The 57,671-nt window shown below is 67.8% G+C and carries 48 protein-coding genes, 1 tRNA gene and 5 pseudogenes (1 of these 54 running past the window's edge); 27 read left to right on the top strand and 27 right to left on the bottom strand.

The window, feature by feature from the left end:
* The 9 genes from AB0M67_RS39245 to AB0M67_RS39205 form a co-directional block, all read left to right on the top strand.
* On the top strand, nt 1–201 hold the end of the coding sequence (locus AB0M67_RS39245; RefSeq protein ID WP_365752719.1) for a hypothetical protein. Its footprint begins 972 nt before the window's first position; the window shows 201 of its 1,173 coding nt (coding positions 973–1,173); its start codon lies beyond the left edge, outside the window; the stop codon is at nt 199–201.
* Entirely contained in the window at nt 198–3,491 is a 3,294-nt protein-coding gene (locus AB0M67_RS39240) for a hypothetical protein (RefSeq protein WP_365752717.1), read from the top strand. The genes AB0M67_RS39245 and AB0M67_RS39240 overlap by 4 nt, the downstream gene beginning before the upstream one ends.
* Entirely contained in the window at nt 3,491–6,262 is a 2,772-nt protein-coding gene (locus AB0M67_RS39235; protein WP_365752715.1) for an RNaseH domain-containing protein, read from the top strand. The genes AB0M67_RS39240 and AB0M67_RS39235 overlap by 1 nt, the downstream gene beginning before the upstream one ends.
* A 127-nt stretch (nt 6,263–6,389) precedes the next feature.
* A complete protein-coding gene (locus AB0M67_RS39230) occupies nt 6,390–7,058 on the top strand; it encodes a hypothetical protein (RefSeq protein ID WP_365752714.1) in 669 nt (222 codons plus the stop codon).
* A complete protein-coding gene (locus AB0M67_RS39225; protein WP_365752712.1) occupies nt 7,055–9,064 on the top strand; it encodes a hypothetical protein in 2,010 nt (669 codons plus the stop codon). The genes AB0M67_RS39230 and AB0M67_RS39225 overlap by 4 nt, the downstream gene beginning before the upstream one ends.
* A gap of 118 nt (nt 9,065–9,182) precedes the next feature.
* A complete protein-coding gene (locus AB0M67_RS39220) occupies nt 9,183–11,108 on the top strand; it encodes a hypothetical protein (protein ID WP_365752711.1) in 1,926 nt (641 codons plus the stop codon).
* A 345-nt stretch (nt 11,109–11,453) separates the two neighbouring features.
* Nucleotides 11,454–11,969, top strand: coding sequence for a hypothetical protein (locus AB0M67_RS39215; RefSeq protein WP_365752710.1), 516 nt, complete (start codon nt 11,454–11,456; stop codon nt 11,967–11,969).
* A 201-nt stretch (nt 11,970–12,170) separates the two neighbouring features.
* Entirely contained in the window at nt 12,171–12,563 is a 393-nt protein-coding gene (locus AB0M67_RS39210; RefSeq protein ID WP_365752708.1) for a hypothetical protein, read from the top strand.
* Between the two features lie 127 nt (nt 12,564–12,690).
* On the top strand, nt 12,691–12,876 hold the full coding sequence (locus AB0M67_RS39205) for a hypothetical protein (protein ID WP_147286008.1): 186 nt from the start codon (nt 12,691–12,693) through the stop codon (nt 12,874–12,876).
* A 199-nt stretch (nt 12,877–13,075) separates the two neighbouring features.
* Here the strand turns inward: AB0M67_RS39205 and AB0M67_RS39200 are convergent, their stop codons facing one another.
* Nucleotides 13,076–16,693, bottom strand: a complete 3,618-nt coding sequence (locus AB0M67_RS39200) for a Helicase associated domain protein (protein ID WP_365752706.1) — start codon at nt 16,691–16,693, stop codon at nt 13,076–13,078.
* A 243-nt stretch (nt 16,694–16,936) separates the two neighbouring features.
* On the opposite strand from AB0M67_RS39200, the gene AB0M67_RS39195 reads away from it, so the two are divergent.
* The 5 genes from AB0M67_RS39195 (at nt 16,937) to AB0M67_RS39175 (ending at nt 22,273) form a co-directional block, all read left to right on the top strand.
* The gene (locus AB0M67_RS39195) at nt 16,937–17,920 is read left to right on the top strand and encodes a hypothetical protein (protein ID WP_365752705.1); all 984 of its coding nucleotides are present in this window, start codon (nt 16,937–16,939) and stop codon (nt 17,918–17,920) included.
* Between the two features lie 191 nt (nt 17,921–18,111).
* Nucleotides 18,112–18,840 carry a TnsA-like heteromeric transposase endonuclease subunit gene (locus AB0M67_RS39190; protein ID WP_365752703.1) on the top strand — a complete coding sequence of 243 codons (729 nt, stop codon included), beginning with the start codon at nt 18,112–18,114 and terminating at the stop codon, nt 18,838–18,840.
* A complete protein-coding gene (locus AB0M67_RS39185; protein WP_365752702.1) occupies nt 18,837–19,883 on the top strand; it encodes a hypothetical protein in 1,047 nt (348 codons plus the stop codon). Before AB0M67_RS39190 ends, AB0M67_RS39185 begins: the two co-directional genes overlap by 4 nt.
* A 42-nt stretch (nt 19,884–19,925) precedes the next feature.
* Entirely contained in the window at nt 19,926–21,146 is a 1,221-nt protein-coding gene (locus tag AB0M67_RS39180; RefSeq protein WP_365752701.1) for a hypothetical protein, read from the top strand.
* A gap of 131 nt (nt 21,147–21,277) precedes the next feature.
* A complete protein-coding gene (locus tag AB0M67_RS39175) occupies nt 21,278–22,273 on the top strand; it encodes a hypothetical protein (protein WP_365752699.1) in 996 nt (331 codons plus the stop codon).
* 160 nt (nt 22,274–22,433) lie between these two features.
* On the opposite strand, the gene AB0M67_RS39170 is transcribed toward AB0M67_RS39175, so the two are convergent.
* The 4 genes from AB0M67_RS39170 to AB0M67_RS39155 all read right to left on the bottom strand — a co-directional run bounded on the left by AB0M67_RS39170 (nt 22,434) and on the right by AB0M67_RS39155 (nt 25,005).
* A tRNA-Met gene (locus AB0M67_RS39170) sits at nt 22,434–22,507 on the bottom strand.
* Nucleotides 22,508–22,565: 58 nt separating this feature from the next.
* Nucleotides 22,566–23,138, bottom strand: a complete 573-nt coding sequence (locus AB0M67_RS39165) for a transcriptional regulator (RefSeq protein ID WP_365752698.1) — start codon at nt 23,136–23,138, stop codon at nt 22,566–22,568.
* A complete protein-coding gene (locus tag AB0M67_RS39160) occupies nt 23,139–24,659 on the bottom strand; it encodes a helix-turn-helix transcriptional regulator (protein WP_365752697.1) in 1,521 nt (506 codons plus the stop codon). It abuts the gene before it with no gap.
* A 13-nt stretch (nt 24,660–24,672) separates the two neighbouring features.
* On the bottom strand, nt 24,673–25,005 hold the full coding sequence (locus AB0M67_RS39155) for a hypothetical protein (protein ID WP_365752695.1): 333 nt from the start codon (nt 25,003–25,005) through the stop codon (nt 24,673–24,675).
* 149 nt (nt 25,006–25,154) lie between these two features.
* Here AB0M67_RS39155 and AB0M67_RS39150 point away from each other — a divergent pair, with 149 nt between their 5' ends.
* Complete coding sequence (locus AB0M67_RS39150) at nt 25,155–25,358, top strand: hypothetical protein (RefSeq protein ID WP_365752694.1); 204 nt, start codon at nt 25,155–25,157, stop codon at nt 25,356–25,358.
* 754 nt (nt 25,359–26,112) lie between these two features.
* Here AB0M67_RS39150 and pepN read toward each other — a convergent pair.
* Entirely contained in the window at nt 26,113–28,545 is a 2,433-nt protein-coding gene (pepN, locus tag AB0M67_RS39145) for an aminopeptidase N (RefSeq protein WP_365752692.1), read from the bottom strand.
* Between the two features lie 252 nt (nt 28,546–28,797).
* Here pepN and AB0M67_RS39140 point away from each other — a divergent pair, with 252 nt between their 5' ends.
* Nucleotides 28,798–29,862 (top strand): GNAT family N-acetyltransferase, encoded by a 1,065-nt coding sequence (locus AB0M67_RS39140; RefSeq protein WP_365752691.1) that lies wholly within the window; start codon nt 28,798–28,800, stop codon nt 29,860–29,862.
* A gap of 218 nt (nt 29,863–30,080) precedes the next feature.
* Here AB0M67_RS39140 and AB0M67_RS39135 read toward each other — a convergent pair whose 3' ends face one another.
* From AB0M67_RS39135 to AB0M67_RS39110, 6 genes are all read right to left on the bottom strand, one after another.
* Nucleotides 30,081–30,572 (bottom strand): hypothetical protein, encoded by a 492-nt coding sequence (locus tag AB0M67_RS39135; RefSeq protein WP_365752689.1) that lies wholly within the window; start codon nt 30,570–30,572, stop codon nt 30,081–30,083.
* Nucleotides 30,573–30,590: 18 nt separating this feature from the next.
* Entirely contained in the window at nt 30,591–30,809 is a 219-nt protein-coding gene (locus tag AB0M67_RS39130; protein ID WP_365752688.1) for a hypothetical protein, read from the bottom strand.
* A gap of 85 nt (nt 30,810–30,894) precedes the next feature.
* Nucleotides 30,895–31,101, bottom strand: coding sequence for a hypothetical protein (locus AB0M67_RS39125; protein WP_365752687.1), 207 nt, complete (start codon nt 31,099–31,101; stop codon nt 30,895–30,897).
* A 593-nt stretch (nt 31,102–31,694) separates the two neighbouring features.
* Nucleotides 31,695–32,438 (bottom strand): TIGR02391 family protein, encoded by a 744-nt coding sequence (locus AB0M67_RS39120; RefSeq protein WP_365752686.1) that lies wholly within the window; start codon nt 32,436–32,438, stop codon nt 31,695–31,697.
* Between the two features lie 43 nt (nt 32,439–32,481).
* Nucleotides 32,482–32,607, bottom strand: a complete 126-nt coding sequence (locus AB0M67_RS39115; protein ID WP_365752684.1) for a hypothetical protein — start codon at nt 32,605–32,607, stop codon at nt 32,482–32,484.
* Nucleotides 32,608–32,733: 126 nt separating this feature from the next.
* The gene (locus tag AB0M67_RS39110; protein WP_365752682.1) at nt 32,734–33,138 is read right to left on the bottom strand and encodes a hypothetical protein; all 405 of its coding nucleotides are present in this window, start codon (nt 33,136–33,138) and stop codon (nt 32,734–32,736) included.
* Between the two features lie 365 nt (nt 33,139–33,503).
* Between AB0M67_RS39110 and AB0M67_RS39105 the strand changes: the two genes are divergently transcribed.
* Both AB0M67_RS39105 and AB0M67_RS39100 read left to right on the top strand, forming a co-directional pair.
* Nucleotides 33,504–34,271, top strand: coding sequence for a transposase (locus tag AB0M67_RS39105; RefSeq protein WP_365752680.1), 768 nt, complete (start codon nt 33,504–33,506; stop codon nt 34,269–34,271).
* Nucleotides 34,272–34,376: 105 nt separating this feature from the next.
* Nucleotides 34,377–35,120: a hypothetical protein gene (locus tag AB0M67_RS39100; protein WP_365752678.1), complete on the top strand. Its 744-nt coding sequence runs from the start codon at nt 34,377–34,379 to the stop codon at nt 35,118–35,120.
* 981 nt (nt 35,121–36,101) lie between these two features.
* Here the strand turns inward: AB0M67_RS39100 and istB are convergent.
* Complete coding sequence (istB, locus tag AB0M67_RS39095) at nt 36,102–36,890, bottom strand: IS21-like element helper ATPase IstB (protein ID WP_365752724.1); 789 nt, start codon at nt 36,888–36,890, stop codon at nt 36,102–36,104.
* A pseudogene (gene istA, locus AB0M67_RS39090) lies at nt 36,866–38,520 on the bottom strand (IS21 family transposase). Before istA (AB0M67_RS39090) ends, istB begins: the two are co-directional and overlap by 25 nt.
* 960 nt (nt 38,521–39,480) lie before the next feature.
* Between istA (AB0M67_RS39090) and AB0M67_RS39085 the strand changes: the two are divergent.
* Nucleotides 39,481–39,933, top strand: a complete 453-nt coding sequence (locus AB0M67_RS39085; RefSeq protein WP_365752677.1) for a lamin tail domain-containing protein — start codon at nt 39,481–39,483, stop codon at nt 39,931–39,933.
* A 295-nt stretch (nt 39,934–40,228) separates the two neighbouring features.
* Here AB0M67_RS39085 and AB0M67_RS39080 read toward each other — a convergent pair whose 3' ends face one another.
* From AB0M67_RS39080 to AB0M67_RS39050, 7 genes and pseudogenes are all read right to left on the bottom strand, one after another.
* Nucleotides 40,229–40,552, bottom strand: coding sequence for a hypothetical protein (locus AB0M67_RS39080; protein WP_365752676.1), 324 nt, complete (start codon nt 40,550–40,552; stop codon nt 40,229–40,231).
* Between the two features lie 612 nt (nt 40,553–41,164).
* A pseudogene (locus AB0M67_RS39075) lies at nt 41,165–41,374 on the bottom strand (IS5/IS1182 family transposase); the annotation flags it as partial.
* 195 nt (nt 41,375–41,569) lie between these two features.
* Nucleotides 41,570–41,764: pseudogene (locus AB0M67_RS39070) on the bottom strand (hypothetical protein); the annotation flags it as partial.
* A gap of 130 nt (nt 41,765–41,894) precedes the next feature.
* Nucleotides 41,895–42,491: a hypothetical protein gene (locus AB0M67_RS39065; protein WP_365752675.1), complete on the bottom strand. Its 597-nt coding sequence runs from the start codon at nt 42,489–42,491 to the stop codon at nt 41,895–41,897.
* Entirely contained in the window at nt 42,488–43,036 is a 549-nt protein-coding gene (locus AB0M67_RS39060; RefSeq protein ID WP_365752674.1) for a hypothetical protein, read from the bottom strand. Before AB0M67_RS39060 ends, AB0M67_RS39065 begins: the two co-directional genes overlap by 4 nt.
* A gap of 3 nt (nt 43,037–43,039) precedes the next feature.
* Nucleotides 43,040–43,228 carry a hypothetical protein gene (locus AB0M67_RS39055; protein WP_365752673.1) on the bottom strand — a complete coding sequence of 63 codons (189 nt, stop codon included), beginning with the start codon at nt 43,226–43,228 and terminating at the stop codon, nt 43,040–43,042.
* A gap of 153 nt (nt 43,229–43,381) precedes the next feature.
* A pseudogene (locus AB0M67_RS39050) lies at nt 43,382–44,322 on the bottom strand (XdhC/CoxI family protein); the annotation flags it as partial.
* A gap of 17 nt (nt 44,323–44,339) precedes the next feature.
* On the opposite strand from AB0M67_RS39050, the gene AB0M67_RS39045 reads away from it, so the two are divergent.
* The 6 genes from AB0M67_RS39045 (at nt 44,340) to AB0M67_RS39020 (ending at nt 50,533) form a co-directional block, all read left to right on the top strand.
* Nucleotides 44,340–44,540: a hypothetical protein gene (locus tag AB0M67_RS39045; protein WP_365752671.1), complete on the top strand. Its 201-nt coding sequence runs from the start codon at nt 44,340–44,342 to the stop codon at nt 44,538–44,540.
* Nucleotides 44,537–44,683 (top strand): hypothetical protein, encoded by a 147-nt coding sequence (locus AB0M67_RS39040; protein WP_365752670.1) that lies wholly within the window; start codon nt 44,537–44,539, stop codon nt 44,681–44,683. Before AB0M67_RS39045 ends, AB0M67_RS39040 begins: the two co-directional genes overlap by 4 nt.
* A 1,288-nt stretch (nt 44,684–45,971) precedes the next feature.
* A complete protein-coding gene (locus AB0M67_RS39035) occupies nt 45,972–47,714 on the top strand; it encodes a hypothetical protein (protein WP_365752669.1) in 1,743 nt (580 codons plus the stop codon).
* A gap of 262 nt (nt 47,715–47,976) precedes the next feature.
* Nucleotides 47,977–48,318: a hypothetical protein gene (locus AB0M67_RS39030; RefSeq protein ID WP_365752667.1), complete on the top strand. Its 342-nt coding sequence runs from the start codon at nt 47,977–47,979 to the stop codon at nt 48,316–48,318.
* A 146-nt stretch (nt 48,319–48,464) separates the two neighbouring features.
* A complete protein-coding gene (locus AB0M67_RS39025) occupies nt 48,465–49,844 on the top strand; it encodes a hypothetical protein (protein ID WP_365752665.1) in 1,380 nt (459 codons plus the stop codon).
* Nucleotides 49,841–50,533, top strand: a complete 693-nt coding sequence (locus AB0M67_RS39020; RefSeq protein WP_365752663.1) for a tyrosine-type recombinase/integrase — start codon at nt 49,841–49,843, stop codon at nt 50,531–50,533. Before AB0M67_RS39025 ends, AB0M67_RS39020 begins: the two co-directional genes overlap by 4 nt.
* A 285-nt stretch (nt 50,534–50,818) precedes the next feature.
* On the opposite strand, the gene AB0M67_RS39015 is transcribed toward AB0M67_RS39020, so the two are convergent.
* From AB0M67_RS39015 to istA (AB0M67_RS38990), 6 genes are all read right to left on the bottom strand, one after another.
* Entirely contained in the window at nt 50,819–51,490 is a 672-nt protein-coding gene (locus AB0M67_RS39015; protein ID WP_365752661.1) for a hypothetical protein, read from the bottom strand.
* Nucleotides 51,491–51,768: 278 nt separating this feature from the next.
* Nucleotides 51,769–52,599 (bottom strand): S1 RNA-binding domain-containing protein, encoded by an 831-nt coding sequence (locus AB0M67_RS39010; RefSeq protein ID WP_365752659.1) that lies wholly within the window; start codon nt 52,597–52,599, stop codon nt 51,769–51,771.
* A gap of 35 nt (nt 52,600–52,634) precedes the next feature.
* Nucleotides 52,635–53,801 (bottom strand): hypothetical protein, encoded by a 1,167-nt coding sequence (locus AB0M67_RS39005; RefSeq protein ID WP_365752658.1) that lies wholly within the window; start codon nt 53,799–53,801, stop codon nt 52,635–52,637.
* Between the two features lie 374 nt (nt 53,802–54,175).
* Complete coding sequence (locus tag AB0M67_RS39000; protein ID WP_365752656.1) at nt 54,176–54,496, bottom strand: helix-turn-helix transcriptional regulator; 321 nt, start codon at nt 54,494–54,496, stop codon at nt 54,176–54,178.
* Nucleotides 54,493–55,566: a tyrosine-type recombinase/integrase gene (locus AB0M67_RS38995; RefSeq protein WP_365752654.1), complete on the bottom strand. Its 1,074-nt coding sequence runs from the start codon at nt 55,564–55,566 to the stop codon at nt 54,493–54,495. The genes AB0M67_RS39000 and AB0M67_RS38995 overlap by 4 nt, the downstream gene beginning before the upstream one ends.
* Nucleotides 55,567–55,683: 117 nt before the next feature.
* On the bottom strand, nt 55,684–56,445 hold the full coding sequence (gene istA / locus AB0M67_RS38990; RefSeq protein ID WP_365752653.1) for an IS21 family transposase: 762 nt from the start codon (nt 56,443–56,445) through the stop codon (nt 55,684–55,686).
* Between the two features lie 189 nt (nt 56,446–56,634).
* On the opposite strand from istA (AB0M67_RS38990), the gene AB0M67_RS38985 reads away from it, so the two are divergent.
* Nucleotides 56,635–57,237 carry a transposase family protein gene (locus AB0M67_RS38985; protein WP_365752651.1) on the top strand — a complete coding sequence of 201 codons (603 nt, stop codon included), beginning with the start codon at nt 56,635–56,637 and terminating at the stop codon, nt 57,235–57,237.
* An 18-nt stretch (nt 57,238–57,255) separates the two neighbouring features.
* Nucleotides 57,256–57,432, top strand: a pseudogene (locus tag AB0M67_RS38980) (ISL3 family transposase); the annotation flags it as partial.
* Nucleotides 57,433–57,671: the final 239 nt, after the last annotated feature.

Genomic DNA, 57,671 nt, shown 5'->3' with positions numbered 1-57,671 from the left:
TCCTTCGGCGCCCTGGCCGATGCGTTGCTCGAGCGTCCCGCGATGGGTGGAGCGGTACCGCTGACCATCGTGGTCCCCCACCGGCAGCGGTCCGACCTTCCGCTGCTGCGGGCGCGTCTTGCCGGACGGCCGGACTTTGAGGTGATGACCGACAAGGCCCTCGTCGCTGAGGTTCTTCGCTGGTGCCGGGGTGAGTCGTGAAGACCGGTGAGGTCCGTGAGGCATTGCAGCGCTGTGCCATCGCGGCGTATCTCGCCCTGTCCCAGCAGTACTTCGCCTTCGAGACCGTCGATGGCCGACGCGGTGTGCCGCTGGACTTCGCGGCGATGTTCGCCGCCCGGCGCACCGATCTGTGGGGCGCGTGGTTGTCACTGCCGCGCGCCGAATACGAGCTGGTGGGGCGGTTGTGGCGGGCGGTCAGGCAGGAGGGGGACCTGGCGCAGCCGGAAACGTTCCGTGAGGCGGTGCTGGAGTACGCGGTGGCGTCCACGGCGCTGTTCCGGATTCCGGAGGAGTCGAACGCGGATGAGACCCACTGGCTGGTGGCCTGCCATGCTCAAGAGCCTCTCGTCCTGGCCGAGAATCTGGTTCAGGAGGCCGAGGACTACCGGGGCATGCTGGAGATGGCGCTGCCGACGGCCGGCGAGGGGCTGTGGGCGTTTGGTCACGACGGGCTGTACACGGCAGAGATTCCTGCCAGCGAGAAGAATGCCTTCGTGGCGCCGGTCCGGCTGCGCACCGAGCCGTTCCTTGACGAGGTGAGACTGCCGCGCGAAGCCGTGATGGACCGCGTGCTGGGCCAGGCGAGAACCCAGCCGGAGAAGTTCGGGTGGAAGCCCGGCCTGCTGCAGGGGTTCTTCGACCGGCTCACCGACGCTTACGGCCGTACGGCGGCGGAGCTGCGGCTGCCTGCCGGGGCGATGACGCTGCTGAATGCGCCCACGGGGGTAGGCAAGAGCGTGTTGATGCGTGATGCGGCGCACCTTCTTGCGGCGAGCGGCCAGGGTCCGGTCCTCATTGTGGTGGGCCGCATCCGTGAAGGGCTGGGAACCGCCGAGCAGTTGGGTTCGGACAACGCACTGGTCGAGGAGACAGTCGCCGCTGTACAGGACTCGGCGGAGCGGGCCGGAAGGCCCCTGCGGGTGGTGGCGTGGGTGGCGTCTTCGCGCTACGACGACCAGGCGGAGCTTGCGTTCTCCCAGGGACGCGAGGACCGGTTCGAGCAGTTCGCCGGCGGCTGCGAGATGACCGGCTGGCAGGTGGACGGCCCGCGGCTGGACCGCACCAGGCTCCCCTGCGCCCAGTTGGAGTGGGTCGACGGGCCCGCCGAGCCGGAGTCTGGCGGCAGGCATCTGTGCCCGCGCATGGGGATCTGCCGACGCTTTGAGCATATTCGGCGGGCCGCCGAGGCCGACATCATCGTGACCAACCACCACAACCTGATCCGGGGGCGCTGCAAGGTGCCCGTGGAGGTGGACGGCGAGCGGGTCGTCAGCGACATGAGTGTGCTGGAGTTCGTGCTGCGCCGCTGCCGCGTCGTGATCATCGACGAGGTTGATGCCTTCCAGTCCACCTGGTGCACGCAGGGCGCGCAGGAGTTCACCCTCATCAGCCGTGGCCGCGGCAGCGGAGGGCGGCTGGAAGAGGTCGACCGGCACCGCAACGGCCTGACTGCGCTGAAGAACCTGCTGGTGACCAGCCCGCTAATGGAGGCGCGCCGGCTCAGCGAGACCTTCCTGGACAACGTGTTGACCGGACATCTGTATCTGGAGTCCGAGCAGGAGCGCCAGAACCGTCCCGGCTCCGGCTGGTACATGGTGGGCAAGAAGGACGCCGAGTTGTGTCGCATCCTGACGGGCGCCTCACCGGATGCCGAGGTCAGTGAAGGAGTCCACCAGGCCTATCTGGGGCTCTTCCCGGGTGAGCAGACGAACGCCGAGGTGCCGGAGGGCTGGCAGCCGCTTGCCGAGCAGATCCGCCAGGCTCTGGTCGGCAAGGTCCAGGGCACTCGCCGCAGCAGAAAGCTCGCGGTCTTCAAGGATTCCATCTCTCGCATCCTGGCTGGTGCGCCCTTCCATGTGCCCGCCTCCCGGCGCGCCGCGCTGGTCAATGATCTGCTGGTGCGGGCCTGGCTCGGTGCGCTCCACAACGAGCTGCATACCTTGAAGTGGTCGCTCCTGCCGCTGCTGGGGGAGCTGAACGCGGCAACTGACCTGGTATCCACGATGGGGCTGATCCCCCGCGATGAGCCGATTCCCTATGGGCCGCTGGGGCAGAACCTGTACGGGTTCAAACTCGACAAGAACGCCGGCGGGACCGGCCGGCTGTCGCTGCAGTCTCTGGGCGGCGACCCGCACACCTCCACTGTCCGCCTCGGCGACACCGTCGCCCTGGCGACGGCCGGGGTGCGGCGCAGCGTCCTGGGCCTGTCCGCCACCGCGTTCTTCCCCAAGGCCGCCCTGCAGCACGTGCACACCCTGCCCGCCTACGTAATGACCGATGCTGCGGTCGGTGCGGTCACCGCCCACGCCGGGAGCGTGTCGGCCACCGATATCGGCTGGCAGCCGATCTCGATCGGCGGCGTGGAGGAGAGACGCAAGCCCTCCGAGCTGCGCAAGCTCGCCGAGCGGCTGTGGCATACCCAGTTGTCGACGCATTTGGAGAAGGTCGCCCGCAACGACCCGCTGCGGGAGCTGGCGCTGCTGGCCGGGAACTCCTACTTCCACGCGGAGGTGATGGCCGCCGGGATCGCGGCCGCGTGCGGCCGCCCGGAATGGGTCGCCGTCCTCGTCAGCAACAACTCGTCCTCCTCCAAAGCGGCCGTGGCACTGCCCGAGGGTGTGGTGCGGGTGACCATCGACGCGCTCGAAGACCTGCCCGCCACCCATCCGAGGGTGAAGGTGATCTGTGCACCGCTGTCGGTGGTTTCCCGCGGCCTGAACATCCTCATCCCGCACACAGACCGCTCGGCGCTCGCCTCGGTGTGGGTAGCGGTACGCCCCATCACGCACCTGCACGAACCGTCCGTGATGTACGCAAGCATCAACGCCTGCGGCGTCGCCGCCGGTACCGTCAGCGCCGACCCTGCGGGGATGCTCGCCTCCCAGCGCACTGCGGCCATCCGCCAGCGGGAGTTGCTGCTGCGCACCGACCCGCGGTTCTCCCGCATGCCGAAGTTCCTCAAGACCGAGGTGCTGGCGGGCATCCTCGTCGAGCTCATCCAGCTGGCCGGGCGCGCGCGGCGCGGCGGCACCCCTGTTGAGCTCTACCTGGTCGACCACGCCTTCTTCAACCAGCAGTTGGGCTGCGACTTCCCCCGCCTCCTGCGCTCCTACTACGACCAGCTCGACACCGACGAGCAGGACATCTTGTGCCGCGTTTACGGCTCCACCCTCACCGCCTGGCTAGACCTCGCCCACAGCGGGGACCTACTGCCCCATCTCGTCACGTTGATTCCCGCCCCGGACCTGCACGACGAAGGACTTGAGTAATGCCGTCGAATGACACCCGCATGTCCGTGCTGGCCGCACCGTTGACCAGCGACCTGATGGGCACCGTCTGGCTGTACCGCTTCCCAGACAAGATCGAGCACGAGTGGAAGAGGCTGCGTGCTACCTACTGCGGCAAGACCGGCTCGAAGGCCAACCTGCCCTATGCCGGGCTGCTGACAGTGCTGCGCGCCAGCGGTGCCACCAGTGCCACGCTGAATCCCACCAGCAAGAGCAAGCCGCCTCAGTTCCTCGCGCTGTCCAAGAAGTTGCCTGGCGCGCATCTACGGGCCGCGGTGGCCTTGTGGGAGCAGGCTCTGCTGCAGACGCCGGCGGAGGAGATTTCCCTGGCCTACAACAGCAACCTCGCTGACCTGTTCGCCTCGGTGGAGCCCGAACACGTGGCGGTATGGGACCACGTCCGCCACGGCCGCCGTGCTGTGGACGCGGACGGCTGGGTGTGGGACGCGGCCAGCTCGAACCTTGCCTCTCTGGTGGCCAAGACCGCTTTGCCGGTCGACGGCCGCACCATCGCGCTGCGCCCGGACACCGAGAACAACGTCATGGTCTGGGACACCGACCACCTGTGGTCGAACAACTGGCTCGATGCCCGCCCCGCCAAGGACAAGAAGAACGACAGCCCCAAGAGCGCTGCGGATGAGTCCCAGGCGCCGGAGGAGTGGAAGGTCAGGCGGCACTACGCCGCGCTGCGGGTGGAAGTAGCGATGAAGTCGCTGCACTCACTGCCCGTACCGCTGGTGGTCATGACGCCCCGCGTTTCCAGGCTGAGCAACCAGATCAACGGTGCCCGTACCGCTTGGTGGGCGCCGCGCTCCCCCAGCCGGCCGCTGCTCTGTCTGAACCTGGGTGGCAAGGGAAAGTACACCCACCTTGAGCACACCAGCCGCCTGGCTCTGGATGCGTGGGTGCGGCTGATGGACGAGCCCGTGTTCCCCCGCGACCCCGAGGACACCGAGTTCCTGCCCGTGAGCGCCATGGACCTGTCCGGCGAGCCCGGCGCCTTCCGTGCGCTGATCCCCTTCTCGAAGTCCTTCCCCCTGGGCAAGGGGGTTGGTCTGCACACCGTCGCCGCTCTGGCCGACCACCTGTCCGAGGTCACCGGGCAGGATCTCATCCGCGGTCGGCAGGTCGCAAAGGTCCTTTCGGTGGCCGCCCGCAAGACCGAGTACGGCCGTGATGCCACGTTGCTCGACGACGTCGACCTGAAGGACATCATGGCCGCCGCGGGCTGCTCCAAGCTTCGTATTTTGGCCCTGTACGAGCACCAGGAGATGCGTACCCGCATGCAGCGGCTGCTGGCCTACCACTTCAACCGGCCCGACCTGGCTTCCGGGATGCCCGACGACGAGATCGTCGAGCTCGGCTGTCACACCGAGGTATTGCTGCACCGGGCCCCTCAGCTGCTGTCCCACGGCAGCCACCATGACCAGCGTGGCGCGCTCACCGATGCCCTGCCTGGGCTTCAGGCGGAGGGCACCGGGGTACTGGCCCTGGTCGAGACCGAGTACGACGCCAAGGAGTGGGGCCGCCAGCGCCGCGCCGCCCGCCGCGGAGAGGACGGCGCCGTCGACCCGTACACGCTGGATGCCAAGCCGGAAGTCTCCCGGCATCTCGCGCGTCACGGCGTGCTCGCCCAGTTCCTCACCCCCACCACGAAGAAGCTGCGTTCGAAGAAGAAGGAACGGGAGGCTGAGTCCCCACTCGAGGCGCTCGGCATGGAACTTGCCGCGGACTTCCCCGGCCACATGGCCATCGGCGACATGCTGCGCGCCGCCGGACTGGTCCATCCGCGCCTGACCCGCGCAATCTCCACCGGCAAGGGACTCAAGGACCGGGTCGCCCACCTTGGCCTGCACATGCGCGCCCAGCTCGGCGAAAAGCACACCCACCGCACCGAGGAGCCCAAGCTCATGTGGGTCCTCACCGCGTTCGTCCCCGTAGGCGAGCACTGGGAGACCCTGGCATATCTGCCCGCCGACCGGGGCGGCCGTGGCGGCTGGTTCAACTACGCCCGCGCCCAGGGGCTGTCGCGCAGCCGACCCATTCCCGAGGGCAGCCGCGGTGACGACACCCTGCCCCGCCGTATCGACCACGCTCTGTTCGAGCTGGCCCGGCGCCTGGAGTGTGGCTATGTGCTCTACGTCTCCGGTGACTCCACCCGCCCCGTCTGGCCGCTGCTGTCGAACAAGAACGCCGACCTGCGTCCCAACGACGAAGGTCTGGCAGGCGGCAGGCCGGCGTTGCCCGGTGCCACGCTGGCGCCCGAGTACCGGCCGCGAGCCGTCATCCGCACCACCTCCAGCGCCGACCCGAGCATTCCTGTGCCCGCGCTCTTCCACGAGATCGACGAGGACGGCACCGAACACGACGGCGACAAGACCAGCAACGCGCTGTTCCAGCTCGACCACACCGACACGACGTTCCTCATGAGCCGGCGCCCCCACCAGATGGACGGCAAGACCCCCTCGGCCAAGTCCGGCCGCACACAAGGGCGCTGGGCGTGCGATGACAAGGAGCAGCAGGCCGAGACCTGGTACAACCTCACCGCTACCGAGATCGCCGTCATCCAGCGGCCCGACGGGGACGATGCACTCCCCTACGCCCTGACCACCGCGAGGCTATGCAACCACGCCCTCGCGTGGGAGCACCGCACTCGCCACCCGCTGCCCATCCACGCCGCCATCCAGATGGACAAAAACCACCCCGAGTACCGGCGCACCATCGACTACGAGGCTGACGACGCCACCGGATGACCCCCGACCGGCACATAGGTTGCTGCGCGTTGTGCAGAGATCTCCCCTGAGTGACGACTTGTACCTATGATCAAGACGGGCAGTCGCCGGGGAGTGTCTCGGCGCCGTCGTGCCCGTGGGGGTGGTAGTGACGATCGTGCGGGTGGAGCCGACCAGAGAGCAGACGGCGGTGCGTCTGCTGCTCATCCTGGACCGGCTGGGCGATCCCTGCGCTGCCGGTGACGGGGCTCCACCGACGGCGGTCCGGGTGATCCGGGCACAGCGCAAGCTCGCGAAGCTGGATTTCCTTGTGCGCAACCCTGACTATCTGGCGGACCAGATCATTACCGCGTGCGAGCAGGGGCGGCTGACGAAGGAGCGTCTGCTGGACGCGCGGGCGGTACTGGAGGAGCGCGAGCCTGAGCTGCACACGTACCGGATGCTGCGGAACCGTCATGGAGCGTACGAGCCCATGAACAATGCGCTGGCGGTGCTGCGGCATCCCGGGCTGATTCAGGTGGTGCGTGCCGGTAAGTCGTCTGACACGCATGTGCGGCGGCGGGACTACTACTTGCTGGCTGCCGGTGCGGAGTTCGCGCAGCGGCTTCGCACCGAGGTTCCCGTACTGGCCTGGTATGACCAGCAGGTCTCATACGTCCGGATGGTGGCCGAGGGGATGTCGGCCGAGGAGCTCAAGGCCCTGCAGTACGAGCACGCGGAGTATGCGGGAACGCCGGTGGGCCAGATGATCGCGGGGATCTCTGAGCGGGTGCATGCACGGCTCGCGGCGGCGTTGGAGCGGGAGGGACTGGCATGAGCGAGGAGCAGGCGGACACCGGGCCGGTGGAAGCGTGGCTGGCCGAGATCGCAGCCAAGTCCCGGCAACCGCTGCCTGTGGTCCGCAAGGTTCTCGATCATCACCGTGTTCGGCCTCAGATGGCGCCGCCGCGGCCCCATCGACTGCTGGTGACCTCGGTCGCCTTCGACGGTGTCCGGCCGGCTGCGGATTCCGGGGCCGGGGAGGGGGGAGGTGAGCCGTTTGCCTTCTCCTGGGATCTGAGCCCGGGACTGTGGTGTCTTGCGTCCCTGGGGAAGAACGAGGCGGGCAAATCCAGCGTCCTGGAGATCATGCTGTGGTGTCTTCGGGGGCGCAGTGGCCTGCAGCGCGACGTGCGCCACTGGCTGCGTGCTGTGCAGGTCGGCTTTGAACTCGACGGCGAGCCGCTGCTGGTGGACATGACGGTGCGGGCCGGCTTGCCGCAGGGGCATGTGGTGTCCACGCAGTCGGGCACCGTACTGGTCGACTTCGACGGGCTGGCCGACTTCGAGGAGGCCATGGACGCGTTCATGCTGGAGCGGCTGGGCCTGGAGCCGCTCCGCACAGCGCAGGCTGCTCCCGGAGGCCCGGACGAGCCTCCCATCACCGGCGAGCTGTCATGGCCGTCGTATGCGAGCGCCTTGCACATCAGCCGTTCCGGTCTGGGCAACCTGCTGGGCAACGATGCACGCCACGGGCTGCCCACCCGGCTGCTGGAGTTGTTCCTCGGCGCCCCGTGGGCGTCAACGAAGGTCGAGGCCGCGGTCGCCCTGAAGATCGTCAAGGCGCAGCTTTCAGCCGCCCGCAGTCGGGCCGTCGGTGACGCCGAGGCACGCAAGGCCCAGCTGGAGGAACTGTCCCGGCGGCTGAAGCAGGCCCAGGACCAGCTTGCGGCTCTTGACGGGACGGGCGGTACGGCGGCGGACCTGCAGCAGCTGTACACGGAACTTGCCGCCTCCACCCAGGCTGAGGTCACCGCTCAGGACATCGTGCTGGCCGTCCGGTCGACACACAACGAGCTCGAAGCACAGCGCCGGGACCTGGCGGCAGCCGTACATACTGCGGAGGAGGCATCGCTGGCCCGGGCTTTCTTCCACACCCTGATGCCCACGGTCTGTCCGCGCTGTGACACAGCCGTGGACAAGGCCCGGTGGGAGAGGGAACAGGAAGGGCACTGCTCGCTGTGCGCCTCGGATCTACACGAGGCGCACAGCAGCGCGGACGAGGACGAGTCGGGGGCTCAGACGGCTGACCTGCGCCAGATGCTGGTCGAGGTCCAACAGGCAGTCGACGGCGCGGCGGCAGAACTGGCCCAGGCGCAGCAGCAGGCGTCGCAGGCCGAGGCAGGCCGGGAAGGCGCGGCAGACCGTCTGCAGGAGAAACTGGGCTCCCCCGGCCTGCGGGAACGTCGGGAGATGGAACTGGTGGTCGCCCGCCTGGAGGGAGCGGTGGAGGAGCGCAGTGGCCGTTTCGCCGACCTGGACGCGTCAGTGGACCTTGCGCCCCTGGAGCGGGCTAGCGCGGTGCTGGCAGCCGCCGAGAAACTCGCGATGGACCGGCGCACCCAGGTGCTGAAGAAGGTCCTTGGGGATGTGGAGAAAGACATCGTCGTGATGGGCCGGGCTCTGGGGCTGGAAATGCTCAAGGAGGTCAAGCTCGGCGGGAACGCCTCGTTGACGGTGTGGAAGGGCGGGCAGAAGCACAGCTACGGCTCGCTGACCGAGGGGGAACAGCTGCGACTGAAGATCGTGACCACGATCGCCCTGCTCCGGCACGGATACCGCAGCGGAGTGGGCCGGTACCCGGGGCTGCTGTTCATCGACTCGCCCGGTGCGGAGGAAGTCGACGGCGGAGACCTGCAGCACATGCTGCGCGATCTGGTGACCCTGACCGAGATGGTGCCGGAACTGCAGGTCATCGTCGCGACCGCCCGGGGTGCCGAGGTCAGGGAAATCGTGCCCGCTGACAATATGCGCCTGGCGGCCGAGGGCCAGCGCCTCTGGTAGAGCCGGCCGGCAGGAGGGAGGCAGCCGTGAGCAGTGAGCAGGACCTTCTGGGCCCCCTGGTGGCGGCGCTGGATGCTCACCTGCCTCTGCCGTCGTTGTCCGACCTCGGCGGAGCCGCTTGCTCAGTGCCGACACCAGCGCCTTATTGGCCCGGGATGAGCTGCCCGAGCTGATCGCCCTGATCGTCGAGGACCCCGAGATCCTGCACAGCGACATCGGCCGGGGCTTTCTGCTGGAGGCCGCGGCAGCTCCCACCAGCCCGCTGATGCTGGAAGCGGTCGTCGATGCCTTCCTCGGCCATCCTGCCGCCGTCGCCGAACTCGGGGACGATCTGGTGGATGTCTGGCTCGGCACCAGCCGGCAACGCGGCGACCTCATCGGCGGCATCGCGCTGGAGGGCAGCGCTCGCCTCGTCCTGGCGGACGCGAGCACCCCCTACGCACTGCTCGACCGGCTCAAGAGGATGCGCCGGGAGATCTCCGGGCTGAACGATGACTTCGCCGGCCGCGCGGTACGCGTCGCCGGAGCGGTGGCCGAGCACTTGCCCGCGCCGGATGTGCCGGCCCTGCTTGAGACACTGCTGAACGTCGACGATGTCGCCGAGGACGCCTCCTTCGAACTCGGCATGCTGGCGCTACGGCACGCCCTAGAGACCGAGGACGCCGAGCAGGCCCGGATCCTGCTGGTCACCGCCCGCGCTCATCTCAGTGACGCCCACTCCGACGAAGAACGCCCGGATGCCGCCGCGTTCGGCGTGGCCATCGACGCCGTCCTGGCCTACTCCGCCGGTGCATCCGTTCCCGACTCCGCCCGCCGCCTGCTGGAGGAGGCGATCCTCGAGATCCGCCTGAACCTGCTGGGCATGCCGAGCACGTGGCGCACTCCCCGCTTCGACACCCTGGCCGCCTGGCACCAGCTCGCCTCCTCCCTCGAACAGGCACAGGCCGCCGACCGGCCCGGCTCATGGCTGCACGCCAGCGCACTGATCAACCACCTGGTCTCGGTCTACTCAGCTCACCGCACCCTGAGCCTGCTCACCCCCGCCGGTACCGACCGGGCCGCCGCCCCTGCGGCAACGGCCCTCACCGGGCTGCACGCACTCCTGGCCCCTCGCGTCGAACGCGCCTTCCTCGCTCATGAAGGCGGCCGGGCGATCCTGGACCAGTGGCTGGAAGAACTCCACACCGCCCCCGACACCGACGGCGACCCCGCCACCTCACTGGTACGTCAGCAGGCCCGGGAACTGCGCGAAGTCCTCGCGGCCGAAGGGCCGGGCGATCCCCCAAAACCTGACAGCCCGGCGTCTGTTGCGCTCGCCGGGCTTGTCGGGACAGAAAGCGCCCAGCGCATCACCGCACGCTTGGCGGTAGAACCCGACCTCAACGAACGCATCACCGCCATGCTCGAAGCACGAGCCGCCCGCGAGCCCGTCGACGAAGTACCGATCATCGCCAGCGCCTACCGGTGGGCGCAGCAGCAGCTCAGCCAGCAGTGCCCCGACGGCTACAGCGGACAGTTCGCCGCCGACATCGACACCCTGCTGATCTACCTGTTGCGGTTCATGGACCTGCGCCTGTCCGAGACACAGAAGTACGGCGGCGACGCCCGCGCCTACCTGCGCGAGATCCCGCCCGGCGCCGATAGGCCCCGGGAGAAGGAACTCGGCAAGGACCTGCGTGACTTCCTGCGCGGGGTAGGCCTGCGAATCGAGCTGGAAGTGGACAACGTCGGCGCCGGCCGGGTCGACGTTGCGTGGCGCCCTCACGACGAGCTGATCACCATGGAGCTGAAACGCGACTGGAAGGACATCACCTGGGACGCACTCGCGGATAACTACGGGCCTCAGGCCGTCTCCTACCAGGTCAGCGGGCGTCCCATCAACTTCTTCGTCGTCCTGGACCTCACCGACAAACCAGACGGCCTGGCCTCCCTGCCAGCCTGCGCCCACGTCCGCACCTTCCCCGGCCCCGCGGGCGACCCCCGGCCCCGCACGCTCATCATGCTCCGCGTCCAAGGCAACAAACGCCACCCCAGCTCTCTGTGACCGCCCTCCCCCAGATGGCGTCCCGCCAAGTGGTGTAGCCGATCAAGCTCGCGGAATGCCCAGGTCACGACACTGATCGCCTTTGCTGACTCGCCAGTTGGGGGCGGTGGAGACGTGGCCAGCGACTATCGTCCGGTCGCCCGCGGCGACGCCGAGTACGTCGACCTCAGGGAGGAGGGAGGCAGGGCTTGATCGCCTACACCACGACAGGGGACGCGACCCGAGGGGGGCTCCTCAACGGCTGCATGGGGGCGTCCGACCCCTCATGGGCAAGCCCGAGATCTGCTTCGCGTAACAGTGCCCGGCGGCCCGTGACTGTCAGTCCTGCCCGACACACTGCCCCGCATGATGAACCGAGAAGAAGCCGCTGCCGCACGGCAGCGAGTGATGCAGGCGTACGCACAACTGCCGCAGGCGGTACCGGAAGTTACTGCCGACGATTTGCGGCAGGCGAACCGACTGGCCTGGGCAGAACTGGAGATGGCAGGCGCGCCCTTGGATGCGCCCGGCGAACGAATCTACGCTCTCGGCTTCGTAGGACCCGGGCCAGGCCTAAAGGTCGGGTTCACCAGCTCACGACCAGGGCAAACCGGCAGGTCTGACAGGACTGCCGCTGCGCGCATCAAGTCCCTGGAGCGGGTCAGCCTGGCTCACTACACGGTCATGGTGCGGGCCTGGATATCGAGGCCGGTAACCAACGCCCGCGACTGGGAGGCTAAATCCCTCGCTGCACTGGAGGGGCTTGAGGGATCCACGGCGATAGGCGAGTACTTCCGTGGCGTCGACTTCGACTTGGCTTTGAAGATCATCCATAGCGTCCGCAACGACTCCATGACCTCAGTCCGGCGAGCAGGTAGGTAAGCGCTGGCACCTACTCAGCGGATTCCGGCGTTGCCTGCTGCGTCAGCGCCCGGTCGGCGACGCCCCCGTGCGGGATCAGGCAGGCATCGCTGGGGAAACACAGGGCTGCAGCGCGCTCCTGATCTACGCCGCTGGCCGGTCAGCAAGAAACGAGGATCTCGATTTTCCTCACATTCTCTCATTTAGATGTAGACTGCCCCCATGCCTAAGAACATCACGGTGGACGATGTCACCCACACCCAGATCACCCTGCTCGCCCGCGCCTGGGACGTCACCCCCGGGGAGGCGGTGCGCCGGTTGGTCGATCACTTCCAGCACCCCTCCCCCGCCGCAGCCCCATCAGCACCCGCAAGCAACCAGGTTGCCGTCCACGCCATTTACGACGGAGTGCGCATCCCCGGCCTGTACGATCCCGCAACCCAGGCACTCACGATCACTGAGGGCCCGGCGGCCGGCACGTACCGCACCCCCAGCGGGGCGGCCAGCGCGGTCCTGCAAGCCCTCAAGCCGCACGTGAAGCCCAACCGCAACGGCTGGGGCTTTTGGGCTCTCGACGACAGCGGTGAACTCCTTCAGGCGCTCCGCCGACGCTGAGCGGCCGACACCTCCCGACCCTCAAAAACTCACTCTTACTCAATGACACTCACCTATGCTACTATCGACGCTCAATCGCGGCGGTGGCGCCGTACCGCCATTGCGCGCACGATCCTGGGAGTCGCATTTGCACAACGACCGAGACCCGCTGCTGAGCCAACGCTCTGCCCTCATCCTGCTTTTGGGCGTGCTCGTGGGTATCGGCGCCGGAACCGTGGCCGCGCTCGGAGATGCCGACCCGGCCACCGCCGTACTGACCGGTGCAAGTGCCTGCGGCGCAGGCATCATCTTCTTCAACGCCACCATCGCCTAGAGCCCGCCCAGCCTCGGAACGCGGTCGGTTCTTCCTGGTCGATGGGTTCGGTGAAGTCCTCGCCGATGCGGGCGGAAGCCCTCCGCCTCCGGTCCCCAGGACCGGAATCCGAAAGTCGACGCTCACCGAAGCCGACGGCCACTACACCTTCACCACTGGCGGGGGCGACGGGGCGATGAGGCCGACAGGTGCCACGGCCTTACTCAATGCGGCGAGGCGATGGGCTTGTGGGGTCGTGCGCCCAGAAGGCGGCAGTGACACGCTGGACGAGGAGGGACTGGTCGCTCGGCGGGTCGTTGTCGCTGTCCACGGCGTGCGGCACGAGGACCCTGGTGCGGGCCACGTGGCGTACATCCTGTGCCATGAGCGGGCGCAGGACGTTGACGAGTTGTGTGGCTGTGCAGTTGGGGTCCGGCAGCACGATGGCGTCAAGGTTGCGGGGCATCGAGTTGTAGCTCCTGCGTACGCAGTGGATGACCGGCTGGTCGTGTGCGTGCCGCACGGCCGGATCGCCTTCCAGATGGATTTCCGCGTCGAGCATGTCCACCGCCAGTTGCATAGCGAACTTCTGGGCCTCGGCCCTGGTGGCCAGTACGGCCACGACGCGGCGCAGCCGGAGCCGTTCGATGATCTGCGCGGTTGCGTTGGCTTCGGTGGACCATTGCCGCGGACGCCGCGAGGCGGGGTTCCTGCGGACTCGGACCACCGCCAGCTGGCAGGACGCCAGCAGTTCTTCGTCCTCCAGTGCCTGTCGGCTCGTCGGGACGACGTGGCTACCGAAGATCTTTTGTGCGGGCATGTGGACCGCCCAGTCCACATCGCGCGCCTTGAGGCCGGGTGCCATCTGGCGGGGGATGCGGGGAGTGGCCGTCAGATAGATGCGCCGCCGGGCAAGGATGCGGTCGTCGTAGTGGATGTCGGCATAGGGGTGTTCCGGCGTGATGATGCCCTCTGCCGTGCGGTGCGCTTCTTCGACGACGAGATGTCCCCAGGCAGGAAGGTCGTGGCGGCGGTGGCTGTCGACGACCAGCCGGGCATCTGCGTAGCGGGCGAACACCAGCGCTCCGGGAGGCTGCTGTCTGATCCAGTCGGCCAGATCGGCAGCGCTCGTCAGGCGGGTGCCACCGTGAGGGCCAAAGCCCAGGCCCGCGTGCGGCCTGTCGCCCGTTTTCCGCCAGGTGGCGGCGGCTTTGCGGAGGTGGAGCACGTCCGGGCCGAGGATCAGGCAGGTTTCGGGGGCGAGTTCAAGCACGGCGGAGGCGATGGTGGTGGTCTTGCCTGCTCCGGCTGGCATGCTGATCAGCGTCCGGTGGCCGCCCCCGCCGAAGATCATCGGGGTCAGGCCCGGTGGCGGCTCGCTCTCGGCTGTCCAGAACACCGGGTCGTGTGCGCCCACCAGCGCGGCAGTGTCCTGGAGGGCCGGTTCCTCTCCATCTGCGGAATTGCCCGTGACGGCAGCTGGGGTCTGTGTTGAGGGAAGCGGTGCCGGCGGCGTCTGTGCGTGCTGGAGGGCCGGTGTCCACTCCATGGCCAGTGCTTCCAGGGACGTGATCTCCTCGCTGCCGAGGGCGTCTTGGCGGGCCTGTGCGCGCAGGTCGGCGATCCATGGGCCGAGCGGGAAACGCCGGTCGCCTTCGCCTGCGTGGAAGTCGGGCGGGACCTGCAGGTGGTGGTGCTGGCGGTAGAAGTGCCGGGCTGCGCGCAGGCCGCCTGCGAAGTGGTTGGTGGGGGTGCGGTGCAGTGCCAGGGCCAGCGGGCTGTCTTTGAACGGCAGTGCCGCCAGTTGCTGGCGCTGCTCCTTCTCCAGGGTGGGGAACATGTCGAACTGCCGGTCGAGCCAGCGGGTGGCCTGGTCTGCGTCGCCGGGCAGGGGGCCGGGGGTGATGACCGGAGGGGACGTGCTGTCGCGGACCCGTGCCAGGGTGCGCTGCCATGCGTCGGACCAGTGGGGGTTCCACCAGCGGTCGATGTCGCGCAGGGCGCGCCGGTAGGGGTCGGGCAGGGTACCTGCGGCGTCCTGGCGGCGCTGCTGCAGGAGCCACTGCGCGAGGGGGCGGCGCTGATAGGTCTCCTGCGCGTCGTGGGGAAGGAGGTGGCCGTGCTCGCGTGCGTAGGCCTGGGCGGTTTCGAGGAAGGCCTCGGTGCTGTCCGGGTCGTGGCGCCAGGTGATGTCGAAGGTGGCCAGCGCGGCGACACGGGCCGCGGGCAGGTGCCCGGCGGCCTTGAGGGCGCGCTGGTATCCGAGCCAGCAGCCGAGATGGAACCCGTCATCTGTGATGTGGTTGCTGGGGACGTCGAGATGCCCGTGCGCGGTGTGGAAGGCCCGTCCAGCGGCCATCCCGGTGTCCCAGATATCCGGTTCGGGTTCCATGATGCGCAGCATCAGGTGCGGGGCGATCTCCAGGGCGCGTGCGGGGCGGATGGCGTAGTCGGGGGTGGAGATGAGTAGGCGACGGCCGCTGATCGGCAGGCGGTAGAAGTAGTGCTCGTCGTAGGCCCGCAGCGCGATCATGACTTGGTGGAGCAGGTGGTAGGGCGTGCCGAAGGTTGCTTCTTCGGGGCGTTGCCCGGGGCCGAACAGAACGGGGATGATCAAGGTGGAGACCTTGTTCATGCCGGGGCCGATGCGCAGGGCCCGTCCGATGGCCTGGATGATGTCGATGGTGGATTGCTTGGGGTCGGCGAACAGCACGGAGTCGGCCAGCGGGAAGTCCACGCCTTCGACGCACAGGCGGACATTGCACAGGACGCGGAGCTCGGCGAGCGAGCCCTTGCGCTGGTCTGCGGGGGCCTGCCCGAAGTGGCTCATGCGTTCGCGCCGCACCTGCCGGGAGTGCTCGTGGTGGATGCTGGAAACCCACAGGCCGTCCGCGTGTCCGCCAGGGATGGCGGCCGCGGTCTGCGGGAGGGTTTCGGCGAGGGCGTCGCACTGCGCGATGCTGCGGCTGAAGGAGACCGCCCGCTGAATGTGGTGGTCCTCGCGGGCTTTGAGCAGGGCCAGTTGGGCTGCGGCGACCCGCGCGGCATCGGCCTGCGGGGTGCGGCCCCGCTTGGTGCGGCTGGTGAGGAAGGCGCGCAGCTGCGGGTGGTGGATCTCGGGGGCTGCGATGCGGTAGTCGGCGAGTCTGCCTTCGTGGATGGCCTCGGCCAGGGAGTAGCGGTAGGCGACGGTGCCGTAGAGGGACACATCGTCCATGGAGGCGATCGGTTCGGTGACGATGCCCCGGTTGACGTCCCAGATACGAGGCGTGGCGGTGAGGTAGAGGCGGTGGCGGGCGGGGATGGCGTCGTCGTCGTGGATAGTGCCCCAGGCCTTGCTGCGCGCTCCGGCGGTGCGGTGGGCTTCATCGACGATGGCGATGTCCCAGCGGGGCAGTTGATGGTCATGGTGGGCCAGACGGAGCTTCTTCAGCGCGGCGTAGGTGGCGAAGACGTTGACCGGGCCGTCGGCGTCTCGCACGGCATGGGCCAGCTGCGCCGGGTCGCCTGTCATGGTGAGGATGCCGTCGAGGACGGGCTCGCTGGTCTGCCGGTCGGAGCAGACCCCGAGGTAGCGGCCCGGGCGGCCGGCGGTGTACCAGACGCGGGCGGTCTGGTTCAGCAGGTCTAGGGTGGGCAGCAGGGTCAGGCTGCGGCTGTTAGTAGTGATCTCGTGGGCGACGTGGACGGCGAGGTGGGTCTTTCCGGTACCGCACGGCATGATCACCTGCTGTCGTGTGCGTCCCATCGCGAACGCGTTGAGCACACAGTCCGCGGCATCACGCTGACGGGTCCACAGCTTGCTGGACAGGCGTTCGCCGGGAAGATCAAGCTGCACGGGCCAACTCCGCAGTTCTGGCAGGTCAGTGGGTCTGCAGGAAGAATGCGCAGCACAACGCCCCCGCACCGCCCGCCTGCGGTATCGCCACACGATCAAGTGAACTGCCATACGAAACAGGCCCGTTCTGTTCCTACGCGCTATGTAACTGTGCAGGTACAGCGCACGGGTGAAGACTGTGCGAGGCCGATGTCTGGCGGACAGGGCGGGAGTCATATGGCGTGGGGCCGGAGTCTGGCGCGTGTGTCCGTGCGGCTGGCCGGCCATGAGTCGAACTGCTCACTGCTGTGGCGTGTGGCGGCGGCTCAGGGGGTGGATATCGCCTTCCTGCTGGACGAGTTGGGCGACGGAGAGCCGGGACAGCAGGCGGTACAGCCGCATCTGGCCGAGGTCTTCTTGAGCGCTCCGGCCGCCGAGCGGCTCGCCGCGATGCTGAATGTGGAACTGTCACGGCTGCAATGGGCGCTGCCTCATCTGCGCGAGATCCACCTGTTGCCCGGGCAACAGGCCCGGTGGGAATGGCCGTGGTACCCGATGGAGCACTACCTGGTCCCGGCCTGCAGCCGGTGCGTGGCGCTGCGCGGCGGCGGGTGGGGGCCGATCTGGCTGGTCTGGCCCGAGTCCTGGAAGATCTGCGACCGGCATGGCCAGTTCACCCATGTGCGCCAGTCCGGCTCCGGCGTGGAACTGGTCCCGCTGGCGCAGGTGGTGCGGGCGCACCGGCAGCGCCGGCGGTTCGAACGCCGGCACGGCCCCGCCGGGGCGTACCTGGTCGCGGACGCGTTCGCGGTCACCGGATGGTGGTGGCGCACGACGGTCGTGGGGTGCTGGGCGCGGCGGGCACAGCGCGCCGGGCGGCCGGAGGGCGACCTGGAGTCGGCGTGGCTGTGGATGTACCCGGAGGCCGTCGCAGTGGCCCGCGCTCTGCTGGACTACGAGCGGCAGCGCGCGCTGCAGGGCGCCGGGCCGTGGGCTGTGGCCGAGGCGCAGCTGCTTGAGCGCCTGGCGCAGCTGGCCGTTGTGCTCGAGCTACCGCCGGAGATGTGGCGGATCCCGGTGGCCCAGTGGCTGCACCAGCATCACTGGTGCATGCCGCCGGTAGCGCAGATGGCCGGGCCTGGCCGGCCGGTGACGGCGCTCATCCACGCAGACGACGAGCAGCAGGGATCCCTGGCCGAGCTGTGCTGTCTGCCCTGGGACTGGAACGACCCGTCCGTGCCCGTGTGACGCCGGCGCGGCAGCGTCGGCTGCTACCCGCGGACCACAACTGCGCAGGTTTCGGGCTGGTGTTCGCCATGCCCTTCATGCGGGTGATCGGCTGCTGCTGCGGCGGCGGACGCCGCCCTCCTTGGCGGATCATGGAACGGGTCTGCCTGAGGCGGGCCCGCCTGGCAGCGAGCTGACGGAGGGGGACACACGTGCCGGATGCTCCCCTGGACCAGCAGGTGATCACCGTCTGCTATCTCGACCGGTTCGGGCGCCGGCGTGAACTGCCGGTGGAGCAGGCCGCTCAGGTGCCGTTCGAACAGCTGGCGCCCTTGCAGATGCCGGTGCCCTATCCAGGTCGGCAGTCCTTCGTCACCAAGGCCTGGGCCTCGGCCACCGGCCAGTCGCTGGCGTGCGGTTCACTGCGCCAGCAGCGCTGCGGCATGCTGCTGGACCGGGATCCGACGGTGGCCGCGCGCAGCGCCGGGCCGATGGAGCTGCACTGGACACAGGGCGGCTGCACGCAGAGCCTGCGGCCGGACTTCGTCGCCTTACGCGCAGGGCAGCGGGAGGTCATCTGCGTGGCTCCAGAGGAGCTCACCGACCGCTGGCACGCCGGGCAGGAACTGCTGGCCCGGGCCGCCACTGTGGCGGGCTGGCGGGTGCGCGTCATGCGGCCGCCGGACGGTGTGGAGCTGGACAACCTGATGCTGCTGTACGCCGTCCGTAGTCCGCAGTGGCTGGCCTTGGACGATGCCGAGGCGCTGGCCCGGCACTTCACTTCCCCTCGCACCATCCGCTCCGGGGTGCGGGCGTCGGGCCTGCCCGCGTTTGCGGGCGTGGACCTGGCCTATCACCTGATCTGGAGACGGCAGCTGCACACCGACATGACCAGGCCCCTGACACCGTCATCGACGGCATGGCTGCGGGAGGACGGATGAGCGCACCGCACGACGAGGTACCGGACGGCGCGGTACGGGACGGCGCCGACACCCTGGCCCTCGGCGACACCATCACCTTCAGCGGGGCGCGTTGGGTGGTGACCGCCTTTCACGGTCCGCGGGTCTTCCTCACCGCCCTCGGGGAGACCACCGCCGAGCCTTTGATCATCCTCCAGCCGGTGCTGACGTCCTCGAAGGACTTCGCGGTCCTTAACCGGGCGGCTCCCCGCACGGTGGTCACCCACCGCGGGCACGAGCTGAAAGCCCTGCCCCCGGCACTGCGCCGCGAGGTGACCCGGTGGGAGCGCACCGTAAAAGAGGTGCTGCATCAGCAGGCCCCTAACGTGCCGGCGACCGCCCGGCCCAAACCCGCCTTCGACCCGGAGCTCCACACTCTCAAGCAGCGCTACCGTACCAAGGCCGACCAGTTGACCGAGGCCGGCTGGCCGACCTCGCCCGCCACCATCGAGCGCAAGTGCCTCGCCTGGCGCAAGGAAGGCCTGCTGGGGTTGATCGACCGGCGTGGCCAGCGCTCGGCCTCGGCGCACGGACGCGTCGACCAGCGGGTGATCGACCTGGTGTGGGAGATCCTGGATGGCGAACGCGACCAGGGGCTGTCGCCGGGCACCTCGTCGCGGCTGATCGGCCGTGTGCAGCAGACGGTTCGGGCCCGCTACGCACGTGAGCTCGCCGACGCCGATGCGGCCACCGCGGCTGCGCTGCTGCCCAGCCAGGCCACGTACTACCGGCTGCTGCAGCGTCTGGGGATCACGGCACACAATGCGCATGTTGTCGCGGCCCGGCGTGCGGCCGGCCCGCCGCTCTCGACGCTGCGGCCCGGCAGCCGGCGGGCGACCGCGGCACGCTGGCCCGGGGAACTGGTGCAGATCGACACCACCGGACTGGATGTCCTGGTCATCGGCGACGACGGACAGATCATCTCGGTGGAGCTGACCATTGCGATCGATGTGGCCACCCGCAGCATCGTCGGTGCGCTGATCGTGCCCAAGCGGTTCCGCCGTGGTGCCGGTGCGGGCCGGTAGCTGGGCGGGCGGGCCACCCGCAGCTTCGACACGGTGCAGGTCGTGGCGCAGAGCACCGCACCGCTGCCGGTACGGCCGGGGTGGTCCCCGGAAACCTTCATGGACGGCTCGGACCTGCCCTTCGAGGGACTGCTGGCCGCCGATGAGCGGTTCGCCGGTGCGGCCGCCCGGCCGGTCATCAAACCAGAGACGCTCGTCGTCGACCACGGCTCACCGTTCGTCTCCGCGGACTTCACCCGCTCCTGCAACTCCCTGGGCATCGAAGTGCGCGAGGCCCGGCTGCGCACCCCCGTCGACAAGGCGATCGTCGAGCGCGCCATGCTGGCGATCAAGACCGGCTTCAGCCAGCACCTGGCCTCCTACACCCATCACCGTCTGGACCTGCGCGGCAGGCAAGTCCGCAAGCAGCCGCTGTGGACGATCGCCCAGTTGCAGGACCTGTTCGAGCAGTGGGTGGCGCTGCATTGGCAGCAGACCCCGCACGGCGCGCTGCGCAGCCCGTTCACTCCGGGACTGAAGCTCACCCCGAACCAGATGTATGCGGCGCTGATCTCGCTGCGCGGCTACCGGGCCACGGCGCTGACCGAGAGCGAGAACCGCAAGCTGCTGCCGACCGTGTGGGCACGCATCGACCGCAAGGGCTTCCAGATCAATAACCGCACCTACAACCTGGGCAGGGGAGCCCTGGATCCCTTCCGCGGCTCCTCCGGGCTCGCGGCCTTTCAGGGAAGGTGGGAGGTGCACTACTCCCCCAACCAGCCCGAGGTCGCCTGGCTGTTCAACCACCGGGCCGCCCCAGACAGCGACCCGTGGGTGGAGGTGCCTTTCATCCACCGGCGGATCCTGCACGACCGGTGGACCGAAGGGAGCTGGGAGCAAGGGCTGCAGGTCCATCTCGCCGCCGGCGGACACCGCCACGACGAGGCCGCCATCGCCCGGGCCACGCACCGCCTGCTGTCCAAAGCAGCTAAGGGGCCCGGGCCCGACGACGCACCCGCTGCCTCTGCCCGTTCCCTGCCCGTGCCCCGCCACCGGCCGGCGGCACCCAAGGAGCCCTATGCCGCCGGTATGCCGCCGCTGGATCCGGAATCGGTGCGGCCCTTCCGCCGCCTCGATCGCCCCGCCGCGGAACTCTTCACATCTGGCGAGCCCGTAAAGGACAGCGGACAGAGCGTCGATGCCTTCCTCGCCTCGCTGCCCGAACTGAACCCGCCCGCAGACGGCGATAACGGCTATAACGGCCAGCAAGGAGAGGACCGTTGAAAGCCCCGGTACGTGATCCGCAGTCCCCACCCGCTCCCCCAGCCCCGCCGGCCCCCGACACTGTCGGCCTGCCGACCACCCTGCTGGGGTGGCGCACCCGCCTGCGGCAACCGTCCTCCAAGCTCCCATCCTTGGTTCCGCTGCCGCCGGAAGACCCTTCCTCCGCCAACAGCGAGGAGGAAGGGGAGAAAAGGGAGAACGATCCCCGCGTCCGCTACCATGCCGACCTCGGCCTGGTCGAGACCACCGACATCCAGCGCGGACTGCTCCTCGCACGGCGGATGCTGCGGCGAAATGGCGAACGCCGCCAACCCGGCCCGCACATCGCCATCGACAGCGACTACCGCGGCACAGGCAAACGCACGCTGCTGCACCACATCGGCATGGGCCACCAAGGGCGCCGCGAGAAACTGCACGGCATCGACGACACCCGCATCCCGGTGATCTGCATCAACGCCCCGCCCACCCCGGGCACCCCGGCCGACTGGTCCGCCGCCCTCGCCACGTTCCTGGGCTGGGACCTCTACCGCTCCGACACCGACAGCCGGCCCGTGCAGCGCATGAAGGACTTCACCGGGCCCGCCGTGCACGTGATGCGCACCAACCACGTAGAGGTGTGCCTGGTCGACGGGATCGACCGGCTGCGCACCGAGGATCTGCAGCCCACCTTCGACTTCTTCGACTACCTCGCGGACGAACTGAGCCTGACGGTCTTTTGGAGCGGCATCGGCTCCAGCGACATCCTCCGCGAAGCACGCACCGCCCGCTTCCCCGCCCTGCGCCGGACAAGCGACGCCGCACCGCTGCGCCAGCGGTCCGTACCCACCCTGTGGGTCAACCGGTTGCCACCCCGCAGCCCCGAACACCCCGACGAATGGCCCCGAACCCTGGCCAGTTTCGACGGAAGACTCCAGCTGTGCCACCACCGGCCCAACAGCCTCCTGGAGCTCGCCGAAGACCTCTACGACATCACCGACGGGCTCATGGAAAACCTCACACCGCTGCTCAGCATGGCCGCGCAGATCGCCATCCTCGACGGCACCGAGGCGATCACACCGGAGATCCTGCACGACGCAGCCCGCTACCTCAATCTGCCCGCGGCAGGCACGATGGACGAGGCGTGGTGACGCAGCGAGCGGATGCCGGGACTCACACCGACGAGTGCGCGGGCCGCTCGCACGCCGTGCCAGGGCACTCGCACACGTAGCCTCGGGCCCGCATCTGGCAGGTGCTCCTGAAATGCAGCAGGGTCCGAATCCTCGAATGGATCCGGACCCTGCTCGGCAGTAGCGGGGACAGGATTTGAACCTGCGACCTCTGGGTTATGAGCCCAGCGAGCTACCGAGCTGCTCCACCCCGCGTCGGTGAACCCAACCGTACGCCATCCCGTGAGGTCCGCAGACCACTTCCGGCCAGGGGCTATGCAGCGAAGCCGACGTTGGTGCAGTATTCGTACGCTCCGTACTGGGATCCCAGATCAGGCAGGATGTCGTCGGTCCACACTGCGTCCAGGCCGTGGTGGTCACCGGCCGCCCACGCGCCGACGATCCGGTCCCAACGGCGCACGTTCATGTGCCGGAAGGGAACGTCGCGCTGCAGCGGCCGGGCGACGTCGGACTGGTTGAGGGGGTGAATCTCCACCCTGGTGCCGCCGTTCGCGTTGAGACGCTTGAGCAGGTGCCGGGCCACGTTCTGCCGGCGCACCGTCCGGTAGGCGTCGTCGATCTTCTGCAGGCTCTTCCCCGAGGGGCGGCGCTTGCCCTCCAGCCACGCCTTCAGCGTGCGGTCGGTCACCGTCAGCCCGGCATCCCTGGCCGCCTGACGGGCATGGTCGGACCTCGTCAGATAGTTCAGGCGCGCCATCAGACCGCGCTTCGCGGTGACGGGGGTGGCGATGCCGCCGGCGAGGTCGTCGAGTTTCCGCCCGACGAGTTCGCTTCCCCTGACGCCGCTCGCGCCGAACCTTCCGAAGTCGTTGTTCCTCTCCGGCATCTACCGCTCCTCCCCCATCGTGTCGGTGCCCGCGGTGTAGAGGTCTTTGACCTTGACCTCGGTAACCCCACGGCCTTCGGGAAAGACACGGCGCCAGTCGCCGATGACGTGGAGTTCGTCGGTGCCCATCGCGCGGACGACCGGGAGGCCTTCGTCGTGGGCTTTGAGCGCCTTCATCCAGAGGTTGGCGAAGGCCTGGGAGCGGATGATGTGCATCCAGTCCGGACGGTACAGCTCCCGGTTGTAGTTCGACTCCCCCATGGTGGAAACGAACTTCGCGTACATCGCCTTCACGTACTCCAGGGTGACCGCGTCGCCGTCGGCGATGGCGGTGTCGCGGGCGTCCTTGAGCGTGATGCGGAACTTCTCCAGCAGGTTCTCCGTCGCCCCCGAAGTGTAGGACTCGTGGACTTCCGGCGCCTCGCACAGCCCGTACTTCGGGCCTGACAGGCGCAGCAGGAGCCGGAGGGTGGGTTCGGTGACCCATAGGGGTCCGGGTTCGTCGCGCTCGCCGATCGGGTTTGGCAGCACGGCGCCGTGCTCCCAGGCGGGTGGGGTGATCAGGTGGACTCCGGCACGGCGGCGGTCATGCGGCATGCCGGTGGTGTGCTCGAGCTGCCCGAGCGGCAGATGAGTCTTGAGGGCAGACAGATAGGCGCCGTTGATGTCCAGTGCCGTCACCTCATGAACACCGGGCGGCAGCTCAGCGCGGGTCCACTTGGGGCGGGCCTCCCAGATCTGGTCCGCACCCCGGGAGGTCTGCTTCTTCAGGATGTCGGGAATCCAGGGGTGGGCAATCACGTCGTACCGGGCGCCCTTGCGGGTCTCGTCCAGCAAGCGCATCGCGTCCGGGATCGCCTTCTTCAACAGCGCCGCGGTGGCCGCTTCCACGTCGCCCTGGTACTCGGCGAGCGCTCCCTCAACCGCCGCATGAATCAAGCCCACCGGGCCTGACGGCTCCTGGAACGCCCGGCGGGCCGGGCCCTTGGCCCGCTCCGACAGCTTCGAGGCCGGAGCGGGCCGGCCGGCTACCGGGGCCGGCTGCGCCTCGACTGTGCCGCCCTGGCATCCGGCCGGGTCCAGGTGCTGGGCGAAGCCCTCCACCCGCTGTCCGGCCGGACGCCCGCACAGCACACACGGCTCCGGCGCGGTGAGTACCTCCACTTCGTCCCCGCCTTCGAACTCGGAGGAAGCGGGCCCGGCCGCAGCGGCAGCATCCGCTGCGACCGGCTCGGCCACAGCGGACTCCACCGCCAGCTCGGGTTCGGGCGTGGTGTCGGTGGTGAGCTTGGCGCTCAACCCGTCCAGGAGGTAGGCGTACTTGACGCGCACCTCACCGACCGGATCCCGGCCGGCTTCCCAGGCGCTGACCGTGGACGGGCTCACCCCGAGGGCGCGGGCTACCTGCGCCTTGGACAGCTGAGCCTGCTCGCGCAAGGCGCGGCGGGCCTCGGGGTCCGGGAGGTCGGTCTGCGGGCCGACGGAGGCGAGGAGCGAGTCGATCGCGTCGAAGTCACTCACCGGAACACTCCCTTCAGATGTAGGTGACGGGGTTGCGGGACAGGTGCGGGCTCTTGGTGGCACGGCCGACACGGTCGTCGCCGCGCAGCAACTCCCCCTGGAGGGCGTAGCGGTCGCCGTGCTTGGAAATCCCGGTGATCTTCGCGACGGCGAGGACAGTGCCCCCGGCGTTGATGATCTGCACCTCGTCCTGGGCGAGAGCACGGTCGGCATTGAACTTCCAGATACCGCGACCGACCTCCCATGCCTCGTCCTCACTCATGCCGGGCCGCCATCCGATGGTCGACCGCCCGAGCATGTCATCGGGGTCCGCCTCACGCTCGGGACCGATCTGGATCTGCAACACCCGCCCACCTCCCAGAACCTGAACTCTTCAACTTGTTCCAAAGTTACCACCCAAACATGTAACTTTACAACAAGTTAAAAAGTATTCACCTTGCCTGACCTCAGCACGACTTCACCGCTCCGACCCTCGACACAAAGGAGACCCACTCCATGACCAAGGCGTACGGCGAAGCACCGCGCGGCATCCACACCGACACCTGCTCCACCTGCTGCGCGACCGGCACGGAGCTGACCCACATCCGGTTCACCGACGACTGGGACACCCGCCGCTGCAGAGAGTGCGGCGGCCAGAGCAAGCTCGGAATCCTGGTGCATGCCCGGCCCGGCGAAGTAACGCACCCCGGCGCCAACTGATCCCCCCGCGCCGGCCTTCGGGCCTCCGCCCGCCGCCAGCCCGACGGCAGGCAGAGGCCTTGCGCACGCTTCCAACTCGGAGCCCGGAGCCCCCGGGCGCTCCGGGCCCGGCGGCCTGCCCCCAGCCCGCTTCCCGCGCCCTGCGCACGAACTCCCGCCCTCCCCGCGAGCGCTCAGCCTGCGCCGCCCGCCGGCCGCCACGGACACCTCCGAGCGCAGCCAGTCCGGCTCAACCTCCACCCAGCCCGGATTCTCACTCTAGATGCCGCCTTCTCAACCAAGTTGCCGCCTTGCAGGTCAAGCGCTATTGAACGTCCGCCTCAGCCTCTCTCAGCTACCTGTATCTACACAGGTCAGGCCGATAACACAGCTTCACCATGAACGAGAACGCACACGTGGCTACGCAGGACGATGCTCGGAAGATCGCCAACCATGAATGGGGGATGGGGCTGTGACCCCGGCGGGCCCAACCCGGTGATGAACTCACCTGGGTAGGGCCCGCGCTCGCTCAATCCGTCCGTCGTCCGACGCGCCGCGCGAGAGCCGGATCGTCCCGTCATCCCGTGGCTCGAAAGCGATGTCCAGCACGGCACCCCCGTCCCCACGCGTCGAAGCCGTCGGCAGGTGCTCCTGAGCGAAGACAGCTTCGCTTCTCAGTACCAAGAACAGAGCATCACAAATCACCGACTGTGACATGGCTTCTCACCAGCATCGAGGAATTGCAGATCGAGCTGTGGACCGGGCTGGAAAGCCTTCAACCGCGGGAGCGCAGTATGCGGCGCATCCGGTCGGCCCGGTCCAGGAGGTTCGTGCGGACGACCGGGATAGCCTGTGCCGCCAGGTCTTCCGCTCGTTCCACGAAAGTCAGGTCGATACCGAACAGCGGAAAGAGGCTTTTGGTGTAGGTCCTCGCCGGCACGGTTCCGCTGTGGTGGATGGTTTGCACGAGGTCGAGGTAGGCCTCCGTGTGGGGCCTGAGCAAGTCGTCCTGGCCGGCGCTCCAGAACAGTGCCGCAACTGAGTGGACCGAAGCGATAGGTACCGCGCGGTCCGTCACCAGCGTCTGCCACACCGCTTTCTTCTCGGCCGCGTCCGGGGTCGCAGCGCTGACCTGGAGCCTGCTGACCCACGCATCGGGATCCGGGTCGCGGTCGAGCAGAGCCTGTGCCTCGGTAGCGGTCGGGCTTCCGAGCTGAGCCTTGCGAACCAATGCTCGCCACTGCAGATCGATGTCCTCCCCGGCCTCGGTCTGGAGCCACGCAACCTCCTCCACCTCGGCCGCAGTGCGAGCGAAGCCACGCAACACCGCTTTACGGAAGGCGCCGACGCCGGAGAGGCTGCGGCACGCCGCAGCCACTGCTCGCAGCAACTCGTCCCGCTCCGACTCCGGGCTCCACAGATCTGCCGCCTCGACAGCCAGGTTGAGATACGGCTCGACCACCGACGCGGACGTCTCGACAGCCAGCACTCCGGTCAGGCACAGCACAGCTTCGGCGGCTGTCGCTTCGCCGTTGATCAGCATGTCCCAGGCCGTGGTGACGGCGACACCCCGCGCGGTCGCCGTGGGCAGACGAGCGGCGTTACGGAAGAACGCGTCTCTGGTCGTGGCGTCAGGTCTCATCGAGGCGAAGGTCAGGTCTTCATCATTGACCAGATACAAGTCGGCTCCCGCGGGTAGGTCGAGCTGGGTCCGTTCACCCGCTACCTCGACTTCGACGAGTGCCATCCGCTCAAGGCGGTCCCCGGAACGCTCGTAGGCGCCGACGGCAAGCACATGCGGGCGCGGCCGGCCACCCGGACCCTGAGCGACCAGGGCAAACCCATCTCCGTCGTGGTCAAGAGTCAGCCGGTCGGTGCCCGCTGTTTCCAACCATCCCGCGCGCCACTGGTCCAGGTCGCGTCCGCTGGCGTCGGCGACCGCGTCGATCAGGTCATGCAGCGTGGTGTTGCCCCAGGCATGCGTGGCGAAGTAGTTGGTCAGACCCGCGGAGAAGTTGGCCTCGCCGACGTACCTCATCAGCTGGTGCAGTACGGATGCACCCTTGGGGTAGGTGATGGCGTCGAAGGTCGCTGCGGCCTCGGAGACGTCGCGGACCTGCTGGCGGATCGGGTGCGACGTCGGTCCCTGGTCCATGAAATAGGCTCTGAGTTTCTCGCCGGCCAGATGAGCCGTCCAGGCGTCGGTGTACGACGTCACGCTCACCGCGGCCCAATTACTTGCGAACTCCGCGAACGCCTCGTTCAGCCACAGGTCGTCCCACCAACGCATGGTGACGATGTTGCCGAACCACATGTGCGCGAGCTCGTGCAACAGGTACCGCGAGAAGATGTCCCACTCCGCCCTGGTCGGCGTACTCCTGCGCAGGAACCAGTCCATCCAGGTGACGCAGCCGAAGTTCTCCAACGCGCCGGGGAACTCGGGCGTGAAGACCTGGTCGTACTTATGCTGCGGAAACGGCATGCCGAACTTGCCTGCAAAGAACTCGAGCCCCTGGGTGGTCAAGGTGAACAGCTCATCGGCGTCCCGGTCCAGGATCGAAGCCAGCGACTGCCGGGCGAAGAGCCCGAGATCATGACCAGCTCCGCTCCGACGCAATTCGTAGTACGGGCCCGCATTGATCACCGTGTTGTACGCCGCCAGCGGCGGCGTCGGCGGGAAGGTCCAGCGTCGCACGGAGCCGAGGTCTTCGATCTGCGGGTCACCGCTGTTGCTCAGCACCCGCCAGCCGGCAGGAGCGGTCACGGTGAACGCCCACGGCGCCTTGAGGTCCGGCTGATCGAAGCAGGCCAACACGTACCGTGCGTAGTCGGGAGCGAAGTCGGTGTAGACATACGTCTCGCCGTCGGCGGGGTCGACCGCCTTGTGCACGCCCTGGACATCGGCCGAGCACTCCGTCACCGAGACCACCGTGAGGACGTTGCGCTCGGCAAGATCGGTCAGCGCGATCCGGCCCTCAATAGCCGACCGCAGTACGACCCCGTTGAGCGTGGCGCTCTCAACCGCCGCCGCACAATCGACAAAGGTCTCAGCCCCGGGCCGGTGACACGTAAAAGTGATCGTCGATTCGCACCGAACCCGCGAACCGGTCATCAACTCCGAAAGATCGACGGCCACGTCATACCGCTCGACCGTCAGCAGCCTCGCGCGCCCCTCGGCCTCGGTTTGAGTCAGACTCTTTCCGCTCATCGCTTTCCCTCTCAGAGATCCGTTCATTCGCTGCGAACCACCCGCTCAGCAGCAAGAAGCTCGTGTGTCCATCGCGTCGCCTATCGGCTGATTGGCGGCCTACTCCCAGATTTGGAGGACAGAGCACCCGAAGACGATAAATGATCACCTTCCTGCTACATTGAGCAGTTCCTGCTCATCTCCACTGTGGAACCTGGCGATCACCCGATTGAGAAATAGGGTGCCCCGTCGCCTGCCATACGCTCGTCTGGCATGGCGCGCCGGTTTAGCCATAATGCCGATGTGAGTACCGAGGCTGCACCGGGGTTCACCTGGCGTCCGATCGATCGATCGGACCTGCCCGCTTGGCTGCGCCTGCGTCAGGCAATCGAGGCGGTGGACAACGACGGAAGGCCCCCATCCGAGGCGGAGCTGGCGCAGCGCTTCACAGACTCCTACGTCGACATGGCGCGCGGCAGCATGGCCGCATGGGATGGTGATCGTATGGTGGGCCACCACTGGATGAAAGCGCGGACCTCGGCAGAGCCCTTTCACGACTTCTGGCAGCTGGGCGGTGTGGACCCGGAGTACCGGGGCCTGGGCATCGGCACTCGCCTGCTCGACTGGGCGGAGCAGGCGGCCTCGCTTCTGCACAAAGAGCGCTTCCCCAGCGCGCCGCTGGCATTGATGGACAGCTGCGCAATGGACAACGCAACGGCCGTCCAGTTGTTCCGGACACGCGGCTACGAGCAGGTCTGCTGGACGCATCACATGGTCATGCCCGAGCTGCGCACCACACTCGCCGCGATGCCGGCGTCCCCGGCACCGGCGGGCGTGGCGTTTCACGCGGTCAACCCGGAGCACTCGGAGGACGCGCGTGCTGTCCGCAACGACTCCTTCCGGGACCACTTCGGCAGCACGCCCGCCACGGAAGAGACCTGGGCGCAGTTCACCAGCGGCCCGGCACTCCGCGCTGCCAACAGCTTCATCGCCTACGAGCGCGGCGAGCCGCTGGCGATCGTGCTGTGCGAGGAGTTCGAAGCGCACCAGAAGATCACCGGACGGCGAGACCTGTACGTTTCCGTCGTCGGCACCGTCCGCGCGGACCGCGGCCGGGGTATCGCCTCCGCCCTGCTCGCGCACACGCTCCGCGTGGCAGATGAGGACGGCTACGACACCACCTCCCTCGAAGTCGACGCGGACTCCCCAACAGGCGCACTCGGCCTCTACGAACGCCTCGGTTTCCAACCGGACAAGACTTACGCCCTCCAGCGAAAATTCGTGCAGGCGGTCCAGCCGGATTCTCCTCCGGCGGAGCCATCACGGCCGTGGTCGTAGGAGCATTCCCCCCCCACGCTGAACAGCCGGCCGGATGGCGTGGGAGCGGGCTGGGTGAGCGCGTGCCGGGGGACTGCTCTCCGCTGGGCTGCGAGGCTCGAATTGTCAGGCTCGCTTCTGTCCGTCACCCATACTGTCTATCGCTCCACGGCGATCGCCGCGTCCTGACGCTCCGAGTTCCGGCACCCCACAGCCTATCCGCTACAGGACGTCACAGGTCACGGGTTCTGACACAGCTTCTGAGCTTGTTCTTTAACCTGCTGCTGCGCCCTCAAGGGGTGCGTGGTGTATTGGTCGGCCGTCCGGCTTGTTGATGAAGGCGGCGTGAGACAGAGCGCTATGGAGCGAGCATGTGGGACGGCCCCTTCTACCGAGTCAGACGTGACGGATACGAGATCTGCTTCGTGCCCGGTGCCGGAGAGGACCTCGACGAGGTCTGCAATGTGGACATGTGGGTCATCCGTGATGACGGCGATCGGTGGTCTGGAACCGTGTTCACTCTCGACGAGGTGCACCGGATCATGGACCGTCAGCGGCAGGCTGGCGAACCAGAGGGCGACTACTGGTGGTGCTGGGATGGCCTCATCGTGCGCGACGCGGGTGTGCAGTCGATGCGGAAGAGGGCCTTTAGGCCGGCGCGGCACTTGATGGTCTTGCTGCCCGATAGCGGCGGTGCAGCTGGCGAGCAGGCGTGCGCTGAGCACCGCCATGCCCAGGTGGCTCCGCCCTCACCCGACCTGATGCAGCACGAGAGCGTTATCTGTACGGGACCGCCCGCCGTGCTCGACACGGGCCCGGCGCAGCGCGGCGGCGTGGGTGGCATTGACCGGGCAGAGGCGCTGTGCGCGAGCCTGGTCGATCGGGGCCGGCGAATCATCCATCGGAGTCTCGGACTCGAGGAACGCACGGCGGCTCAGCTCACGCATCGCGGCGGTCTGCCGTTCCACCGCCTCTGCGCCCCCTGGGTCCACTCGCCGCGTAGGTACGCCGGATCGGTGCGCGGCAAGCGCGCCCGGCGGAAGCCGGGAGACTTCACCGGTGCCTCCGGAGCAGGGGAGGGACGGGTACCGCCGGTGTCACCGAGAAGGGCTGCTCTGTCCGGGGCGCGGGCGCGGGGCCGACGGCCAGGACCCGGATGCTGCGTACGGCGTCGGTGCTGGCCGATGTGTTGGCCGCGGCGACGATGCGGGCGCTGATCAGCCGGAGCTGGGTGGCGTAGGCGGGTGAGTCGGGGCGCATGTCCAGTTGGCCTTGAGGTTCGGCTCGTACGGGCGAAACCCAGACCCCCGGAGGGGGTCAGCTTTTCGCGGACGGTCCGGGTGAGGGCCGCGCACCGGCGGACACCGCCGCGTCGTCGACGACGGCCTGGGGGATCTCCGCAGGCGTCTGGCCGGGAGGTACCGGATCGCCTTCGCTCCCGCCGCCGAACAGGCACTGGGCAAGCTCGCCTCCCCAAGGACTTCAAGGCCGCGCTGAGCGGCACTCTCGGTGCCGATCCCTACGGTCACGGCTCCACACCGGTGGGCGGTGATGAAGACCGGCGCGAGGCGGCCGTCTCTCAGGCGATCGTCTGGTACATGGTCTCGGCCAGGATCCTGACCATCACCGTCGTCCGGCTCATCCCCGAACCGTAGAGGCATTGCCCCTCGTCCATCAGCACACCGCCCCTTCCACAGCGGCCAGTTCAACAATCCAATGCCGGGCGTGGAAAGGCTCCGGAACTGTGCGCTCCGGGGCCGGGGGACTCGCCGAGCATTGGTGCGGGTCTGGGGGGTCTTTGGGAACGCCGGGCACAGCTTGATTCCCGGCCTCACTCGAAGCCGCGCGCCGGGTTACACCGTCGTCGCGGACTGACGGCGCTTGGCACGTTCAACCTGCCGTAGCAGCAGATCGGCGAACTGGATGATCTCAGCCGCCTCAATAGGGTCGTCGAAGTCGACGGTGCGGTGACTGGCTGGATTCTTGTACGCGCCCATGGCGCCAGCGAACAGCGCGGATGCGGCCTCTTGTTCGCCGCCTTCGGCTCCGGCGTCGGCGAGCGGGCCGCCGGCCTTCCCGTTCTGGTGTGGCTGGAACGCCTTGCGCATCAGCGGCACACCGACCAGGGAGTTGTCGAGCCCGGATGCGTCCCGGACGGCGACCTCGACCGCCTTCATCGCGGCAAAGCATGCCGTCTCATAGTCACCCAGGTCGAAGTTGGTGCGCACCGTATCTTCCAGGGCCGGGTGGAGCGGGCCGGATAGCCGTTCGCAGGCTTCGAACCGCGTTATGCCCTGCAGGTCCTTCGCCAAGTCCCTGCCGTCACGGGAGAGCCGGAGGAAGGCTTCGGACTGGCTGGGCGCCCGGGCCAGCAGCGCGTGCGCCTCCAGCCAGGCCCAAGCATCGGACAGGCGGTTCACGAGAACCTCCACGTCCGGCTCGCCCTGGAACGCCTGCCGTGCGCCGCCCATCGTCGGTTTGTACTGCAGATAGCCGGTCCCGCTCGCGAGGTGCTGCAGGAGAAGGAGCGCGATGTCCCGGGTGGGCAACCGCCGGATCTGTTCTGCCGGAACCGGCGGCACGTACGTAAAGGTCATAGGTGCACGCTACGGTGCCACACGGACACCCGGAGTTGCATTCCTACCTTCGCGCGGTTCGTCGCTTCCCGAGCGGCTGCCCCCGCAGCTGCTCCAGCCGTACCGTCAGTAGGCACTCCGCCGTACGCTCCCGGGCCGGGTCCACGCCGGACTTCTCGCCGTCGCTCATGCCTCCTGCGAGGTGATGTGCCCGAGGACCGGGTGTTACGTGACAGGCGTTTACCCGTATACCTGCCGGTCACAGCGCTAGTCGTCGGACTCGAAACCTGACGCCTTTTGAGCTCCGCATCGGTGTTCAGCCGTTGCCGGGCGGCATGGGCGGGCGCGGCATGCGGTGGCGTTCGTATCTGGGGACGGGTCGGCTGGGGCGGATGGCCACGGTGGGCGGTCCTGTCTGCTGGCGCCGTGCTTGGCCTTGGCAGAACAGGCACTGGGGTCCGCCGGGGGCGGCTGGGTCGATGGGAGCTCCGGGGTGCTGGATGCATCCCGAGCTGTTGCGGGGGCGGGAGAGTTCCCGGGCGATGACGAAGGCCGCGTGCGTGAGGTCGGCCAGGTGTACGAAGGTCTCGTCCTCGGACCGGTAGTTGATCTCCGCTGCCAGTTCGTTGATCTGCTGCATGGTCTGCGCGAGGACGGTGTCGTCGTAGGGCGGGTCCGGGACAGTCCAGTTGTGGCGGGGGGCCTGGGGCGCCGCTTTCACGTCCGGTCGGCCGGTGCGGCGGTGGCTGTTGCACAGTAAGGGCTGTCCCGTAATCGAACCACGTTCGGCGTAGGGTCTGCGAGACGGCGCGGTCGTGGCCGTCTCGCAGACACAAGGAGGACCTCGTTGAATCAGAGCCCCATCTGCTGCTTCTGCTACCAAGGCATCGATCTCGATCAGGACAAGGCAGCGACCGAGGTCAGATTCGGCGCGATTGACCCGGCACGAGGCGGTGGCGTGCGGCAGAAGGCCTACACGCACTCAAGCTGTCTTCGCCAGCGAGTCCACCGGAGCATCGATCTCTGGTGGGAGTTCTGAGGCTGGGCGCATCCCGAGCTGCCGATCGCGGATGAAATGACCTTTCGGTGCCTCATGTGATTACAGCGTCGGAGCCGTCGTGCATAGGTCCGTTCACGGGGCTGAGCCCGCGCTCCTTCGGCAAGCTGATCACGATGCTGCGCCGGGAGGGGGCTGACACGCCCCGTCCAGGGCGGCCGTGGTCGCTTCCGCTGGAGGACCGGGTTCTGCTGGTGGCCGCCTACTGGCGCACCAACCTGACGCTGCGGCAACTGGCCCCGCTGTTTGGCGTCTCGAAGTCCGCGGCCGACCGGATCATCGACCATACCGGCCCGATCCTCGCACTCAAGCAGCGGCAACGATTCCGCAAGGACGCCGTGCTCATCGCCGACGGCACTCTGGTACCCACCCGCGACCACAGCATCGCCGAGCAGTCCAAGAACTACCGCTACTCCACCAACCACCAGGTCGTCATCGACGCCGACACGCGCCTGGTCGTCGTGGTCGGTCGGCCCCTGCCGGGCAACCGCAACGACTGCAAGGCATGGTCCGAGTCCGGGGCGAAGGCCGCCGTCGGGCGGACGACGACAATCGCTGACGGCAGCTACCCGGGCACCGGCCTGCTCATCCCGCATCGACGCCCCGCCGGCGGAGAATTGTGCGACTGGAAGAAGGAGCAAAACCGCTCCCACAAGAAGGTCCGGGCCCGCGTAGAGCATGTCTTCGCCCGAATGAAGAGCTGGAAGATCCTGCGCGACTGCCGCCTCAAGGGCGACGGCGTCCACCACGCCATGCTCGGCATCGCCCGCCTGCACAACCTCCTCCAGGCCACGTAACACAGGCCACCCCGCCCCACGGCGCACTCCGCCACAGCCGAAGATCAATTACGGGACAACCCTTAGCGTGGGCGACAACGGATTCGTGATCGGAGCAAATCCCGTATGACCTTCGACGAACTGCGGCACGTGCTCGTGCGGGCCCGGGATGAGCCGTCACCGCTGTACGAGCCGGAGGATCCCGGGGCCTTCGAGGACCTCGGCGCCTTCACCCGAAACATCCCGCTGGACGATTCCCAGCTGGACCTCCCGGCAGATCTGGCGGACGCGCTGCGAGCCTGGTCGCTGACCCACCCATCGGGGGGTTTCGCCTCCCGGCCGGACCTGCGCAAGTACGTCAAGCAGGGTCTGGCGGCCGCCCAGCGACTGGCCAGGCATCTCGGGCCGTCATGGACGGTGCGCTACTGGGACGAGGGCCACAAGACGACGAAGTGGCTCTGCTGGGGGTGCGATCGCCTCCACTGGGAGCGCGACCCCCACGGCACGCCCCCGCACCCGCTCGACATTACGGTCGAGGGCGAGTATGGGTTCGGTCCGCTGCGCTCGGACGGATTCGGGGACTTCTTTCCGGATGATCCCGCAGCCGCCCTGACCCTGTCCGACGAGCTCGTCGCCGCTCTGTACAGGTGGGCGGAGAGCATCAACACCACTCTGAACCTGGACGTGCGGGACCGGGAGGACGGCAAGTACGACGCCGAGTGGCAACGGCTGTTCCGCGAGGGAACTGACCTGGCGGAACGGACCGCACACGAACTCGGCCCCGCCCGGACAGTGACCTACAAAGGACTGGCACATGGCGGCCTGGACGCGCTGACGTCGGTCACCTGGCAAGGGGACAGGGAGTTGTAAACAGATGAAGGTGGCCGGTGGAGCGGGGAGAAGACCGCGTACCTCCGCTCCACCGACCACCTGGACCAGACCGCCGACCGATGCCTCTGCCGGATCTGCCGCTACCGCTCACGCGTCCCCGAACCAGCTCGCCAGGACTTGTTTATGGGATCTCGCCGGGATTGCGGGGCATGGCACGCATGCTCTCCCCCGTAGCCCTTCGTGCGCGGGAGGGTGCCCCGCCGTTGTCGCCGGTCGGCACGGCTCCGCCATGCCTCCCTCCTGCGCCTTGCGATCGCACGCACCACGCGACATGAGCCGCTGCCGCGGCGGGCGCTCCCTGATCCGGCCAGATCCAAAAGACGCGGTCTAATGCCCTGCAGGTAACCGGCGTTACGCCGCCGTGGCCTGGACCATGGAGGCCGGATCGGCAGGTCAGGGAAAACGTGTCGCGCGGCGGCCGGCTGGCGTTAACGGTCTGAACTGGCCCCGCCTTTCCGGCCCGAACTGGCCCCACTTCGGGGCTGGCGCGGCGATTCTTCCGGCTTGACGTGGCCCCGGCTTCCGGCCTGCTCCGTCCCCGGCTTCGCCGGGGACGGCTGTGCCGGGCGACTCGCTGTGGAAGAGAATGCTGGGCATGACGACTTGAAGAGCACCGGCCGGCTGGCGCAAGGTCGGGACTTGGGACACGGTCTTCGACGGGGACCGTCGGGTCTGTGCCGACTGCGGAACGCCCGTCCGCTCGTACCAGTACCGATTCCATCCGCCCGAGTCCTCCATGTTCGAGCGGTGCATCGGACTCGCCTGGTGTTCCAGTTGCCGGATCTACTCCTGCAACATGGTGCACGTTCCGCGAAAGCGGGTCCTGGTCGACGCCCTCGCTTCGCTTCCTGGCGAACAACGGGAGAGGCTTGCACGTTCGGAAACAAGGCTGATTGAGTACCTGGACCGCCAGGCCCGAGGCAGCGCAGATTAGATGCCACCGGCCAGCTGGCCTCGGGGCTACTTCTTCGTCTGCTGCTGCCTGGCCTTGGTCTGGGCGAGGCGGTAGGACTCGGTGCCGGTCTCGATGCTGGTGCCGTTGAAGGTGAGTCGGTCAACGATGGCTGCGCAGAGCCTGGGGTCGGTGAACGTTTTGGTCCAGCCTCCGAACGATTCGTTCGAGGCGATGGCCACGCTGTTCGTCTCCTCCCGCTCGGTCAAAACCTGGAACAGCATCTCGGCTCCGCGGCGGTCGAGCTCGAGGTAGCCCAGTTCGTCGATGCAGAGCAGGTCGACGCGCCCGTAGCGGGCGATGGTCTTGGTCAGCTGTTTCTCGTCGGCGGCTTCGACGAGTTCGTTGACGAGCTTTGCGGCGAGCGCGTAGCGGACCCGGAAGCCGGCCATCGCTGCGGCGGAGCCGAGGCCGATCAGCAGATGGGACTTGCCGGTGCCGGAGTCACCGATCAAGCAGAGCGGCTCGCCCTTCTTGACCCATTCGCAGGTGGCGAGGTTGTTGATCAGGGCCGGGGTGACGTTCCGGTTGGCTGTGTAGTCGAAGTCCGAGAGCCACTTCGGGCGTGGGAAGCCAGCTGCGCGGATGCGGCGCTCGGACCGGCGGCGGTCCCGGTCCTCGCACTCGGCCATCAGCAGCTCGGCGAGGAACCCGCGGTAGGACAGGTGCTCGCGCTCGGCGCGGGCGACGGTGTCGGTGAACTGGGCCCGCATCGTCGGCAGCCGCAGGACCCGGCAGGCGGTGTCGATCGCGGCGTCGGAGGCGGGCTCGGTCAGGGTGTGGTGCGGGCCGGTAATCGGGTTTCCTTTCCAGGACGGTGCAGAAGCTGGTCCCAGCGTTCGAGGGCGAGCAGCGGCCGCTGGTCGGCGGGAAGGCGGGTGGCCCGGCGCTCGGTCAGGCTGGGCAGCGGCAGGTCCGGCGGGGCGACCGGCTCGGGCAGGACGGTGGTGGCGGTGACGGTCGGAGACCGGCCCTCGGTCTCGGCGGCCTTGCGCGCTTCCAGCGCGACCACGTCCGCGGTGCAGGCGCCGACCGCGAGCGCGGCACGGATCCCGGCGACCACGTCGCGGTGCTGCAGGTGGCGGTGCAGCAGCAGGACCTGGACCAGGGCCTTGGTGCCCTCGGACTCGCCGAGTGTGTGCTTGGCCGTGGACCAGAGTGCTTCGTGGGCGGGGGTAAAGGTGCCCTCGCGGCGAGCCTGATCGAGCGCCTCAGAGCCGGCCAGGGCGCCGGGCTTGGCCAGCAGGACTTCCAGGAAGTGGTCCAGCACCACCCGTTCGGCACCCTTGGTCGTCAGGCGGGGGTGGCGGGCGATCTCGGTGCGGCCGTGGAAGACCATGACCTCGCTCGACCGTAGGAGAACGTGGACCGTGCGGCCGATGAAGCGGACTGGAACCGAGTAGCGGCAGACCCGGACGGCGACCATGCCGTAGCGGTCGACCCGCGGGTTCAGCGCGAGGCCGGTCTCGAAGGGATCCTCGGGAAGGGGCAGTAGGAGCGGGGCTTCGCGGGCGAAGTCCTGGCCGATGGTGCGGATCCGCATCCCGATCCGCCGGTTCTCCTCGGTCTCCTCGAAGCGGGCGAAGGCGTCGTTGAGGTCGTTGAGGGAGTCAACGCGCGGGACCGGGGTCAGGTAGTTCCGGCGCCAGTAGCCCACCTGGCCTTCGACCCCTCCCTTCTCATGGGCGCCGCGAAGACCGGGCTCGCAGCAGAAAGGGGTGATCGAGAAGTGCCTGCGGAAGTCCGCCCAGCGTGGATGCTCCTCGCGGGAGCGGCTCCTGTGCACCACTCGGGAGACTGCCGGGGAGAGGTTGTCGTAGCGGATCTGACCGGCCGGGATACCGCCCAGCGTGCGGAACGCGTGGACGTGTCCGTCGAAGAACGCCTCCTGTCCGCAGGACGCGGTGATGCGGTGCACGGCCTTGCCGGAGTAGGCCAGTCTGAACGCGAACACGAAGCACTTGGTGCGTTCGCCGGCCAGGTCCACCCACGCCTCGCCGAAGTCGACCTCCGCGTCCATGCCGGGCTGGTTGTGGCGGATCATGAATCCCGCCGCCGGTGTCGCTCCTGCTGCTTCGGCGATCTCCTGCCGGCGCCGGTGCACGTAGTCCCACACCGTCGAGTAGGCGACGTCGGCGCCGGCCTCCTGCTGAAGCCGGCTCAGGATCCTTTTCACTGTGTGCCGCTGCTTCGGCGGAGCATCCAGGTCGTCGAGCAGCCACTGGTCGATCGTCTTCTTGAACGGTTCCAGCCTGGGCGAATGCCGTCGCGGCGTCCGGCGCGGCGCGGGCACGGTGGAACACACAGCGCCTCGCGCACCAGCCGTCGGTGGACCCGGTACTTGCGCGCCAACGCGCGGACCGACAGGCCCTGCTGCCACGAGTCCCGGCGGATCAGCAGGAACAGTTCTTCCTTCGAGGACGCCACCCGACATCGCCCCCTCACGGCGACCTACCGCGAGCGTCCCAGCCCCAGCTCCAAAGTGGGGCCAGCTCAAGCCGGAACAACCCCCCAACGCTCCCGCGCGCCCCGCCGGTGGGGCCAGTTCGGGCCGGAAAGGCGGGGCCAGGTCAGACCGTTAACGCCAGCGTCTGCACATCAGCGGTCCGGCGGGAGTTGCCGCCCTGAGACTCCCCATGCAGCGTCCATGGTCTCCTCCTAATTCCTGGAGCTCCCGTCCAGGCCGACGTCAGGCCATGAGGCGAGCGGCAGGGTCCTCGGGCATCGCGGCTGCTGGTTCACCACCATGTCGTACGCGCCCCGCCGGCCGGGGCGCGAGCAATGCGCAGCGACAGGCTGTCGCCTGCCGGAAACGTCTCCGAGTACATGACGGGCTGACTCCATCCTGCGCTGGGCCGTCCGCATTGAAGCGCAGGTTCATCGGCACGTATCCAAGCCTCGTCGTTGAAGTTGAGCAGGGTGTGGAGGTAGCGGCGAGGGCCGGTCTGCTCCAAGATGCCCAGCGGCAGGGGCAAACGCCCGGTGCAGCGGTTCGGCGGCCCCCTCGTGCATCAGCGCACGCCACTCCCGGCCGAAGACCGCGTACGCGATTTCCCGACCCCCGCGCTGCCGCTCTCCAGCGCCTGGAGCGTGGAGCCTCGGAATCCCGTCAGTAACCATATCCGGCACCACTCTGGTCACACCCAGGAAGCCGATGCGAAAGATGAGACTGCCCAGCCTGTCCGGGGCCCAAGGGCCCCGGACGGTGGATGTCGTCGTCGAGAACCACCTACTTCTGCCGCAGGACGGTTCGCCAGCCCGGCATCGCCACCCCTGATGCCTCGGATCCCCGATTCCCCAAAAGGACCCGCTTCGGAGCATGTTGGCCGTATTCTGTGCGTCTGCCGGGATGCCAGGGGGGTGCTCGGCCTGAACACGAGGACATACATGCGTCACACCCGCACGCTTGCCGCCGCTGCTGTCGCGGCGGCGTTCGCCGGCACTATCCTGCTGCCCACCCAGGCGCAGGCCGCTGGCTCGGTCCACCTGTACAAGATTGTCTACGACAGCCCGGGCACGGACACTCGTGCCAACGCCAGCATCAACGGCGAGTACGTCCAGATCCGCAACACAACCTCGAAGGCTGTCAGCCTGAAGGGCTGGACGCTCGTCGACGTGGCCAACCACAAATACGTCTTCAGCACGTACACCCTCGGCGCGGGCAAGTCGGTAGTGGTGCGCACCGGGAAGGGCACGAACACAACTGCGACCCGCTACCAGGGCCGGGCCGCCTACGTGTGGAACAACGACAAGGACACAGCGACACTGAAGAGGTCAACGGGCACGACAGCCGACACGTGCTCATACAACTCAACCAAGGTCGACTACAAGATGTGCTGACGCCCACCGCGTAACATACGCCCGCCCCGATTCTCACAGGGCGGGCGTTCGTGTATCCGGATGCCACCGGCCCGGCCTCCACCAGCCTGGACATCTCGGGGCTTCACGGAGGTCTGCCATGCCCTGACCCACTTGGAACGGTTGCCATCTCTTTCAGCCAACGGCACCATCCCCATCAGGGTTTTGCCAGCGACCGAGAGCCCTCGCGACTCGTCGGTCACAGCCTCCGGCGCCTCGCCGCCGGATCGGCCTTTATGCCCAACTCCAAGTCAGGCGGTGCTCCGGCCCGGGACTTTCAGTCGGAGATCTCTGACCACACAGTCGCCTGCGCCGTAACACCAGTGCTGAAACTGTTGCTCGTTGAGGTGACGGTCAGGACAGCGATGCGTCCGGCCTGTGTCTTGAGGCAGACTACCTTGCCCTGCCGAACCTCGACTCTCCAGACACCCTGAGTGGAGATCAGGTCAAAACACTCCTGCCTGGTCGGCATTCTCTGCTCCGGCCACAACGCCAGGTTGATGTCCGAGCCGGTGTCCGAGGAGATCCTCGGCGGATTGATGAGACCCAGATGGACATCTGCCGAATAGCGGTCGAGCTTCGGCGGTTTCTCGTCCAGCATGGGCCCGGATTCCGCGATGCGTACAGGGCCTGTGTACTGAACGTCGTTCGAGGTGTCGGGCAACGATGCCGATGGTGCCGGGATCTCCGTCGAGGGCGAGGCGCTGTCCTGCTCCCCCGCAATCGCAGACGCAGACGAGGACGAGGACACGGCATCAACAGGAGCATTGTCGTCTGATGATGACGGCCACGCAGTGACTACCGCTGTCGCCGCTATGCCCAAGACAGGTACCAGCACCCCGACCACCCACCATGCCCACTTCGGCTGCCGGTGTTCTGATGAGCCCTCATTGGAAGGCGTCGGCGGGGTGGTGCTGTCCTGAACGTCGTCGGAATCGGCACTCAACTGGGTTCCACCTGTTATGGGGCCTACCACCTGACCAGGCTGACACCATACAGACACGAACCGCGGTTCCGCCACATGGCCTACCGCCTCGGCCGCGAAACTCCCACCCCCCCTTCGCTGCCTGACCCCGCACGAGGGGTCGCCACCGCCAACGTGGACGCCAACGGCAAACGGACCGACGCCGTCCACGACGGACTCGGTTGGTGCCGGAACGGTAACTGGCGGGAACATGACCGACAGGGACTGAAGAGAGTCCGGGGAGAGTCAAAGATGACAAGCGGTGTACACGGTCGCGATGCCTATGCCGAACCCGGCGGCGAGCTGAGCGTAGGTGTCCCCGCACCGGACAGCAGGGCCTGGCGGCCTGCGGGCAGGCGCCGCCACCGCGTCCCGATCTCCCTCTGCCGTGCGGCGAGCTGCCTGCTCAGATACCGCAAGACGGCTGGACAGATCGATAGACGCGGGGCGGACAAGCACACGAAGCTTCTGGCGGCATGGGTGATCTTGGTCGAGAACCCGTCTACCAGGAGCTTCGTCGTTCCGCACAGGCCGTTGCCTGCCCCAACGGACGCGGGGCAGTTCGAGCGTGAGGTAGCCGGTCTTCACCGCGACACCGAACTCAGCGGCGACGGTTCGCCCTGGAGACGGCGGACCATCCCATCAGCGCCAACCTCAACAGGATGGTACGGGTTCGCTTTCCCACCGAGCGGGGACGGTGGTGGCGACGACCGCTCCCTCCGGCCGTTCGGGGTTCGGCTGGGCCGCGTGCTGGCTGTGGGCCGCCGCCCAGGTCTCTTGCCTGGCGATCGCCAGTGCGGCGGACAGGTCGAGGGCCAGGACGGTGATGCCCGGCAGCGCGGCCAGGTGTGCGGTGGCGGACTCGCGGCACCGCCGCTGCTCGCGCGCCGGTCCGGGGCGGCGGCCGACGTGAGGGAGTGGGAACGCGGAACGCCCGGCCGGAGAAATCCGGCCGGGCGTTTGGCTGTCCGGCCCCTGCTCAGGCCCCCGCGCCGTCCTTGGTCAGGTAGTACGTGTCGCGGACATCAGGGTCCGAGGTGAGGAAGAAGAGACGCAGCTTCCCATTCTTCTCCTTGGTGACCCCGAGGGCCCACGTAGCGCGGGCCGGCGGTGGCGCGGTCCGCGAGGCGGCGTCCATGGGGTCGGGGGAGGCCGCTGTGTCCGGCGTGCCGACGGGAGGGGTGGCGTCCGCCCCGTCCACCGACGTGGCTGCGTTGGCCGCGGGCGCGGCCTCCAGCCGGATCACCGACCCGTTCCCCACGGTGTTGCCTCCGCGATATGCACCTGGTTCCTGCATGCTCCAGGTGCCGGTACCCGTCATCCGCCAGCCGTCGTCGAAGGCGAACTCCTGACCGTCGAGCTTCGTCGTCTCCGCCTTCGCCCCGGGTTTCAGTGTCAGGGAGCTGCCCTCCCACCCGTGCCAGGTGCCGTAGAGCTCCTCCGCGGTCACGGCGACGGGCGGGGGCGGGGGGTCGGTCCGGCTGTCGACGCAGGACGAGATCAGCGGCGCCACCGCGAGCGCCAGCGCGGCGGAGACCAGGCGCCGGGTGGTTCCGGCGGCGGTCGGCCGGCTCACCGGCCCGGCCTCGGCATCGGGATGGACTCCGTCCAGTTGAACGTCATCTTCAAATCCTTCTGTCCACCGGGGAAGACCCAGCGTGCGGCGTCCGACATGGCCGAGGCGTTCGGGTCCTTCTCGCCGCCTTCGTACCCCTGCTTCGACACCCCGCGGGTGAGCGATTCGACGGTCATCGACTGCGTGATCTCGAACTGCACTGTTCCCCGGCGGTTGAGCGTCTTGTATCCGGTCACGGTGGCCTTCAGATTGAAGGAGCCGAGAGCCGCCCGGGTCGCTCCCTCCGCCGTGGCGGGGTCGTCGTCCCCCATGAGCTGCATCAAGGCGTCGGACACCTCGCCGGCCATCATCCCCTTGAGGGGCAGGTCGTTCATGGAAGCGCCGTAGGCCGTCTTGTAGTCCAGTCCCTTGATGGTTTCTCCCACCTTGGTTCCCGGCCGGTGCGACAGGTAGGACCGCACCATCTGGAGCCAGATGTGCCGTTTGACGTCCTGCGTCATCTTGTCGCTCTCGTCGAAGTGGTAGGCGGCTGGGGTGGCGCCCATGAATCACAGGGAGACGAGCTGGGTGGCGTTGGGGTTGAGGAAGAGCTCGGGGTTCAGGCGCAGTCCGAGGCGGTAGGCCGCCGTGGCCCGGTTGCCCAACTCGTTCTGCCGACTATTGCTATTGCTGGACTTGGTGCCGCTGCCCTTCTTGCTCCCCGTGCTCGACGCCGTACCGCCCGGCTCCTTCTGCATGCGTCGCTCCCACCGTCCTGCAGAGCTCCCGGACCTTGTGTCTGGCCTGTCCGACAGCATGCCGGAGAAGGGCCAGGGCCGCGGCGGGCGGGCCGGGGAGTCACCTGCCGTGCGCAGGGCTTGCGCTGAACCACGCGACGAGAGCGGAAGGGATCAGGCCACGGCCCCGATTCCGCGGGGCGAACCTGCCTCGTGATGGATCGGCGTGTGCGCCCCGGTCAGCGCCACCCCGCAGGTTCGCCACGATCTCCTAGACGATGGACAGCGCCACCTCTTACGGGGTGCGTGCTCCCAGGTCAAGGCCGATGGGTGAGTGCAGCCGGGTCAACTCCAGCTCCGTGATGCCGACTTCGAGCAGCTGCTCGTTGCGGTCCAGATGAGTGCGGCGCGAGCCCATCGCGCCGACGTAGGCGACCGGGAGACGCAGCGCGAGCCGAAGGAGCGGGACGTCGAACTTGGCGTCGTGCGTCAGGACGCACAGCACGGTGCGGCCGTCGACGGAGGTGCCCTCCAGGTACCGGTGCGGCCATTCGACGACGATCTCGTCGGCCTCCGAGAAGCGGTCGGCTGTCGCGAAGACGGGGCGCGCGTCGCACACGGTGACGTGGTAGCCGAGGAACTTGGCGCACCGCACAAGGGCGGACGCGAAGTCCATCGCGCCGAAGACGTTCATCCGGGGGGGCAGTGGCCAAGGATTCGACGAGCAGCGTGAGCGGTGCTCCGCAGCGCGATCCCTGCTCGCCGATGGCCAGGGTGGCGGTGCGACCGACGTCGAGATAAGCGAGTGTCTCGGCAGCGACCGTGCGGTCGAGTTCGGGGTGAGCGCCGAAGCCGCCCTCGTACGAGCCGTCGGGGCGCACGAGCAGCGCCCGGCGGAGCAGTTCGGCGGGTCCCTTCACGATCCGCGCGAGCGCCGCCGCCTCCCCCACGGCGGTGGTGGCCAGCGCGGCCGCGAGCACGCCGCGTACGGCTTCATCCGAGGCGCGTACCGGCGTGATGAGGATGTCGATGATGCCGTTGCAGGTCAGTCCCACGGCGAAGGCGTCGTCGTCGCTGTATCCGAAGCGTTCGAGGTCCGACTCCCCGTCCTCGAGCGGGTGTGTCTTGATCTTTGGGTAAGCGCTGGAACTGGGTCCACGTCCTCGCCGACGCCTACGTCCGCATCCTCGGCCGCCCCGCCGCCGTTGACGGAGAGGTGTTCGTCATCACCTATGACCAGCGGCCTACCGCTGTGGAGATGCAACGTGCCGCCACCCGCTCCGCCGATTACACCGGCGAGATAACCCTGGAGACCGCCCAGGCGGGGGCATGATGCAGATGGTCACCGACCAGCACGAATTGGTCACCAGCACCAAGGCCCAACACCACCTTGGCTGGCGCTTCCGCCACCTCTCCTTCACCGACACCCCCGACCAGTACGACCGCGCCCGTAAAGCGGCGCAGCCGACCACCTGACCTGGGAGCTGCGGAGGGCGGAGGGCGGAGGGCGGACACGACTGTGCTGCCTCGACAACCATCTACGACAACGAGGCCCCCATCGGGCGGGGCAAGGATCCCGCTCGGCGCCTCAACTCGTGGTGCCTGCAGGCGCGTTCCTTGCCCTTCGAACCGGTTCCGGTGAAAGGGCTGTGGGCCGCCGCCGTCCCGTTCTAGATTTGCCCCCGCAGGGCACCCACAGGCGAGCCCGCAGTTGAGCGCTCGAAAGGCGCTCTGAGAGTAGCAGCGTGATGCTGTGTCCGATCCTGTTCGTATCGGTGAACCAGTCGTTTCATGACACCTTCGACCTGAAGCAGCTTGAGGTCTGGGTGGAACGGGCCTGGGCCATCACCGTCAGCAAGGCGAGCTAGTGCGAGCGCGTTGTGGCGGTCAAGGACGTTGAGCCGGTGGCGGCTTGGCGACTGCGTGGCGCGTTCCCTACTGACGAGACCTACGCAGTGTCCGACGGCAGCGTCCGTAATCGCACGGGCCTGGCGCTTGGCGAGGCGCTGCCGATCCTGCCCGCGTACCGCTCTGAGATCCCGCCCCTGCGCCGCGGAGTCGCCGTGGCCAGCCTCGATCTTGTCCCACTTCCCGCAGAGCGGTAGCACAACCCGAGTACTGGCTCCCGGCTGCAGCCGGGAGCCAGTTTCGCCCCAAGGCCGAGTGAGGCAGTGACAAGGCCGTGTGAGCCGGGACAACGGCCGAGGTCCGTCATCTCGCTGGTCTCCAACGCCGGTTCAGGAAGGTGTCCGAGAAGCTGCGAGGGCCTTCCTGATTGATCGACGACCGATCTCGCCGGTAACGCCTACATGACCAAGCCTGAGCGCGGCGGCCATTTCGTCCCGTTCGAGCAACGGGAACGCTACGCGGAGGAACTCCGCACGTTCCTCCGCGCTCTGGGCGTCTGAAGCCGTCGAGGTGATGGCGGGCGAGGTCAGCCAGCCAGCTTCGGCTGCGTGCGGGTGTGGGCGGCGGCGGAGCCGGGACCTCCGTCAGCTCGAGCCGACTGCCCGTACTCCTTTCGGGCGGACAGTCCTGTGCCGGGCGGTCAGGGACTTGCCATGACACGAGAGGGCAGGGTTCCCTACTTCCACCTGGCTGTACGAGGCGGCCAGTTCCGGGCGCCGCGAACCGACCCTGACGCCGACGGACAACACCCTCTCGTGCGCTGTCCACGTCGTTCTTGCGCCTCCACGCGGGCCGTCTTGTTACTGATCTTCACGCACCTTCTGCCGGGTCGGGGCAGGAACAAAGGGAGAGCGCGATGCAGATCGAGCAGTACATCGTCGACGTCCGACGCCAGCTCACCGGCGAGAGTCTGGCGGGAGCGCGGCGTCGCCTGGGCGAGCTTCGGGACTGGTCCGAGCCGCTGCCTGCGGCCAAAGGCAGTGACCAGGCACGGCTGGAGTCCCACCTGCTGCAAGCTCTCGGCGAGGGACGAGGCCGCCACCCTCTGGGTGTCAGCGAAGTCGTTCCCAGCTCCGACCAGCTGATGCTGCGCCTGGAATCTGCGGAGTCCCTCACCTCGCTGCTGCTCCTGCTGCCCTACCGGGACGGGCGCAGGTCGCGCCACGGCGTCCTCGACCTGCGAGCGTCAGCCGGCCGCCGGGGCATCGAGTTGGTCCTGGGCGGGACCGGCGCCGGACGCGCCCTGCTCCTTGGCCCCAAGGGCTGCGATCTCGCCGCAGCCCTGGACGCCCACCGGTCAGCGATGGAGGGCCGCCGCCACGTGCCGCTGTGGACCGAGGACACCCCGCACGACCCGATGCCCCGGCCTCCGCGCCGCAACCGCCCCGTGCAGACGATGAGCAAGACGGCAAAGCCCGTGGACCCGCACCGCGTGCAGCCCTACCTGGTCAGTTCGCTGCTGCGCCGCCTGCATCTGTGGGAGTCACTGGCCGCCGCCAGCACGGTGACGTTCACCAGCCAGCCGCAGAGCTCTGGCCTGGCCTGGACGGTGCACCGCTGCCTGCCACAACACCGTCCACTGCACGATGACATCCTGGCCGCTGCGCTCGCCGAGTCAGTGGCCGGGCCAGGGCTGACTGCCGACACCGAGGGACACCGCTGCGACGAGCAGCAATGCGTCCAGACCTTCGCCTCCGGCCGGCTCACCGTCCGCACGGTCCGCGGCAACAGCAATCGCCCCGCCCGGCGCCCAGGCCGCGCCCGCGCTCATGTCCTCTCGGCGTTCGTGCGCGAACGGCAGCCTTCGGCAAGCACCGTCAGCGAGGGCCGCGCCGGACACGTCCTCCAGCTCATCGATCCCTGGGGAGATGACCGGCTGGACGCCGCCGAGCAACTCGCCGCCGCCTGGGCACAGCAGGGACTGCACACGCTGGTTCTCCGAGTGGACAGCAGCCGCAACCGGCACAGCAACACCGCCTCGTGGCAGCGCGCGCGGCTGACGGGCGGGCCCGGGTCCATGTTCAAAGGGAAGGCCGACTTCGTCTACGGCGACCTCGAAGCCGACCTCGCCCGGGCGCGCGCAGAGTTCGACCACATCATCATGATCAAACGCCAGTGGGCAGACCTCCCCTTGCTGGGCTTCTCCCCTCTGGCCGATGACCATCTCATCGTCACCGACCGGCATTTCCCGAGGGCGACGAAGATCACCACGGTGCACGCCGGGGAGCTTCAGCGCCGCACCGTCACCCTGACTCCAGCCGAGTCCGCGATTGCCTGGCTGCACAGCCGCCTGGCGAGGGTTCCCTTCGCCGACGTACCCATGACCGGCCTCCTCCTTCGGTGCGTACACGAGGAAAACGGCCCGGACGTGTTCGCCGCCAGGGTCGATGCCGAACTGGCCCGGCACGGGATGCCGGTACTGGGCCGGCTGCCCCAGCCGCCGCGCCGCAGCCCGAACCGGACCGTGCTGGACCATATCCCCGACGAGCAGCGGGCGTTCGTGATCCATCAGAGCGCCCAGGTCCGCCAGGGCCTTAGCCCAGCGCGCGCGAACGCAACAGTGTTCCGCACTGCCCTGCGCGAGTACGCCGAGTTCTGACCCGGCCACGGCGCCCCGGCCCCGGGCCGTACCCGGGCCGGGGCTGGTCCGCCTGGCGCGCAGGAACGCCCCCACCTTGTTCCGGCCCCTCTGCGGCAAGGCGGGCTTACCCCGGTTTGGGCATCCCTGCTGGACCCCCTCAGTGGAGTGGCCGGATGCCGCTCAGGGGAGGGCGGTTGTAGTACAAGCAGGTGTCCGTTCCGATCATCGGGGACTACCCTGCTGGGGAACGTTCGGGGAGAAGATACAGTACGAACAGAGGATGTACGCCCGGCTCAAGTTCATGGAACTCATGGCCGAACTCAACGAGAGCACGTTCGAGGCTTTCTTTCATCGCTTGATGAGTGCCCGCCACCCAGAATTTCTGGATGTCAGGACCCATGGGCGGCTCGGCGACCAGGGCTCTGACGGGTTCATGCTACACGAGTCCAAGCTGTACGCCTGCTACGCTCCCCCCCCCCAGACGGTGAGCGCGACCGAGATCAGGCAGAAGATCAGGTCTGACCTCGCCAAGGCTCTGGCACAACGGGCGGATCAGTTCGACACGTTCGTGTTCGTCCGCCCGGAGAGCCTGGACGTGCTGTTCGGCCGGGAGCGGCCGTGACCACCAGCGCCATCACCGAAGCAGTGGCCACTCGGCCCTGACAGCTCAGCGCGGAGGCCGAGGCCCTCTGGAAGAAGTTCCCGCCCCGGGCCAACCCAAAGAGCTGGCCCGCGACCCGAGTCTCTCGAGCCGCCGTGGTGACCCGCATGCTCACGCCACCATTCCCGGGGCACGACTCCAAGACGCGCTGCAACCGGAAGCTGACCCTGTTCAAGGTGCTCGACTGGCTGGAGATGCAGCCCGGCAGCACGTGGCAGGAGCGGTGGGACGCCAGCGGCGTCGGTGTCGACGGACACGTGGACTGGCGGACCCGCCTCATCGACGACCTGAGGAGCGTCGACAACCTCGGCCCGCGCGGGGACCGGATCTTCAAAATCCTCGGCATGGGCCTGGTCCAGCTGATCGGCGGCGACGTCCTGCGACCGGATCTGGGCTGGTTGATCGCCACCAACTCGCCCCTACGAATCACGAACGAGATGGAACGCGTCCGCGACGGCGAGGCCATCGCCAAGCTCCGGGCCCTGCGGACCGCGAGCACGGTTGGCGACTCTACGGTGCTGCCCGCGATCGAGAAGATCGCGCTCATCATGGCGGCGAAGGGCGGCATGGTTGCCGACCTCACCCCCGGCGACTGCCTGGAACTGTTCAAGACCAGCAAGGAGATCTTCCCAGGGCCGGGAAAGTCCGCCCGGCACAGCCCATTCTGCTATCAGTTGCTGCACTCTCTCGGCACCTTCCCCGCTGGTGCACCGCCTTCGGTCCGCATGTTCAGCACGCGCTTCCCCGGCCAGCTCTCCACCGAGCAACTCGTCGACCGCTACGACCTGGCCTGCCGCCCCGTCCGCGACCTGCTGGTCGACTATCTGGCAGAGCGTCAGCCCGGCGTCGACTACAACACCTTGACTGGCCTGGCGACCGCGCTGGCCCTGTGGTTCTGGAAGGACCTAGAGAAACACCATCCCGGCATCGACTCGCTCCGGCTCGCGCCGGCCGTCGCCGCAGCCTGGAAGCGACGCCTGCAGACCCGGATCGTCCGCAGCACCAGCGAGCACGGCCAGGTCGTGGAGACCACGGTGGAACGGGCCACCGCCTCCGACACGCTGATGACCGTTCGCGCCTTCTACCTGGACCTGTCGCAGTGGGCCCTCGACGAACCCGCCCGCTGGGGTCCGTGGGCGGTTCCCTGCCCGGTCCGCGCCGACGACGTTCAGCAACGCAAGATGAAGTCGCGGCAGAAGGCCCCCATGGACCAGCGCACCCGGGAGCGGCTTCCTGTCCTCCCGGCCCTGCTCGAAGCGGTTGACCGGAACCGCAAAGCCGCCGCGGCTCGTCTGGCTGCCGCCGAACACATCTGCCCCGGCGAGCTGTTCACCGCCGGCGGACAGACGCTGCGGCGCGCGATCCTCAAGCGGCATTCGCCTCACCTTTGGGCAGAGGACCCCCCGCAATCGGCCGGCGCCGGAACCTGGCGAGGGAGGAGAGCAATTCCTTCTGGGGCTGGGCCGCAGTCGAGGTCCTGCGGATGACCGGCATCCGGATCGAGGAACTGAGCGAGATCTCGCACCACAGCCTGATCCAATATCGGCTGCCGAGCACGGGCGAGCTCGTCCCGCTGCTGCAGATCGCGCCGTCCAAGACCGACGAAGAACGGCTCCTGGTCGTCTCCCCGGAACTCGCCGACGTGCTCTCAGCGATCATCTGCCGCGTCCGCGCCGACGATGGCGGCGTCCCGCTCGTGATCGCCTACGACCACCACGAGAAGGTCTGGAACCCGCCCATGCCGCTGCTGTTCCAGCGCAAGATCGGACTCGAGGACCGACCGATCCCCATCGACGGCATCCGCACCCTCCTCCAGGATGCCCTCGCCGCCACCGGATTCACCGACGCGACCGGCGAGCCGCTGCACTTCGCTCCGCACGACTTCCGGAGGATCTTCACCACCGATGCCGTCATGAACGGCATGCCGCCCCACATCGCCCAGCTGATCCTCGGACATCGCGACATCAACACGACCATGGGATACAAGGCGGTCTATCCCGAGGAAGTCATCAACGGACACCGGGCGTTCATCGCCCGCCGCCGGGACCTGCGGCCCAGCGAGGAGTACCGCAGCCTCACCGAGGAGGAGTGGGAGGAGTTCCTCGGCCACTTCGAACGCCGAAAGGTCGCCCTCGGTGACTGCGGCCGGGCCTACGGCACCAGCTTGCATTCATGAGCACAGCTGCATCCGCTGCCCGCTCCTGCGGGCCGCCCCGGCCCAGCGGCCCCGCCTGGTGAACATCTGCGACAACCTCATCGACCGGATCGCCGAGGCCGAGCGAGAGAGCTGGGCCGGCGAGGCCGAAGGGCTCAAGGTCAGCCTTGCCGCGGCCAATGCCAAGCTCGCCCAGCTCGACAACCTCATCACCCACCGCGCTGCCGCCATTCACCTCGGCATGCCGACCTTCCCCGACGTCGCGGGGCGTCATGTCACCACCGAAACAGGAGGCTTGTCACGGGCTCAGCTGCCACCGTCCTTGACGCCTCCTCGCAGGCCCCACTCATCAAGTCTGGAGTAGATCAACGCAGTGCGACCCCGCGGGAAATCCAGGGCCTCGGCCTCCCCTGAATAGATCGCCACCAGTGAGTCGGCCCCTCGCCACCAGGTGTCGGCCAAGCCCCGCACTTCGTGCACTGGCTCGTACTCGTCGAGCACGATGTCGTCGACTCTGTCGCCAGTGACCTTGACGATCTCCTTTGCCCACATGGACGCGTGGTGTGTCAGCGCGAGCGACTCCACCCAGCCCTCGACGGTGACATGAAGGGGCGACCACTGACCTGCATGAATGCCAAACTCACCCGATGGCCCGATCACGAATGAGTAGGGAACCGCTGTTCGCTGCACACCCGCTTCGAACCACCACCCTTCGGCCTCAGAGCCTTCGGGAGAGTCCGCTTCGAGGTATCTCGGGCCGCCGTCGTACTTGGATGCGGGTGGCAGCACCAGGCCGCCCCATTGCTCTTGATAGGCCGCCATCCGGTCGATGACCGCCGCGGGGATGTCTCGCTCAAGCCACCACTGTCTGTGTTCCTCGACGGAGCGGACGTCGACCTTGACGCCGTGCGCGCGGACGAACGATCGGGCTCGTTGTGTCAGGCCATCAGGCACATCATTGAAGAGGTTGAGATTCACCAGCGTGACGCTACTGCCAAGCTTCAACCTCGATAGTTCAGAGAAGGGACCGGTGTGAAGTGGTTGCGGCGGAAGTAGCCGATCATCCCCTCGACTCCGCCCTTCTCATGGGCGCCTCCAATTCCGGGTCGGCAGTAGAAGCTCTCGATGTTGATCTTCCGTGAGTTCGCGAATTCTGAAGGGTGGTCGCGACGAACCCACGGTGTCAGGAGAGCAGTTTGCCGGAACGAAGACGGTGGTTCGGAGCTTGCTTCAGGTTGCGGCGAGACCTAGAGAGGTCACTCGAGAGCCGTAGAAGCCTGTCGTCGGGAGAGGCTCAGCCTGCGTCGCTCTCGGTCGATCTCTGTGACGACGACCGTAATCTCGTTGCCGACTTGAACGACCGCCTCTGGAGCCTCGACAGGTGTCCAGGTGAGCTCTTGCAGATGGACCAGTCCATCGATGCCGTTGGTGACCTGCACGAACACTCCGAACGGGACCAGCTTGGTGACCCGTCCCTGCAGGGTCTGCCCCACCGTGGTGATCTCGGCGAAGGTCTGGAATGGGTCGGGCTGCGTCGCTCGCAGGGATAGCCTGGCCTCGCCGTTCGTTGTGTCGAACTGGAGGAACTCGCACGAAACGCGCTGTCCAACCTGAACGACGTCCGAAGCTGTCTCGAAGCGTCGCCAGGACAGCTCGGGGATCGTGATGAACCCGACACCGGGGAAGACCGGATGGTCTGGGCCGTCGTCCAGCGCCACGAACACTCCGAACCGTTCGATCGAGCCGATCTGGCCTGACAGTAGTTCGCCGGCGCGGAGGGATTTCAGGAATGCCCAGAGCTCGGGGTTCTCCGTGGCGGCCGTGGACATCCAAGCCCGACCTTGCTCCAGGTCGATGGCAGTCAGCTCGGCGGTGATCCGGTCGCCGACCTCCACCGCCGCTGCCGAGAACCGGACCCAGGACAGATCCAGCGACCCCACGAACCCCAGCGGACGTGCGGCAAAACCGTCCAGGATCACCGACATACCTCGTCGAGTTACCTCTGCCACGATCCCGCTGCAGATATCACCGACCTGCAACGCAGCCAGAAACTTCCCGGAAAACTCATCGTCCGACGCCCCGCCCATGCCGCCCAGCCTCTCACGGGAAACCGTTTGTCAGCTCAAGGGACGGACTCGTGCTCGGCGACCGAGACGGCGACGGCGGTCGTGTAGCGGAGGCTGGTCTTGGCACCGAGCGAGAACACGTGCGCGAGGTGTAGAGGATCCGCGCCACTGGCAAGAGCCTCCTCCAGGATGCGGTCCTGCCGTAGCCGGTCGACGCCCACGGGTAGGTCCTTGACCAGCCTGTCCATCCAGAACGTGCCCACCGCCATTGTCGTCGTGGCTGTGTTCCGGCTGACCAACAGGTGTGGGTTAGTGCTGTTCGGCCAGCGGTGATGGCGATAGGCGAGATAGTCGCCGATCGCCTCGGTGGTGTAGTCGTCCAGCGGACGGTTCAGGCCCTCCGGATCGAGCCGGCGTCCGGGTAGGTCCACCTGCTCCAGCAGCATCTCGCGGATATGGCGGGCGGGCAGTGCATGGATGCTGGACAAGGCCACGACCACGCGAACGGCCGGATCCTGCGATGCAGCGTGAGCCACGGACTTCATCTCGTCCGCAGTGAGGGACGCGGGGATCTTGATCGCCAGCTTGCCGCCCTTGACGCCTCGCATTGGGTTGGCGAAGACCAGCCGCTCAGCCTTGAGGGTGCCGAAAAGCGACCGCAAGGCGCTGGCTTCGTAGGCACGATGGGGCCGGTCGGCCAGCCAGCCGGTGATGTCGTCCCGTGTTACCTGCCGCAGGGTTGTGTACCTACCGGCGTACTCGGTCAGGAACGGCAGGATGCTCCTCAGATTCGTGATGACCGTTGCTCGGGCACGTGGCCTGCGACGCGTGGTCCCGTGCCGCAGGATGGCGATCCAGACATCCAGCTCAGCTCGGACATCCGAAGCAAGGAAGGACAGGTGTTCCTCGCACCAGACGTCGAGCGAGTCGGGCCGGTCGTCGGAGAAGATGTTGAGCTCCTCGAACACCTCCAGGACGTGGTTGGCGGGCACTGCCGTATGGGTGAGCTGACTGATGGTTGAGGCCCGGATCCGTTCCCCTGGCTGGTGAACCGCGCAGAGAATCCGGATGCCGCGTCGCACTGAGCCGAGCGTGCGGGGCGGCCAGCCACGCAGTTCCGCGATCCGGGCGGCCCGGGCACTCAAGGATGCGAACAGTTCAGGGTCGAGCGGTGGGGCCTTGCTGCTGACGCCGCGAAGCTCGCGCGGCATGTCGAACAGCAACAGCTCCGTCCAACGGGCCGGAACCCGGTGCGGCTGCGGTGACCACGGTGCAGACGGATGAGCCTGAGGCCGGGGGCCTCCGCGTGGTCGCAGGGTGCCGATGATGAAGAGCTGGTGTCCTGTGTGGGCGGCTACTGTCAGGTCGACGCGGGTCTTGTTGTCCGGTCCGGCGATCAGGCTTGCCTGGCGGCGGCAGAGGCGACAGATCCCATCCATTGCGGCGACCTCGCGTGTGCAGACGTCGCAGTGTTGGCTGGTGGCTTTTGAGGTGAAGCCCCAGCAGGCTTTGCAACGTGGGCGGTCGATCCAGCCCCAGCCGAAGCAGTCCCGGCAGCTGCGGGTGGCCCAGGGTCGTGATCGCCGGACGGGCGTGCTCATAGCGGCGGCCCCGAGCGACCCGGGCGGCGTTGGTGAGTGATCGGGCTGCCGCCGACGACTTGCTTCTCCACCTCCAAGGTTGTGGTCTCCTGCCGGACGCTGATCTTCTCCGGGACGAGGAGGTCGGCGGTCGTACAGTCCAGCACCTCGCAGATGATGTCGAGGTCGGCCAGGCGGACGGTAAGTGGCCGCCCGGACCACAGGTGGGACATCTTGCCAGCGGAAATTACCAATCCGGCTTCCGCAAGCATTCGTTGGAGCTCGGATGCCTTCCAGATATCGCGCTGTGCGGCGACCATCCGCAGGTTCCACTTCATCGGCATGTCCCTCCGAATCGGGTCGTGGCCCGTTGGCCTGCTCGGATCCAGGCATCTTCGACGTGGGACTTTTCGACGTGCACGTAGATCAAGGTCGTGTTGAGCCATTCATGTCCGAGGATCTCTTGGATGGCAACGACGTCCATGCCGTTGCGGTAGAGGTCGGAAGCGGCAAAGTGCCGCAGCACATGCGGTGTGAGCTGGCCGACCTGGTGCGGCAGGTGCCGAGCGACCGCCTCTGCGAGCCCGGTCCGCAGAGCATCGTCGGTCACGGCTCTGCTGGAGCCGTCGCCGTATCTGCGTTCCGAGGGAAACAGCGGGGCACGGGGGTCGTTGACCTTGTCGTCGAACTCCCACCGCGGCCCGGTGACCCACCATTCGAGCAGGTCACGGGAGCCGTTGATGAGCGGGACAAGCCGTTCCTTCTTGCCGCGTCCCTGGCTGCCCTTGCCCTTGAGGAGGACCTTGCCGAACCGCCCCAAGTCCCAGCGAACGTCGCCGATCCGCAGCAGGCACAGCTCCGAGATCCGCGGACCGATGAGGCTGGCCAGCCGCGAGGCGGTGTAGTTCCGGGCGGCCGGAGCGTACTTGCGTGCCTCTTCCATGTCGCATCGCCAGCCGCTGAAGAGCGCGGTGATCTCCGCCTCCGGTGGCGGGATCCGCAGCCTCGCGGAGGCGCCACCCCGAGGGCGGTTCATCTCATCCAGCGCGGACTCAACGACAAAGCCGGTGGCCGCGTGGATGCCGGCCTTGTGCCGTAGCTCGAGAAACTCGAAGAACACGGCGAAGGCCGCGGCCTGGCGGACCTTGGTGCCCGAGGCTGAGTCGCGACGGTGCCGCCCGAAGTACCGGTCGAGGTCCTGGGCCTTCATCTCCCATAGCGGCCGACCGAACCATTCCCGCAGGCCAAGGACCGGGCCGACGTCACCGCGGATGGTGTCGTCGAGGACTCCGGCAGAGGCCCGCGCGAGGACGAACTCAGCGAGCAGATCCTGTTCGAAAGCCGCGACCTCCTCGGAGGTCTCCAGCCGGAGCTCCGGCCGCAGATCGCGCACGACGGCCAGTGCCATCCCGTTCCTCCCCTTCAGCTATCCGACGACTACGCCATGACAGCCGAGGAGACTTCAGGATTCCTGAAGAACGAGCATCAATCACCCGATCGTGTCCACGAGACCATAAGTCCCAGATCACACAGCCGTCGAGGTCGCTGACCCAGTCGGGAAGCAGTGGGAACCCACGGGAACATGGACAAAGTGCGAGCGGAAAGCGATCCACCGGTCGGTCTCCACCCGGGCCCGGCTCAGCCCTAGCACTTGGGCGACGGCCGACTTCAGGTTGTCGTAGCGGATCTTGGTCCGGGGAACACCGCCCAGCGTGCGAAGCGCGTGCACGTGCCCTTCGAAGAAGGCTTCCTGGCCGCAGGAGGCGAAGACCCGGTGGACGGCCTTGCCCGAGTAGGACAGGCGGAGCGAGAACAAATAGCAGGTCACCAGCTCGCCGGCCAGGCGCACGGTCACGTCGCCGAAGTCGACCTCCGCCTCGTGACCGGGCAGGTGGGTCTGCGGCACGAACGCTTCCACCGGGGCCTTGCCCGAGGCCGCGAGGATCTCCGGCTTCCGGTCGGCGACGTAACGCCGGACCATCTGGTAGGACACGTCGGCGCTGTGCTCCTCGACGAGCCGGTGGAAGATCCGCGTGATCGTGTGGCGTTGCTTGCGCGGCGCGTCGAAGTCCGTTCGCAGCATCTTATCGATCACCGGCTTGAACGGATCCAGCGCGGTCGGCCGCGGAGGCAGCTTCTTCCGTGGTTCCGGCCAGACCGAGTCCACGGCCTTTTTCACGGTCCGCCACGACACGTTGTACTTGCGCTCAAGCTCGCGCATCTTCATGCCGGCACGGTGATCACGCCGGATCGCCGCGTACAGCTCGACCTTGGACATCTGCGGCATGACCAGGACCTTTCACCAGGAGCACCCCGATGCTGACCTGGCAAGTACCCCGGCGCTGTCAAAACTCGGGCTCTGGCTCAACTTTTGTGACGTGTTCACGCCACGTGGCGGCTGGGCTTCTTCGAGCAGTAGGTGAAGTCGCCCGAAAATGAGCCGTCGTCAAGTCGGTCGGCATGACAGTTCGGGACCGTGGAAGAGATCATGATCCGGTTGAAGGAGCTGTTGTTCCCTTCGATCGTGGACGTTGCGGTGCTGTCGTTGGACGTGAGCATCGAGGCAGTACAGGTCGACGCAGAAGGCACTGCGAACGGTGCTACTTGCCCAGCATGCGGGGTCTGGTCGAACCGGGTTCATGGTTCCTACCTGCGGTTTCCCGCCGATGTGCCCAGCGCCGGACGAAGCGTTGTTCTCCAACTGAGGGTCCGCCGGTTCACCTGCGAGAACTCGAAGTGCGCACGCCGCACGTTCGTCGAGCAGATACTCGGCCTGACCCGTCGGCACGGTCAGCGGACCGAGCGGCTGCGCGCGACGCTGGCTGCGGTCGGTCTCGCCCTGGCTGGCCGGGCCGGCGCTCGCCTGTGCTCCGTGCTCGGGTTCTCCGTCAGCCGGAGCACCGTCCTGCGCTTGGTCGACGCCCTTCCCGAGCCGGAGGTACCCGCCCCGCGTGTGGTCGGCGTTGACGAGTACGCCACCCGCAAGGGCCGCCACGACGGCACCGTCCTCGTCGACGTCGAAACCCGCCGCCCTGTCGACCTGCTTCCCGACCGGGAGGCATCGAGCCTGGCCGCCTGACTCGCCGACCGGCCCGGCGTCGAGGTCGTGTGCCGGGACCGGGCGCCGTTCTTCGCCGAGGGCGCCACCGCCGGTGCACCGCAGGCCGTCCAGGTCGCGGACCGGTGGCATCTCTGGCACGTGCGCCGTGAAGCGCTGATTGATCGAGTGGAGGTGGGAGACCTTCGCCGCTGTCCTGTCGCAGCAGGGCGGTGAAGCTGGGGGCAGCCTGAGCCGGGAGATGCCGAGGAGGGTGGCAAGCGGCCCCTACAAAGCCGGGACGTATCAGCACTGCCAGATGGTGCGGGTCCGGCGAGCGAGACGGAGAGGTAACACGCGAGGAACCGGTGTGTGAAGCCTCCTAGGGCGTGTCCGCAATGTCGGTTGGTCGTTAGCCCGTTCGTGGTGCGTCGTCATGAAGTGACTGATCAAGCCTGGGCAGTGATCGGGCCGTT

The sequence above is a fragment of the Streptomyces sp. NPDC051662 genome, assembly GCF_040681655.1.
In the GTDB taxonomy this organism is placed as follows: domain Bacteria; phylum Actinomycetota; class Actinomycetes; order Streptomycetales; family Streptomycetaceae; genus Streptomyces.
This window is presented reverse-complemented; position numbering and strand designations above follow the sequence as displayed.

Bases quoted from the DNA above. Each gene is read 5' to 3' on its own strand.
- AB0M67_RS39235 (WP_365752715.1), top strand. From the start codon at position 3,491: ATGCCGTCGAATGACACCCGCATGTCCGTGCTGGCCGCACCGTTGACC.
- AB0M67_RS39225 (WP_365752712.1), top strand. From the start codon at position 7,055: ATGAGCGAGGAGCAGGCGGACACCGGGCCGGTGGAAGCGTGGCTGGCC.
- AB0M67_RS39215 (WP_365752710.1), top strand. From the start codon at position 11,454: ATGATGAACCGAGAAGAAGCCGCTGCCGCACGGCAGCGAGTGATGCAG.
- AB0M67_RS39210 (WP_365752708.1), top strand. From the start codon at position 12,171: ATGCCTAAGAACATCACGGTGGACGATGTCACCCACACCCAGATCACC.
- AB0M67_RS39185 (WP_365752702.1), top strand. From the start codon at position 18,837: ATGAGCGCACCGCACGACGAGGTACCGGACGGCGCGGTACGGGACGGC.
- AB0M67_RS39165 (WP_365752698.1), bottom strand. From the start codon at position 23,138: ATGCCGGAGAGGAACAACGACTTCGGAAGGTTCGGCGCGAGCGGCGTC.
- AB0M67_RS39150 (WP_365752694.1), top strand. From the start codon at position 25,155: ATGACCAAGGCGTACGGCGAAGCACCGCGCGGCATCCACACCGACACC.
- pepN (WP_365752692.1), bottom strand. From the start codon at position 28,545: ATGAGCGGAAAGAGTCTGACTCAAACCGAGGCCGAGGGGCGCGCGAGG.
- AB0M67_RS39140 (WP_365752691.1), top strand. From the start codon at position 28,798: ATGGCGCGCCGGTTTAGCCATAATGCCGATGTGAGTACCGAGGCTGCA.
- AB0M67_RS39135 (WP_365752689.1), bottom strand. From the start codon at position 30,572: ATGGCGGTGCTCAGCGCACGCCTGCTCGCCAGCTGCACCGCCGCTATC.
- AB0M67_RS39125 (WP_365752687.1), bottom strand. From the start codon at position 31,101: ATGCGCCCCGACTCACCCGCCTACGCCACCCAGCTCCGGCTGATCAGC.
- AB0M67_RS39120 (WP_365752686.1), bottom strand. From the start codon at position 32,438: ATGACCTTTACGTACGTGCCGCCGGTTCCGGCAGAACAGATCCGGCGG.
- AB0M67_RS39115 (WP_365752684.1), bottom strand. From the start codon at position 32,607: ATGAGCGACGGCGAGAAGTCCGGCGTGGACCCGGCCCGGGAGCGTACG.
- AB0M67_RS39100 (WP_365752678.1), top strand. From the start codon at position 34,377: ATGACCTTCGACGAACTGCGGCACGTGCTCGTGCGGGCCCGGGATGAG.
- AB0M67_RS39085 (WP_365752677.1), top strand. From the start codon at position 39,481: ATGCGTCACACCCGCACGCTTGCCGCCGCTGCTGTCGCGGCGGCGTTC.
- AB0M67_RS39080 (WP_365752676.1), bottom strand. From the start codon at position 40,552: ATGCTGGACGAGAAACCGCCGAAGCTCGACCGCTATTCGGCAGATGTC.
- AB0M67_RS39060 (WP_365752674.1), bottom strand. From the start codon at position 43,036: ATGGGCGCCACCCCAGCCGCCTACCACTTCGACGAGAGCGACAAGATG.
- AB0M67_RS39055 (WP_365752673.1), bottom strand. From the start codon at position 43,228: ATGCAGAAGGAGCCGGGCGGTACGGCGTCGAGCACGGGGAGCAAGAAG.
- AB0M67_RS39040 (WP_365752670.1), top strand. From the start codon at position 44,537: ATGATGCAGATGGTCACCGACCAGCACGAATTGGTCACCAGCACCAAG.
- AB0M67_RS39035 (WP_365752669.1), top strand. From the start codon at position 45,972: ATGCAGATCGAGCAGTACATCGTCGACGTCCGACGCCAGCTCACCGGC.
- AB0M67_RS39030 (WP_365752667.1), top strand. From the start codon at position 47,977: ATGTACGCCCGGCTCAAGTTCATGGAACTCATGGCCGAACTCAACGAG.
- AB0M67_RS39025 (WP_365752665.1), top strand. From the start codon at position 48,465: ATGCTCACGCCACCATTCCCGGGGCACGACTCCAAGACGCGCTGCAAC.
- AB0M67_RS39020 (WP_365752663.1), top strand. From the start codon at position 49,841: ATGACCGGCATCCGGATCGAGGAACTGAGCGAGATCTCGCACCACAGC.
- AB0M67_RS39010 (WP_365752659.1), bottom strand. From the start codon at position 52,599: ATGGGCGGGGCGTCGGACGATGAGTTTTCCGGGAAGTTTCTGGCTGCG.
- AB0M67_RS39000 (WP_365752656.1), bottom strand. From the start codon at position 54,496: ATGAAGTGGAACCTGCGGATGGTCGCCGCACAGCGCGATATCTGGAAG.
- AB0M67_RS38995 (WP_365752654.1), bottom strand. From the start codon at position 55,566: ATGGCACTGGCCGTCGTGCGCGATCTGCGGCCGGAGCTCCGGCTGGAG.
- istA (WP_365752653.1), bottom strand. From the start codon at position 56,445: ATGCCGCAGATGTCCAAGGTCGAGCTGTACGCGGCGATCCGGCGTGAT.